52 protein-coding genes and 1 pseudogene (2 of these 53 only partly in view) are annotated in these 56,465 nt (G+C 72.4%); 23 read left to right on the forward strand and 30 right to left on the reverse strand.

Going from position 1 to position 56,465, the window contains the following annotated elements; translation table 11 throughout:
* Positions 1-305: the 5' end (the start) of a helix-turn-helix transcriptional regulator gene (locus DBP14_RS14550; RefSeq protein ID WP_129307637.1), read on the reverse strand. The gene continues 946 nt to the left of window position 1, outside the view; only the first 305 of its 1,251 coding nucleotides appear in the window; the start codon lies at positions 303-305; its stop codon lies off the left edge, out of view.
* Between the two features lie 234 nt (positions 306-539).
* Positions 540-2,249, reverse strand: coding sequence for a hypothetical protein (locus DBP14_RS14555; protein ID WP_129307638.1), 1,710 nt, complete (start codon positions 2,247-2,249; stop codon positions 540-542).
* A gap of 196 nt (positions 2,250-2,445) precedes the next feature.
* On the opposite strand from DBP14_RS14555, the gene radA reads away from it, so the two are divergent.
* Complete coding sequence (gene radA / locus DBP14_RS14560) at positions 2,446-3,834, forward strand: DNA repair protein RadA (RefSeq protein WP_129307639.1); 1,389 nt, start codon at positions 2,446-2,448, stop codon at positions 3,832-3,834.
* A gap of 331 nt (positions 3,835-4,165) precedes the next feature.
* Entirely contained in the window at positions 4,166-5,290 is a 1,125-nt protein-coding gene (gene disA, locus DBP14_RS14565) for a DNA integrity scanning diadenylate cyclase DisA (protein ID WP_129307640.1), read from the forward strand.
* A 363-nt stretch (positions 5,291-5,653) separates the two neighbouring features.
* On the opposite strand, the gene DBP14_RS14570 is transcribed toward disA, so the two are convergent.
* On the reverse strand, positions 5,654-6,436 hold the full coding sequence (locus DBP14_RS14570; RefSeq protein WP_206739268.1) for a hypothetical protein: 783 nt from the start codon (positions 6,434-6,436) through the stop codon (positions 5,654-5,656).
* A gap of 203 nt (positions 6,437-6,639) precedes the next feature.
* Between DBP14_RS14570 and DBP14_RS14575 the strand changes: the two genes are divergently transcribed.
* The 5 genes from DBP14_RS14575 (at position 6,640) to cseC (ending at position 11,124) form a co-directional block, all read left to right on the forward strand.
* Complete coding sequence (locus DBP14_RS14575; RefSeq protein WP_129307641.1) at positions 6,640-7,515, forward strand: A/G-specific adenine glycosylase; 876 nt, start codon at positions 6,640-6,642, stop codon at positions 7,513-7,515.
* Between the two features lie 271 nt (positions 7,516-7,786).
* Positions 7,787-8,326, forward strand: coding sequence for a SigE family RNA polymerase sigma factor (locus tag DBP14_RS14580; protein WP_030177423.1), 540 nt, complete (start codon positions 7,787-7,789; stop codon positions 8,324-8,326).
* A complete protein-coding gene (locus DBP14_RS14585) occupies positions 8,314-8,970 on the forward strand; it encodes a hypothetical protein (protein ID WP_206739269.1) in 657 nt (218 codons plus the stop codon). Before DBP14_RS14580 ends, DBP14_RS14585 begins: the two co-directional genes overlap by 13 nt.
* Before the next feature lie 88 nt (positions 8,971-9,058).
* Entirely contained in the window at positions 9,059-9,763 is a 705-nt protein-coding gene (cseB, locus tag DBP14_RS14590) for a two-component system response regulator CseB (protein ID WP_129307642.1), read from the forward strand.
* An 11-nt stretch (positions 9,764-9,774) separates the two neighbouring features.
* The gene (cseC, locus tag DBP14_RS14595) at positions 9,775-11,124 is read left to right on the forward strand and encodes a two-component system sensor histidine kinase CseC (protein WP_129307643.1); all 1,350 of its coding nucleotides are present in this window, start codon (positions 9,775-9,777) and stop codon (positions 11,122-11,124) included.
* Between the two features lie 104 nt (positions 11,125-11,228).
* On the opposite strand, the gene DBP14_RS14600 is transcribed toward cseC, so the two are convergent.
* From DBP14_RS14600 to DBP14_RS14610, 3 genes are all read right to left on the reverse strand, one after another.
* Positions 11,229-11,672, reverse strand: coding sequence for a VOC family protein (locus DBP14_RS14600; protein WP_129307644.1), 444 nt, complete (start codon positions 11,670-11,672; stop codon positions 11,229-11,231).
* Positions 11,669-12,175 carry a helix-turn-helix transcriptional regulator gene (locus tag DBP14_RS14605; protein WP_129307645.1) on the reverse strand — a complete coding sequence of 169 codons (507 nt, stop codon included), beginning with the start codon at positions 12,173-12,175 and terminating at the stop codon, positions 11,669-11,671. The genes DBP14_RS14600 and DBP14_RS14605 overlap by 4 nt, the downstream gene beginning before the upstream one ends.
* 153 nt (positions 12,176-12,328) lie before the next feature.
* Positions 12,329-13,942, reverse strand: coding sequence for an MDR family MFS transporter (locus tag DBP14_RS14610; protein ID WP_129307646.1), 1,614 nt, complete (start codon positions 13,940-13,942; stop codon positions 12,329-12,331).
* Positions 13,943-14,067: 125 nt separating this feature from the next.
* On the opposite strand from DBP14_RS14610, the gene DBP14_RS14615 reads away from it, so the two are divergent.
* Positions 14,068-14,667 (forward strand): TetR/AcrR family transcriptional regulator, encoded by a 600-nt coding sequence (locus tag DBP14_RS14615; RefSeq protein WP_129307647.1) that lies wholly within the window; start codon positions 14,068-14,070, stop codon positions 14,665-14,667.
* 88 nt (positions 14,668-14,755) lie between these two features.
* Here DBP14_RS14615 and DBP14_RS14620 read toward each other — a convergent pair whose 3' ends face one another.
* Positions 14,756-15,304 carry a M23 family metallopeptidase gene (locus DBP14_RS14620; protein ID WP_129307648.1) on the reverse strand — a complete coding sequence of 183 codons (549 nt, stop codon included), beginning with the start codon at positions 15,302-15,304 and terminating at the stop codon, positions 14,756-14,758.
* Positions 15,305-15,698: 394 nt separating this feature from the next.
* On the opposite strand from DBP14_RS14620, the gene DBP14_RS14625 reads away from it, so the two are divergent.
* Both DBP14_RS14625 and DBP14_RS14630 read left to right on the forward strand, forming a co-directional pair.
* A complete protein-coding gene (locus tag DBP14_RS14625; RefSeq protein ID WP_241740913.1) occupies positions 15,699-18,827 on the forward strand; it encodes an NACHT domain-containing protein in 3,129 nt (1,042 codons plus the stop codon).
* Positions 18,828-18,981: 154 nt separating this feature from the next.
* On the forward strand, positions 18,982-19,641 hold the full coding sequence (locus tag DBP14_RS14630; protein WP_129307650.1) for an HAD family acid phosphatase: 660 nt from the start codon (positions 18,982-18,984) through the stop codon (positions 19,639-19,641).
* A 56-nt stretch (positions 19,642-19,697) separates the two neighbouring features.
* On the opposite strand, the gene DBP14_RS14635 is transcribed toward DBP14_RS14630, so the two are convergent.
* Both DBP14_RS14635 and DBP14_RS14640 read right to left on the reverse strand, forming a co-directional pair.
* Positions 19,698-20,384 (reverse strand): ABC transporter ATP-binding protein, encoded by a 687-nt coding sequence (locus DBP14_RS14635; protein WP_129307651.1) that lies wholly within the window; start codon positions 20,382-20,384, stop codon positions 19,698-19,700.
* Entirely contained in the window at positions 20,381-21,472 is a 1,092-nt protein-coding gene (locus DBP14_RS14640) for an ABC transporter permease (protein ID WP_129311864.1), read from the reverse strand. Before DBP14_RS14640 ends, DBP14_RS14635 begins: the two co-directional genes overlap by 4 nt.
* A gap of 150 nt (positions 21,473-21,622) precedes the next feature.
* Between DBP14_RS14640 and DBP14_RS14645 the strand changes: the two are divergent.
* Both DBP14_RS14645 and DBP14_RS14650 read left to right on the forward strand, forming a co-directional pair.
* A pseudogene (locus DBP14_RS14645) lies at positions 21,623-22,816 on the forward strand (sensor histidine kinase); the annotation flags it as partial.
* 287 nt (positions 22,817-23,103) lie between these two features.
* Entirely contained in the window at positions 23,104-23,739 is a 636-nt protein-coding gene (locus tag DBP14_RS14650; protein ID WP_129307652.1) for a response regulator transcription factor, read from the forward strand.
* Here DBP14_RS14650 and DBP14_RS14655 read toward each other — a convergent pair.
* Both DBP14_RS14655 and DBP14_RS14660 read right to left on the reverse strand, forming a co-directional pair.
* Complete coding sequence (locus tag DBP14_RS14655; protein ID WP_129307653.1) at positions 23,726-24,016, reverse strand: hypothetical protein; 291 nt, start codon at positions 24,014-24,016, stop codon at positions 23,726-23,728. The two genes, DBP14_RS14650 and DBP14_RS14655, sit on opposite strands and share 14 nt — an antisense overlap.
* A 305-nt stretch (positions 24,017-24,321) precedes the next feature.
* Positions 24,322-26,847 (reverse strand): ATP-dependent Clp protease ATP-binding subunit, encoded by a 2,526-nt coding sequence (locus DBP14_RS14660; RefSeq protein ID WP_129307654.1) that lies wholly within the window; start codon positions 26,845-26,847, stop codon positions 24,322-24,324.
* Between the two features lie 442 nt (positions 26,848-27,289).
* Here DBP14_RS14660 and DBP14_RS14670 point away from each other — a divergent pair, with 442 nt between their 5' ends.
* Positions 27,290-28,009 carry an SCO3374 family protein gene (locus DBP14_RS14670; RefSeq protein ID WP_129307655.1) on the forward strand — a complete coding sequence of 240 codons (720 nt, stop codon included), beginning with the start codon at positions 27,290-27,292 and terminating at the stop codon, positions 28,007-28,009.
* On the opposite strand, the gene DBP14_RS14675 is transcribed toward DBP14_RS14670, so the two are convergent.
* The 10 genes from DBP14_RS14675 to DBP14_RS14720 form a co-directional block, all read right to left on the reverse strand.
* A complete protein-coding gene (locus tag DBP14_RS14675; protein WP_129307656.1) occupies positions 27,988-28,323 on the reverse strand; it encodes an Lsr2 family protein in 336 nt (111 codons plus the stop codon). The genes DBP14_RS14670 and DBP14_RS14675 overlap by 22 nt on opposite strands.
* Positions 28,324-28,526: 203 nt before the next feature.
* Positions 28,527-29,060, reverse strand: a complete 534-nt coding sequence (locus DBP14_RS14680; RefSeq protein ID WP_129307657.1) for an amino-acid N-acetyltransferase — start codon at positions 29,058-29,060, stop codon at positions 28,527-28,529.
* 9 nt (positions 29,061-29,069) lie between these two features.
* Complete coding sequence (locus DBP14_RS14685) at positions 29,070-29,489, reverse strand: BlaI/MecI/CopY family transcriptional regulator (RefSeq protein WP_129311865.1); 420 nt, start codon at positions 29,487-29,489, stop codon at positions 29,070-29,072.
* A gap of 281 nt (positions 29,490-29,770) precedes the next feature.
* Complete coding sequence (locus DBP14_RS14690) at positions 29,771-29,950, reverse strand: hypothetical protein (protein WP_129307658.1); 180 nt, start codon at positions 29,948-29,950, stop codon at positions 29,771-29,773.
* Positions 29,951-30,067: 117 nt separating this feature from the next.
* On the reverse strand, positions 30,068-30,730 hold the full coding sequence (locus tag DBP14_RS14695) for a hypothetical protein (RefSeq protein ID WP_129311866.1): 663 nt from the start codon (positions 30,728-30,730) through the stop codon (positions 30,068-30,070).
* Between the two features lie 429 nt (positions 30,731-31,159).
* Positions 31,160-31,957, reverse strand: a complete 798-nt coding sequence (locus DBP14_RS14700) for a type III pantothenate kinase (protein WP_129307659.1) — start codon at positions 31,955-31,957, stop codon at positions 31,160-31,162.
* Between the two features lie 5 nt (positions 31,958-31,962).
* Positions 31,963-32,940, reverse strand: a complete 978-nt coding sequence (nadC, locus tag DBP14_RS14705; protein WP_129307660.1) for a carboxylating nicotinate-nucleotide diphosphorylase — start codon at positions 32,938-32,940, stop codon at positions 31,963-31,965.
* Between the two features lie 5 nt (positions 32,941-32,945).
* Positions 32,946-34,691: an L-aspartate oxidase gene (locus tag DBP14_RS14710; RefSeq protein WP_129307661.1), complete on the reverse strand. Its 1,746-nt coding sequence runs from the start codon at positions 34,689-34,691 to the stop codon at positions 32,946-32,948.
* A complete protein-coding gene (panC, locus tag DBP14_RS14715) occupies positions 34,688-35,689 on the reverse strand; it encodes a pantoate--beta-alanine ligase (protein WP_129311867.1) in 1,002 nt (333 codons plus the stop codon). The genes DBP14_RS14710 and panC overlap by 4 nt, the downstream gene beginning before the upstream one ends.
* A 74-nt stretch (positions 35,690-35,763) precedes the next feature.
* Positions 35,764-36,720 carry a DUF2520 domain-containing protein gene (locus DBP14_RS14720; protein ID WP_129307662.1) on the reverse strand — a complete coding sequence of 319 codons (957 nt, stop codon included), beginning with the start codon at positions 36,718-36,720 and terminating at the stop codon, positions 35,764-35,766.
* A 183-nt stretch (positions 36,721-36,903) separates the two neighbouring features.
* Between DBP14_RS14720 and DBP14_RS14725 the strand changes: the two genes are divergently transcribed.
* Entirely contained in the window at positions 36,904-38,064 is a 1,161-nt protein-coding gene (locus DBP14_RS14725; RefSeq protein WP_241740914.1) for a beta-eliminating lyase-related protein, read from the forward strand.
* Positions 38,065-38,119: 55 nt separating this feature from the next.
* Here DBP14_RS14725 and DBP14_RS14730 read toward each other — a convergent pair whose 3' ends face one another.
* A complete protein-coding gene (locus tag DBP14_RS14730) occupies positions 38,120-38,791 on the reverse strand; it encodes a response regulator transcription factor (RefSeq protein ID WP_129307664.1) in 672 nt (223 codons plus the stop codon).
* A gap of 53 nt (positions 38,792-38,844) precedes the next feature.
* Positions 38,845-40,050: a sensor histidine kinase gene (locus DBP14_RS14735; protein ID WP_129307665.1), complete on the reverse strand. Its 1,206-nt coding sequence runs from the start codon at positions 40,048-40,050 to the stop codon at positions 38,845-38,847.
* A 232-nt stretch (positions 40,051-40,282) separates the two neighbouring features.
* On the opposite strand from DBP14_RS14735, the gene DBP14_RS14740 reads away from it, so the two are divergent.
* Positions 40,283-41,254, forward strand: a complete 972-nt coding sequence (locus tag DBP14_RS14740) for an SAM-dependent methyltransferase (protein WP_241741235.1) — start codon at positions 40,283-40,285, stop codon at positions 41,252-41,254.
* 43 nt (positions 41,255-41,297) lie between these two features.
* Here DBP14_RS14740 and DBP14_RS14745 read toward each other — a convergent pair whose 3' ends face one another.
* Positions 41,298-42,449 (reverse strand): NADH-quinone oxidoreductase subunit D, encoded by a 1,152-nt coding sequence (locus DBP14_RS14745; protein WP_129307667.1) that lies wholly within the window; start codon positions 42,447-42,449, stop codon positions 41,298-41,300.
* Positions 42,450-42,480: 31 nt separating this feature from the next.
* Here DBP14_RS14745 and DBP14_RS14750 point away from each other — a divergent pair, with 31 nt between their 5' ends.
* Positions 42,481-42,984, forward strand: a complete 504-nt coding sequence (locus tag DBP14_RS14750) for a PH domain-containing protein (RefSeq protein WP_129307668.1) — start codon at positions 42,481-42,483, stop codon at positions 42,982-42,984.
* Positions 42,981-44,321, forward strand: coding sequence for a PH domain-containing protein (locus DBP14_RS14755; RefSeq protein ID WP_129307669.1), 1,341 nt, complete (start codon positions 42,981-42,983; stop codon positions 44,319-44,321). The genes DBP14_RS14750 and DBP14_RS14755 overlap by 4 nt, the downstream gene beginning before the upstream one ends.
* Before the next feature lie 114 nt (positions 44,322-44,435).
* Here DBP14_RS14755 and DBP14_RS14760 read toward each other — a convergent pair whose 3' ends face one another.
* Complete coding sequence (locus DBP14_RS14760; RefSeq protein WP_206739270.1) at positions 44,436-45,713, reverse strand: hypothetical protein; 1,278 nt, start codon at positions 45,711-45,713, stop codon at positions 44,436-44,438.
* A 63-nt stretch (positions 45,714-45,776) separates the two neighbouring features.
* On the reverse strand, positions 45,777-46,904 hold the full coding sequence (locus DBP14_RS14765) for an alpha/beta hydrolase-fold protein (protein ID WP_129307670.1): 1,128 nt from the start codon (positions 46,902-46,904) through the stop codon (positions 45,777-45,779).
* 226 nt (positions 46,905-47,130) lie between these two features.
* Between DBP14_RS14765 and DBP14_RS14770 the strand changes: the two genes are divergently transcribed.
* The 6 genes from DBP14_RS14770 (at position 47,131) to DBP14_RS14795 (ending at position 52,411) form a co-directional block, all read left to right on the forward strand.
* On the forward strand, positions 47,131-48,945 hold the full coding sequence (locus DBP14_RS14770) for a phosphatidylglycerol lysyltransferase domain-containing protein (RefSeq protein WP_129307671.1): 1,815 nt from the start codon (positions 47,131-47,133) through the stop codon (positions 48,943-48,945).
* Between the two features lie 206 nt (positions 48,946-49,151).
* The gene (folP, locus tag DBP14_RS14775) at positions 49,152-50,066 is read left to right on the forward strand and encodes a dihydropteroate synthase (RefSeq protein ID WP_129307672.1); all 915 of its coding nucleotides are present in this window, start codon (positions 49,152-49,154) and stop codon (positions 50,064-50,066) included.
* The gene (locus tag DBP14_RS14780; protein WP_129307673.1) at positions 50,063-50,614 is read left to right on the forward strand and encodes a nuclear transport factor 2 family protein; all 552 of its coding nucleotides are present in this window, start codon (positions 50,063-50,065) and stop codon (positions 50,612-50,614) included. The genes folP and DBP14_RS14780 overlap by 4 nt, the downstream gene beginning before the upstream one ends.
* Positions 50,615-50,896: 282 nt before the next feature.
* A complete protein-coding gene (gene folB / locus DBP14_RS14785; protein WP_129307674.1) occupies positions 50,897-51,256 on the forward strand; it encodes a dihydroneopterin aldolase in 360 nt (119 codons plus the stop codon).
* Entirely contained in the window at positions 51,253-51,864 is a 612-nt protein-coding gene (gene folK / locus DBP14_RS14790; RefSeq protein WP_129307675.1) for a 2-amino-4-hydroxy-6-hydroxymethyldihydropteridine diphosphokinase, read from the forward strand. The genes folB and folK overlap by 4 nt, the downstream gene beginning before the upstream one ends.
* A gap of 58 nt (positions 51,865-51,922) precedes the next feature.
* Entirely contained in the window at positions 51,923-52,411 is a 489-nt protein-coding gene (locus DBP14_RS14795) for a DUF3180 domain-containing protein (RefSeq protein ID WP_129307676.1), read from the forward strand.
* Positions 52,412-52,430: 19 nt separating this feature from the next.
* Here the strand turns inward: DBP14_RS14795 and folE are convergent, their stop codons facing one another.
* From folE to tilS, 4 genes are all read right to left on the reverse strand, one after another.
* Positions 52,431-53,036 (reverse strand): GTP cyclohydrolase I FolE, encoded by a 606-nt coding sequence (gene folE, locus DBP14_RS14800; RefSeq protein WP_129307677.1) that lies wholly within the window; start codon positions 53,034-53,036, stop codon positions 52,431-52,433.
* 107 nt (positions 53,037-53,143) lie between these two features.
* Positions 53,144-55,183 carry an ATP-dependent zinc metalloprotease FtsH gene (gene ftsH, locus DBP14_RS14805; protein ID WP_129307678.1) on the reverse strand — a complete coding sequence of 680 codons (2,040 nt, stop codon included), beginning with the start codon at positions 55,181-55,183 and terminating at the stop codon, positions 53,144-53,146.
* 231 nt (positions 55,184-55,414) lie between these two features.
* Positions 55,415-55,975: a hypoxanthine phosphoribosyltransferase gene (gene hpt / locus DBP14_RS14810; protein WP_129307679.1), complete on the reverse strand. Its 561-nt coding sequence runs from the start codon at positions 55,973-55,975 to the stop codon at positions 55,415-55,417.
* Between the two features lie 45 nt (positions 55,976-56,020).
* Positions 56,021-56,465, reverse strand: partial view of a tRNA lysidine(34) synthetase TilS gene (gene tilS / locus DBP14_RS14815; protein ID WP_129307680.1) — the 3' end only. It continues 590 nt past the right edge of the window; 445 of the gene's 1,035 nt are visible here — the last part of the coding sequence; its start codon lies off the right edge, out of view; its stop codon occupies positions 56,021-56,023.

Here is a 56,465-nt window from a genome sequence, read left to right on the forward strand (position 1 = left end):
ATGGCCGCCCGCACAGCCGCCAAGCGGGGATGCCCTGGTCCGGCGAACAGGTCGACATGAGCCTCAGGGCGACCGGTGAGGTCGGCCAGGTCCCGGACCCTCAGAGCCTCCGCGATCCTCAGGACCATCTCCAGGCCGGGAGCCTTCTGCTGCCCGTTCTCGATCTTCCGAAGGGTGTGCGGTGAAATGCCGATGAGACCGGCGAGCTGTGTCTGCGTCATACCGCGACGCTCGCGGATGATCTGAACTCTCTGGCCGAACTTCAACGGGTCGGCGTACGGGTCCGGCGTAGCATCTGCGGACATCACGGCCTTGCCCCTCCCAGCAGCTTCGTCACTGTCAGGGTAGGGGTAAGGCCGGGCCCGTGTGAGCCTTCCGGGGCGCCGCGAGGCGTAGTTTGCGCATGGCGTCTCAGCCGGGCCGCCACTTCGGCCCGGGGCATGGGTCGCATGCAGTCGGCCCAGCGAGCCCAGTAGCGGTCGTCTCGTGTGATCGTCTCGCCGACGTCGAACACGATGGTCTCCAGCACACCGGGAAGCCTAGGGGGTTTGGCCCGAGGGGCTGGGGGTGCCGTCGGCCCGTCCTGAGGCGGAGTCGGACGGGGACGGCGTCGGGCTCCCCGGATCGGTCGGCGGGTCGCTGGGTGGTGTGGACGGCGGGTCGGTCGGGGTCGGGGGCTCGCTGGAGGGGGGCGGGGTCGTCGGCGCGGAACTGGTCGGCGTCGGGTCAGGGCTGGTCGTGTCGGGTGGGGTGGGGCCGGTGCGGGGGGCGGGGCCGTAGCCGTCGATGGTGACGACCGAGCCGGCGGGGGCGATCGCCAGCTGGGCCTGCCAGTGGCCGTGGGGTTCGGTCAGCTGGTCGACGTTCACCTTGATCGTCAACGTCTCGCCGGGGTCCAGGATTCCCGAGGACTGGCTGAGGTAGAGCCAGGGCGCCGTGGTGGACGCGGACCAGTGGACGGGGCCGGAGCCGGTGGCGGTGAGGGTGATGAGGGTGGTGTCGCCGTCGGTGCCGGCGCTGACCGCGAGGTGTCCGGAGCCCGTCTTGTCGGCTCCGGCGACGCTGACGACCTCCACGGAGACGTCCGCCTCGCCGTCCTTGGCGGAGGGGTGGGCGCTGGGCTTCACGCGCGCGTTGCCGGCGTTCTCGTAGCCGCCGGCGGTGTCGCTGCCGAGGGCGTCGGGGCCCTGCGCCTCGCGCGCGGTGGCGGAGCGGGCCTCCGCCTCGGCGGTCGGGGTGCCCCGGTAGGCGGCCCACAGGGCGAGCACGGGCGCGGCGACGACGGTGGCGACGACGGTCGTGGTGACGGCCCGCGCGCGGATGCGGTCGCGGCGGGCCGCGCGGTCCTTGGGGTCCATCGGGAAGCCGCGCCGGTCGAAGCGCGGGACGGCCGCTCCCCGCGCGCGCGTGGGGTGCGCGAGGGCGGTGTGCAGGGCCGCGCGCGGGGCCGGGAGCACGGGCAGCTCGGCGGGGGTGACCGTGGCGCCGGGCCAGTGGCCGGGCGCGGCGCGCTCGGCGGTACGACGGCAGCGCGGGCAGTCGTCGACGTGCCGGACCAGTTCGCGGCGCAGGGCGGTGCTGAGGACCAGCCGGCTGTCGCCGGTGAGGTGGGCGACGCTCGGGCAGCCGCCGGCGCGGACGACAGCGAGGGCCGCGCGGGTCCGCTCGACCTCGCAGGCGGCGGAGGCGAGCAGTTCGCGTGCGGTGGCGGGCTCCATGCCGAGGACGGCGGCGACCTCGTGGTGGGCGAGGTGGTGGCGGACGGCGAGCTCCAGCGCCTCGCGCTGCTCGGGGCTGGTGCCGGCCGCCTCGGGCCAGGCCAGCAGGGCGAGTTCGCGGCGCCGCTGCTCCTCGACCTCGGGCTCGACGGCCGGCTCGGGGGCGGGCCCGCCGGCCCGGGGGCGGCCCGCCGCGTGCGTGGACTGACGTTTCTGCTTGGCCTCGGCCAGCCCGCGCAGGCACGCCCAGCGGGCCAGCGCGTACAGCCAGGCCCTGCGGTCGGCGGCGGTCTGCGGGACGCGCTGTCCGCGCCGCTCGGCGAGGGCGAGGACGTCCCCGAGGGCGGTGGTGGCCGCGTCGTGGTCGCACAGGACCGACAGGCAGTAGGTGAACAGGCCGTCCAGGTACGGTTCGTAGCGCTCCGGCGGCCGCTGCGCGAGGGTGCGCGCGGCGGCTCGGTCACGCGCCTCCCGGTGCGCCCGGTGCGCGCCGGTGGTGCGGGTCGTGGTCTCCGGACTGCTGCTCATCACCCGTGCGACCGTAGGCGGCGGGAGTGTGCCCCTTCCTGCGGCTTGAGCACTTTTAATTCGTACGGGTGAAACGATCCCTCAATAGGGGACAGGAACCTCGGATTCCGTGGCTCGAACCCGACCCGCCGTGGCCGGGACCCGACCACCCACAGGTGGCCCCCGGGGCGTTGTCAGTGCCGCGGGCTACGGTTTGCGCATGGCTGCCCGTACGAAGACCACCAAGGACCGGCCGTCCTACCGCTGCACGGAGTGCGGCTGGCAGACGGCCAAGTGGCTCGGCCGCTGCCCCGAGTGCCAGGCCTGGGGCACGGTCGAGGAGTACGGCGCGCCCGCGGTCCGTACGACGGCACCGGGCCGCGTGACGACGTCCGCGGTGCCCATCGGCCAGGTCGACGGCCGTCAGGCCACCGCCCGCTCCACCGGCGTGGCCGAGCTGGACCGGGTGCTCGGCGGCGGGCTGGTGCCGGGCGCGGTCGTACTGCTCGCCGGCGAGCCGGGCGTCGGCAAGTCCACGCTGCTGCTGGACGTGGCGGCCAAGGCGGCGAGCTCCGAGCACCGCACCCTCTATGTCACCGGTGAGGAGTCGGCGAGCCAGGTGCGGCTGCGCGCCGACCGCATCGGCGCCCTGCACGACGACCTGTATCTGGCCGCCGAGACCGATCTGGCGGCCGTCCTCGGCCACTTGGACGCGGTCAAGCCGTCCCTGCTGATCATGGACTCGGTGCAGACGGTCGCCTCCCCGGAGATCGACGGCGCGCCCGGCGGCATGGCCCAGGTCCGGGAGGTCGCGGGGGCGCTGATCCGGGCGTCCAAGGAGCGCGGCATGTCCACGCTGCTGGTGGGGCACGTCACGAAGGACGGGGCGATCGCCGGCCCCCGCCTGCTGGAGCACCTGGTCGACGTCGTCCTGCACTTCGAGGGCGACCGGCACGCGCGGCTGCGCCTGGTGCGGGGCGTGAAGAACCGGTACGGGGCAACGGACGAGGTGGGCTGCTTCGAGCTGCACGACGAGGGCATCACGGGGCTGGCCGACCCGAGCGGGCTGTTCCTGACCCGGCGTGACGAGCCGGTGCCGGGGACCTGCCTGACGGTCACCCTGGAGGGCCGCCGTCCGCTGGTCGCCGAGGTGCAGGCGCTGACCGTGGACTCCCAGATCCCCTCCCCCCGGCGGACCACGTCCGGGCTGGAGACGTCCCGGGTGTCGATGATGCTGGCCGTGCTGGAGCAGCGCGGCCGGATCAGCGCGCTCGGCAAGCGGGACATCTACTCCGCGACGGTCGGCGGGGTGAAGCTGTCGGAGCCGGCCGCCGACCTGGCGATCGCGCTCGCCCTGGCCTCCGCCGCGAGCGACACCCCGCTGCCGAAGAATCTCGTCGCGATCGGCGAGGTGGGCCTCGCGGGCGAGGTCAGACGGGTCACGGGCGTCCAGCGCAGGCTCGCCGAGGCGCACCGGCTGGGCTTCACGCACGCGCTCGTACCGGGTGATCCGGGCAAGGTGCCGCCCGGGATGAAGGTGCTGGAAGTGGCCGACATGGGGGACGCGCTGCGGGTGCTGCCGCGGTCCCGTCGCCCAGGGCCTGTCTGACAATTCGCGTCGTTCGCCCGGAGGGCGGGCCGCGCGGCGTCAGGTGCGTGCTCTGGGGGTCCCCCCGGCCGGAGGCTGGGGGAGTGCCGGCCCCAGACCCTCGTACTGGACGTACTCGGGTCTGGGGCCGGTGCGGCGAGTGGGGGCACCTCCCGGCCGGAGGCTGGGGGAGCGTGCATGGCGTCGCGCGGCAGACGCGAATTGTCAGACAGGTCCTGGAGGCCCCCCAGGAGCGGGAGGAGCGCCGGTAGACTTTGCCCAGGTCTCGCCCGTCCGTACGAACCGAGTGCGGGTCGGCGGCGCCCCGAGAACCTGCGACCGGAGGAGTGCAGTGGCAGCCAACGACCGGGCAGCGGCTCCCGGAAAGTCCGGCGGGAGCGCCGGCTCCGATGGCCTGATGCGCGCCTCGCTGAGCGCCGTGGCTCCGGGTACGGCGCTGCGTGACGGCTTGGAGCGGGTGCTGCGCGGCAACACCGGCGGGCTGATCGTCCTCGGCTCGGACAAGACGGTCGAGGCGATGTGCACGGGCGGGTTCGTCCTGGACGTCGAGTTCGCCGCGACCCGCCTGCGGGAGCTGTGCAAGCTGGACGGCGGCATCGTGCTGTCCTCGGACCTGTCGAAGATCCTGCGGGCCGGCGTGCAGCTGGTCCCGGACCCGACGATCCCGACGGAGGAGACCGGCACCCGGCACCGCACGGCGGACCGGGTGAGCAAGCAGGTCGGCTTCCCCGTGGTGTCGGTCTCCCAGTCCATGCGCCTGATCGCCCTGTACGTGGACGGCCAGCGGCGGGTGCTGGAGGACTCGGCGGCGATCCTCTCCCGCGCGAACCAGGCGCTGGCCACGCTGGAGCGGTACAAGCTCCGGCTGGACGAGGTCGCGGGCACGCTGTCGGCGCTGGAGATCGAGGACCTGGTGACGGTGCGGGACGTCTCCGCGGTCGCGCAGCGACTGGAGATGGTGCGGCGCATCGCCACCGAAATCGCTGAATACGTGGTCGAACTGGGCACGGACGGGCGTCTTCTCGCGCTCCAGCTGGAGGAGTTGATCGCGGGGGTCGAACCGGACCGTGAGCTGGTCGTCCGGGACTACGTTCCGGAGCCGACGGCCAAGCGGTCCCGGACGGTGGACGAGGCGTTGTCGGAGCTGGACGCGCTGACCCATGCGGAGCTGCTCGAACTCGGTACGGTGGCGCGGGCGCTGGGCTACACCGGGTCTCCGGAGACGCTGGACTCCGCGGTGTCGCCTCGGGGCTTCCGGTTGCTGGCGAAGGTTCCTCGGCTGCCGGGGGCGATCATCGACCGGCTGGTCGAGCACTTCGGTGGCTTGCAGAAGTTGCTGGCGGCGAGTGTGGACGACTTGCAGACGGTGGACGGGGTGGGCGAGGCGCGGGCCCGCAGCGTGCGGGAAGGGCTGTCCCGGCTGGCCGAGTCTTCCATTCTGGAGCGGTACGTCTGAGTCTGCGTCGGTTCCGGGGTCGTCCTCGGGTGCGCTTTCGAGTGCGGGCCGGTGGTGCTTCTCGCGCCCACGCGGCGGAGCCGCACAATCGGCACAGCCCCGCGCCCCTCACGGGGCGCTGCCCCGTCCGCGCCGCTTTCACCCGCGGGCCCGTCGTGGTTGCTCGCGCAGTTCCCCGCGCCCCTGGGGAGTTGCGATGCCGTCGGCCGCAGAGGCACCGGACCCACCCAGCTGCGGGCATGCGTGCCGCTCGGGGCGGCACGGGTGGGCGCAGCGGCACCCCGCCGACGCGGGCAAGTGAAACCGCCCCCGGGCAACCGCAGTGGGCGGCACCCCGGTAGCGCCGGTGAGTGAGAGTTCCCTCTAGTCCGCTGACAGGACGAAGGAAGTCTGTGTCTTGGGGTAGCCCGGGGTCTGGGCTTCGAGGAGGTAGGTGCCCGGGTGGGCGGTGCCCGGTTTCGGGGTGGCGCAGTGGGGCTCGCTCGGGTGGCGGTCCCACGTGACCGTGTAGGTGATGCTCTGGCCGGCCGGCACACGGAAGACGAGGTTCGCCGCGGACTTGGGGCAGTCCGACGAGGTCCAGTACGCGTCGTCCGCGTCGGACGGGGTGATCGTCAGCACCGCATGCTTGGGCCCGAGGTCGATCTTGCAGTCGGCCGACCCGTTGTTCTTCGCGGTGAGCTGGAAGGACGGCGTCTGGTCCGGGGAGAAGGAGTTGTGCAGGCTGCGCACGCTCAGCGTGAGGGACGCGGCCGTGCAGTCCGGCAGCGTCGTCGACGCCGGGAGGGTGTCGCCCGTACCGACCGTGCCGCCACCAGAGGTGGATCCACCGTTGCCGGTGCCTCCTCCGTCCGAACCCGAACCCGAGCCGGAGCCCGACCCCGACCCCCCGCTGCCCGACTCGTCGCGGCCGCCCGGGTGTTGGCTGATGGCCGGGCCGGAGGAGGACGGGCCCGGGGTGATGGTGGTCACGGGGGGATTCTTGCCGTCGGACCCGTCGGCGTTCTTCTTGCCGCCCCCGCCGCCGGACGTGACGATCCAGGTGATCAGCAGTGCCAGGACGGCGACCACGGACACCATGACGACCCTCCGTCGCCAGTAGATGGAGGAGGGAAGCGGCCCGACCGGATTGCGCAGAGATCCCACGGCGCAAACTGTACGAGAGATCACCGGACTTGCTCGCCCCACCCGCCGCCGTAACCACAACTTTTCCGGATCATCATTCCGGCGGTACGGCCGTAACTCGCGGCACGGGCACGCCCCTTCACGCCCCGGGCTCATCTCAACACGCTCCGTGTCGGTGCCGTCGCCGCCGATGGCCGCCGAGGCGTGGCAGGATCGGGAGGGCCATGACTGAGAAGCTCCACGCTCCCGTGATCGCCTGGTTCGACGCCCACGCCCGCGACCTCCCCTGGCGCCGCCAGGAGGCGGGGCCGTGGGGTGTGATGGTCAGCGAGTTCATGCTCCAGCAGACCCCCGTCAACCGGGTGCAGCCCGTGTACGAGCAGTGGCTGGCCCGCTGGCCGCGCCCCGCCGACCTCGCCGCGGAGGCGCCCGGCGAGGCCGTCCGCGCCTGGGGCCGGCTCGGCTATCCGCGCCGCGCGCTGCGGCTGCACGGGGCGGCGGTCGCCATAACGGAGCGGCACGGCGGCGACGTACCGACGGATCACGCGCAACTGCTGGCGCTGCCCGGGATCGGTGAGTACACGGCCGCGGCGGTGGCCTCGTTCGCGTACGGGCAGCGGCATCCGGTGCTGGACACCAATGTGCGCCGGGTGTTCGCACGGGCGGTGACGGGTGTGCAGTACCCGCCGAACGCGACGACCGCGGCCGAGCGCCGCCTCGCGCGCGAACTGCTGCCCCGGGACGAGACGACGGCCGCGCGCTGGGCGGCCGCGTCGATGGAGCTGGGCGCGCTGGTGTGTACGGCGAAGAACGAGGGCTGTCAGCGCTGCCCGATCGCCGCGCAGTGCGCGTGGCGGCTCGCGGGCAAGCCGGAGCACGAGGGGCCGCCGCGGCGCGGTCAGACGTACGCCGGTACGGACCGGCAGGTGCGCGGCAAGCTGCTGGCGGTGTTGCGGGAGGCGCACGCGCCGGTGCGGCAGGCGGCGCTGGACCGGGTGTGGCACGAGCCGGTGCAGCGCGCGCGGGCGCTCGACGGGCTCGTCACGGACGGTCTGGTGGAGCCGCTGCCGGGCGGTCTGTATCGGCTGCCGCTGACCTGACGCACAGCCAAGTCACAGTGCGGAAGCCCCTGTTACGACACCCCATACGCGACAAAGCCGTATAAATACAGACATTGACGTCGGCTGCCTTACCCCGTTCCTACTTCCGTTACACAACCGACGGACAGCCGATTGCTGGCCGCAGGCTGCTCCGCACAGCCCCGTGACAACCGCTCCGTAACTTCTCTTCCGTGCCCCGCGGACCACGGGGACGCAAGAGAACGGTGCTTCGGGCACGAGACGGAAAAACGGGGAACGGAGGCGGTCGATCATGGCGCAGGGCGAGGTGCTTGAGTTCGAGGAGTACGTCCGCACGCGGCAGGACGCGCTGCTGCGCAGTGCGCGCCGGCTGGTGCCGGACCCCGTCGACGCCCAGGACCTGCTGCAGACGGCGCTCGTGCGGACGTACGGCCGCTGGGAGGGCATCGCCGACAAGCGGCTCGCGGACGCCTATCTGCGCCGGGTCATGATCAACACGCGGACCGAGTGGTGGCGGGCGCGCAAGCTGGAGGAAGTGCCCACCGAGCAGCTGCCGGACGCCTCCGTGGAGGACTCCACCGAGCAGCACGCCGACCGGGCCCTGCTGATGGACATCATGAAGGTGCTCGCTCCGAAGCAGCGCAGTGTCGTGGTGCTGCGACACTGGGAGCAGATGTCCACTGAGGAAACGGCCGCGGCCCTCGGCATGTCGGCCGGTACGGTCAAGAGCACGCTGCACCGGGCGCTCGCCCGGCTCCGTGAGGAGCTGGAGGCCCGCGATCTGGACGCACGCGCGCTGGAGCGTGAGGAGCGGGAGCGTTGCGCGGCCTGACCGGGGCCGGGCCCGGCCGGGCCCGTGGCAGTTCACAGGCGGTGATCACGGTGGGGGCCGTGCTCGCCGCCGTCGCGCCGTTCGCCGCCGCGTGCGGCACGGGCGGCACCGGCGCCCGGGACGAGGGCCCGGCGCACGCCTCGGCGGTGGCGGGCGCGGTCGCCTCGCCGTCGCCCAGCCCCTCGGACACCTACCGGCGTGTGGACGCGGTCACGCTGATCAAGAAGGACCCCGAGGTGTCCACGGCGGTCAAACGGGAGCTGAAGCCGTGCAGCGGCGACGACTATCCGGTCGACGTCGCCTACGGCGACCTGACCGGCGGCGCCCTGGACGATGTCGTCGTCAACGTGCTGACCTGTGGTGACGCGGTCGGCATCGGCTCGTACGTGTACCGGGACGTCCGGGGCTCGTACAAGAATGTCTTCAAGGCGGAGGAGTCCCCGGTCTACGCCGAGATCGACAAGGGCGACCTGAGCGTGACGAAGCAGGTGTACGAGAAGGGCGACCCGGTGTCGAGCCCGTCCGGTGAGAACGTGATCACCTACAGCTGGAGCGCGGGCCGGTTCGTCCAGGAACACTTCCACCACAACGAGTACGGCAACGCCACCGGCGGGCAGCCGACGCCCGCACCGGACGACAACTGAACGCAGAAGCACGCCGAAGAACGCCGTACGCAGAAGAACGCGGTACAACGCGGTACAACGCTGAAGAACGAGGACTGAGAGCACCGGGATGGCAGACCAGACCCACGTCCTGTTCGTCGAGGACGACGACGTCATCCGCGAGGCCACCCAGCTCGCCCTGGAGCGGGACGGCTTCGCGGTCACCGCCATGCCCGACGGGCTGTCCGGTCTGGAGGCGTTCCGGGCGAACCGCCCCGACATCGCCCTGCTGGACGTGATGGTGCCCGGCCTGGACGGCGTCAGCCTGTGCCGCCGGATCCGGGACGAGTCGACCGTACCGGTGATCATGCTGTCCGCGCGCGCGGACTCCATCGACGTCGTGCTCGGCCTGGAGGCGGGCGCCGACGACTACGTGACCAAACCCTTCGACGGCGCCGTCCTGGTCGCCCGGATCCGCGCGGTGCTGCGCCGCTTCGGGCACGCGGGCGGAGCCGCGCAGACCGAGGAGTCCGACGCGGCGGTCACCGGCGGCACGCTGACCTTCGGCGACCTGGAGGTCGACACCGAGGGCATGGAGGTGCGCCGGGCGGGCCGGCCGGTGGCGCTCACGCCGACCGAGATGCGGCTGCTGCTGGAGTTCTCCTCGGCGCCGGGCACGGTGCTCTCCCGCGACAAGCTGCTGGAACGCGTGTGGGACTACGGCTGGGGCGGGGATACCCGGGTCGTCGACGTGCACGTGCAGCGGCTGCGGCAGAAGATCGGCCAGGACCGGATCGAGACGGTCCGCGGTTTCGGCTACAAGTTGAAGGCCTGAGCGGGGCGGGGATGCGGGGTCTCATTCGGCGCCCCGTGCGGCGCATGGAGCAGGCGGGTCTGCGCACCGGGCTCCGGTGGAAGCTCAGCGCGGCGATCGCGCTCGTCGCCGGGCTGGTGGCGATAGCGCTCAGCCTGGTGGTGCACAACGCCGCCCGGGTCTCCATGCTGGACAACGCGCGCGACCTCGCCGACCAGCGGGTGCAGATCGCGCAGCGCAACTACGAGCTGTCCGGGCGGCCCAACTTCCCCGCCATCAAGATCGACGACCCGGACCTGCCGGATCCGCTGCGCGCCAAGGCGCTGGAGGGCCGCCGGGCCAGCTTCGTCTCCGACCACCGCGGGGTCCCGGACATCTGGGCGGCCGTACCGGTCAAGGACGGGCACGTGCTGTCCCTGCACAGCCACTTCCCCGACCGCAGCACCGACGTCATGAAGGACCTCGACCAGGCGCTGGTCATCGGCTCCATCGCGGTCGTGCTCGGCGGCAGCGCGCTGGGCGTGCTGATAGGAGGTCAGCTGTCGCGGCGGCTGCGCAAGGCGGCGGCCGCGGCGAACCAGGTCGCCAAGGGCGAGACCGACGTGCGCGTGCGGGAGGCCATCGGCGGGGTCGTACGGGACGAGACCGACGATCTCGCGCGCGCGGTGGACGCCATGGCGGACGCGCTGCGGCAGCGGCTGGACGCCGAGCGGCGGGTCACCGCCGACATCGCGCACGAGCTGCGCACCCCGGTGACCGGTCTGCTGACGGCGGCCGAGCTGCTGCCGCCCGGCCGGCCCACCGAGCTGGTCCTGGACCGCGCCCAGGCGATGCGCACCCTCGTGGAGGACGTGCTGGAGGTCGCCCGGCTCGACGGCGCGTCCGAGCGGGCCGAGCTGCAGGACATCGTGCTCGGCGAGTTCGTCACGCGGCGCGTGGCGGCCAAGGACCCGGCCGTCGCCGTACGGGTGGTGCACGAGTCGGAGGTGACGACCGACCCGCGCCGGCTGGAGCGCGTGCTGTTCAACCTGCTCGCCAACGCCGCCCGGCACGGCAGGCCGCCGATCGAGGTGACCGTCGAGGGCCGGGTCATCCGGGTCCGCGACCACGGCCCCGGCTTCCCCGAGGAACTCCTCGCCGACGGCCCGAGCCGCTTCCGCACGGGCAGCGCGGACCGCGCGGGCCAGGGCCACGGCTTGGGCCTGACCATCGCCGCTGGTCAGGCCCGTGTGCTGGGCGCCCGGCTGACCTTCCGCAACGTACGCCCCGCGGGCGCACCGGCGCACATCCCCGCCGAGGGCGCGGTGGCGGTCCTGTGGCTCCCGGAACACGCCCCCACCAGCACGGGGAGCTATCCGCTCCTGCCGGAACAGACGGTCTGAACGGCCCGGTCGCCGGGCTGGGCCGCCGGGTGGGGCCCCCGGGCCCGGTCGCCGGGCGGGGTCGCCGCGGCCGACCGGTCGCCGGGCCCGGTCGCCCGGCTCGGTCAGGACCAGGTCTTGTCCAGGTCCAGGTCGCCCTCGCGGCGCTGGGTGAAGGAGAACCAGTTGCCGGAGTCGTCGCGGAAGAGGGCCTCGGTGCCGTACGGGCGCTCCTGGGGCTCCTGGAGGAACTCCACCCCGCGGTCCTTGAGCTTCTTGTAGTCGCCGTGGATGTCGTCGGTGGCCAGCACACCGGCGCCGAGCGCGCCCTTGGCGACGAGCTTCCGCATCATCTCGGCGGACTCCGCGTCCATCGCGGGCGGACCGGGCACCATGAGGGTCAGCTCGACGTCGGGCTGGCCGGGCGCGCCGACGGTGAGCCAGCGCATGCCGCCCTCCCCCATGGTCATGTCGGTCCGGACCTCCAGGCCGAGCTTCTCGGTGTAGAACTCCTTGGCCCGGTCCTGGTCGAGGACCCATACGGTGGTGATGGCGAGCCCCTTGATCATGGTTCTGTACCCCTGTCGGCGGTGTTCTTCGGTGACGTGGATTCCCGTTCCTCACCGTAGGCACGGCCGGTGCCGGGGCGCTTCTCGGATGTTGCGGTGCTGGAACTCTGCGGGGTCCGGAAGCCGCCGGCCCAGAGCATCGCGTAGCAGCCGGGTATGAGCGCGGCGCCGCGGCCCACATGCCGGGCTCGGTACTCGCTCGGGGTCATACCGGTGCGGTCCTTGAAGCGGGCGGAGAAGGTGCCGAGGCTGCTGAAGCCGACCAGCGCGCAGATCTCGGTCACGGTGAGGTCGGCGCAGCGCAGCATCTCCTGGGCGCGCTCGATCCGGCGGTGGGTCAGGTACTGGCCGGGGGTCTCGCCGTACACCTCCTTGAAGGCGCGCAGGAAGTGGTAGCGCGAGTACCCGGCGTGCGCGGCCACCGCGTCCAGGTCGAGCCCGGGATCGGCCCAATCCCGGTCCATGGCGTCCTTCGCCATCCGCAACTGCCGCAACTTGCCCATACGGCCGATGGTGACACGCACCACTGACAGCGGCCCGGCACGGCGAAGCCCCGGGGGCGCTGCCGGGTAGCGGGCACGGCGAAGCCCCCCGGGGCGGACACCTGCCGGGGGGCTTCGGTTCAGCGATACCGGCCGGAAGGGCCGGGACCCGTCTCAGACCGCGTCGATGACGGGCGCCGGGGCCACCGCTTCCGCGCCGTCGGCGCCGTCGGCACCGTCATTCGAAGGCTTCTGCGGGCCGCTGCGCAGCGGCACCTCCTTGACGAAGAACGCGGCGATCAGGACCGGCACCGCGACCGCGGCGCCGAGCACGAACGCCGAGTGCGTGCCGGCGGAGACCGCGTGCTGGTAGGCGTCCCGCAGCAGCGGCGGCAGCTTGGCCAGGCTCTTGGCGTCCAGCGCGGCGGACTTCTCCGTCATGTGCTTGCCCATCTCACCGCCGCGCTCGGCCATGACGTGCTGCACGCGGTTGTTGAAGAGGGCGCCCATGATGGCGACGCCGAAGGAGGAGCCGAGCGTACGGAGCAGGGTGGTGGAGGAGGACGCCACACCCATGTCCTTCAGCTCCACGCTGTTCTGCGCCACCAGCATGGTGATCTGCATCAGGCAGCCCATGCCGAGGCCCAGGACGGCCATGTAGATGCCCGAGGTCAGCCGGGTGGTGCCGGTGTCCATGAGCGAGAGCAGGTACAGGCCGGCGATCATCAGGGCACCGCCGACGATCGGGAAGACCTTGTAGCGGCCGCTGTTGGTGGTGACCCGGCCGGCGATCATCGACGTCACAAGCATCGCGCCGAGCATCGGCAGGAGCAGCAGGCCGGAGTTGGTCGCGGAGGCGCCCTGCACGGACTGCTGGTAGAGCGGCAGGTAGAGGGTCGCGCCGAACATCACGAAGCCGGTGATGAAGCCGATGACCGACATCAGGGTGAAGTTGCGGCTGCGGAACATGTGCAGCGGGACCACCGGCTCGGCGGCCCTGGTCTGCCAGAACACGAACCCGACCAGCGTGGCGACGCCGATGCCGATCAGCTCCATGATGCGGGCGGACGTCCAGGCGTACTGCGTGCCGCCCCAGGTGGTGACCAGCACGATCGAGGTGATGCCGACGGTCAGCAGGGCGACGCCCAGGTAGTCGATGCGGGCCTTGGCGCGCTTCCTGGGCAGGTGCAGCACGGCGGTGACCAGCGCCAGGGCGACGACGCCCAGCGGCAGGTTGATGTAGAAGGACCAGCGCCAGCCCCAGTTGTCGGTGATGGTGCCGCCGACGAGCGGGCCGCCGATCATCGCGAGCGCCATGACGCCGGCCATCATGCCGGTGTACTTGCCGCGCTCCCGCGGGGGTATCAGGTCGCCGATGATGGCCATGACGCCGACCATCAGGCCGCCCGCGCCCAGACCCTGGATCGCGCGGAAGCCGATCAGCTGACCCATGTCCTGGGCCATGCCGCTCAGCGCCGATCCGATCAGGAAGATCACGATCGAGGTGAGGAACGCGCCCTTGCGGCCGTACATGTCGCCGACCTTGCCCCAGATCGGGGTGGAGGCCGCGGTGGCCAGGGTGTACCCGGTGACCACCCAGGACAGGTGTTCCAGGCCGCCCAGCTCACCGACGATCGTCGGCATCGCCGTACCCACGATCATGTTGTCCAGCATCGCGAGCATCATCGCGATCATGAGTGCGAGCAGGACCACCCGCACGCTCTTCGGCTGCTTCTCCGGCCGCTCCGGCGTGGCCGCCTCGGCCGGTGCCGTCTGTGTGTCCGCCATCGTCTTCCCATTCCCCCTGGCGACCGGTACTTACTTGCCGCCCGGCTAGTTCACTACACTGGAAGGTAGCCTTGCCACTAGCCGGGCGTCAAGTAAGTTTTTGCGGGAGCGCGAGGAGTACGAGGATGGGCGTCACCATGGACGGCACCAAGCAGCAGCGCCGCGGCAACACCCGCCAGCGCATCCAGGACGTCGCGCTCGAACTCTTCGCCGAGCAGGGCTACGAGAAGACCTCACTGCGCGAGATCGCCGAGCGGCTCGACGTGACGAAGGCGGCCCTGTACTACCACTTCAAGACCAAGGAAGAGATCATCGTCAGCCTCTTCGAGGACCTGACGCAGCCGATCGAGGAACTGATCGAGTGGGGCCGCCGGCAGCCGCACACGCTGGAGACCAAGCAGGAGATCGTACGGCGCTACAGCCGGGCGCTCGCGGGCGCGGAACCCCTGTTCCGGTTCATGCAGGAGAACCAGGCGACGGTACGGGAACTGCGCATCGGCGACACCTTCAAGGACCGCATGCGCGGCCTGCGGGACATCATCATCGACCCGGAGGCGGAACTCACCGACCAGGTCCGCTGCATCAGCGCGCTGTTCACGCTGCACGCCGGCATGTTCGTGATGCAGGACCTGGAGGGCGACACGGAGAAGAAGCGGGCCGCGGTGCTCGAAGTCGCCGTGGACATGGTCACCCAGGCCCACGAGGGCACCCGCAGGGCGGGGTGAAATCGCCCTGAACGGGCCGCCGTTCATCTGACGGCCCGTCGTGGGTGGTCGCGCAGTTCCCCGTGCCCCTTCGGGGCACGAGTGCCCCTCAGACCTTGACGCCGTGCGCCTTCAGGAACACCACCGGGTTCACGGCGGAGCCGTAGTTCGGCGTCGTACGGATCTCGAAGTGCAGGTGCGGACCCGTCGTGTTGCCCGTGTTGCCGGACCGGGCTATGTGCTGGCCGGTCTTGACGACCTGGCCGACCTTGACGTCGATCCGGGACAGGTGGGCGTACTGCGAGTACAGGTGACCGCCGTGCTTGATGACGATCGCGTTGCCGTAGGCCGGGCCGTCGCCGCCGCCGTTGGGGCCGGCCTTGACGACGGTGCCACCGTGCGCGGCGACGACGTTCGTGCCGATCGGCACAGCGAAGTCCTGGCCGCTGTGCTTGTGCATCCAGTGGCTGCCGCCCTGGTTGAAGGTGGCGGTCAGGGTGTAGTGCTGCACCGGGTCCACCCAGGACGCGGCGGACGGAGCGGCGCTCGCGACACCGGTCCCCAGCACGGCCGTGGCGCCGACTCCGGCGGCCAGGACGGCCACGCGGTTGCGGAGCGAGGACGTACGGGTGGAACGGGACGTGACGCGCTTGAACATGGAGACCTCATGGGCTCGGGGACGGGGATCCGCCCGGCGCGTCGGATGAGCGCCGCAGCGGCCCGTCTTTGGTAACCCGCCGCCCCGCATCGCCTCAAACAGCCGTTCTACGGCATCACGTAGTAGATGAGTGCAAAACAACCCACTTCTTGACAGGTGCCCCGCACGCCCGCCAGCAGGGACGATGACGTCGACTTTCCGTTCGAGAGCCTTGAAACATACATACCAATTTGTCCGAGTTAAGGACGGATTCGTCGGCCACTATTCCGCCTAGTACGAGAGATATGTCCTGTGCGGCATGTCACCGGGACCCAAGATCCACGGACCCCGGAATGTGACCGGCGCTACGCTGACCTGCGGTCATGCGGTCACGCGGCACGGGGGTGGACGGGACATGGAACCGGCGGTGCTCGGCAAGCTGGCGTCGGGTCTGATCGGGCCGGCGGTGCGCAAGCTGTTCGTGGCGGAGGGACCCGGCGCGGCCCTGGTCGACCGGCCGGTCCGGGTATCCGGGCTGGTGTCCTTCCGGGGCGAGAAGCGCACCCTCACCCACCGCGACCTGGTCCGGCTCACCACCACGCTGGTGGACCGCGCCACGGGCGCGCCGGGCGAGGCCGCCCTGCCGCCGGACGAGCGGGACGCCGTCGTGCACGCCCTGGCCGACAGCCTGCACGCCCTCGGCGACCTGACCATGACCGACGTACAGGCCGTCGAGCTGGGACACGACGCCCTCGCCGCCGCACTGCGCGGCGCAGCCGGCGACCCGGCACGCGACCTGTCCCGGGACGCGGCCCTCTGCTACGGCCGCCTGCTGGCCACGGCCTGCCTGCACATCGTCAACTTCTTCAGCCAGCGCTCCTCCTTCGTGGCCCGCACCCTGGTCGAGCAGACCCGCAGGCAGCGCGAGCTGATCGCGAAGACGGACGAACTGATCGCCCGCACGCCCCGGCCCGGCGACGCCGACACCGCCTTCGAGCAGCGCCTCCTCCCCCACCTCGCCACCCGGCACGGCAAGCTCACCATCTACGGCATCGACCTCGCCGACTCCCCCGACCGCTGGCCCCTGGACGCGGCCTACCTCAGCCTCCAGGCCGTCGGCCCGGCCGGTGCGGACGACGGCCCCGCCCCCTGGCTCGGCGTCGTCCCCACCGCCCGGCCCGCCGAGCAGGCCCTCGCCGAGCACGACCGGGTGCTGCTGCGCGGGGTCGCCGGCTCCGGCAAGACCACGCTCGTGCAGTGGCTCGCGGTGACCGCGTCCCGGGGCGAGCGCGGCGATCTGATCCCGTTCGTCCTGCCGCTGCGCACCCTGGTCCGCCGCCCCGACGGGCTGCCCGCGCCGGACGCCTTCCTGGCCGCCGCCCGCGTCCCCTTCCACGCCAGCCAGCCCGCCGGCTGGGCCGACCGCGTGCTGACCGCCCGGCGCGCGATGCTCCTGGTGGACGGCCTGGACGAGATCCCCGAACGCGACCGCGAGCGCACCCGGCACTGGCTGCGCGAGCTGCTGGAGGCCTATCCCGGCAACCAGTGGCTGGTCACCTCCCGCCCGTCCGCCGTACGCGAGAACTGGCTGGCCACCGAGGGCTTCACCGAGCTGGCCCTCACCCCCATGGACCCGGACGAGGTGGCCGCCTTCGTCACCCGCTGGCACACCGCCGCCCGCGCCGGGGCACCGGCCACCGAGCACGAGCGCCTCGACGGCTACGAGCGCACCCTCGCCGACGCCGTGCGCGCCAAACCGGACCTGGCCCGGCTCGCCACCAACCCGCTGATGTGCGGGCTGATCTGCGCCCTGCACCGGGACCGGCGCGGCTATCTCCCGCACGCCCGCCAGGAGTTGTACGACGCCGCGCTGGCGATGCTGCTGGTGCGCCGCGACGTCGAACGGGACATGTTCGCGGGCCGCGACGGCACGGACGGCGCCCCGCTCGGCGCGCTGCCACAGATCCAGCTGCTCCAGCGCCTCGCGTACTGGCTGATCCGCAACAACCAGGCGGAGCTGGACCGCGACCGCGCCGAACGCATCATCGCGGACCTGCTGCCCGCCCTGCCGGCGGCCGCCGCGTACGGCGGTGCCGGGGACGTCCTGGACCATCTGCTGCTGCGCAGCGGCCTGCTGCGCGAACCGGCTCCCGGCACCGTCGAGTTCGTCCACCGCACCTTCCAGGACTACCTGGGCGCCAAGGCGGCCGTAGAGGACGGCGACTTCGGACTGCTGGTGCGCGGGGCCGCCGACGAGCAGTGGGCGGACGTGATCCGGATGGCGGTCGCGCACGCCCGGCCCCGCGAACGCGCTGAACTTCTGGGCGAGTTGACCGAGTCGGCGGACCGGCTCACGGGCGCGGCAAGCACCCGCGTACGGCTGCTGGCGCTGGCCTGCCTGGAGCACGCCACCGAGCTGGACCCGGCCGTGCGGGCCGCCGTGGAGCGCGGCGCGGCCGCCCTGATCCCGCCGCGCACGACGGAGGAGGCGCGGGCGCTGGCAGCCGCCGGGCCGCTCACGCTGGAGCTGCTGCCCGGCCCGGAGGGGCTGAGCGAGGAGGAGGCCCGAGCGGTCGTCGTCACGGCGTCGCTGATCGGCACGCAGGCGGCGGTGCCGGTGCTGGCCCGGTTCCGGGACCATCCGGCGGTGCCCGTGCGGGCACAGCTCACCTGGACCTGGCACCGGTTCCCGACGGTGTCGTACGGCCATGAGGTCATCGCCCGGCTGCGGGAGGACGGCCTCTTCTTCAGCGCCCAGTCCGGCGAACAGGCCCGTTTTCTGCGCGACTTGGGCGGACGTGCGGCGCAGCAGTTCGTCGGCGACCTCGATCCGGGGGAGCTGGCGGCGAGCCTCGTGCCGGAGCGGGTGAGCGAGATCTACCTCCGCGACAACGAGCTGCTGCGGGACCTGACCGGCCTCGCCGCGCTGCCCCGGCTGGCCCATGTGGCGCTGGCCAACTGCCCGTCGGTGACGGAGCTGGACCCGCTGGCCGGGCTCCCGGTGACCCATCTGTCCCTGAACTCGATGCCGGGCCTGGAGCGGCTTGGCGTGTTCGCCCCGCTGTCCGGCTCGGCGGACCTGACCAGTCTCGACGTGGGCATGCTGCTGCGGGGCGGCGGCCTGGACGAGGCCCTGCCCCGGGATGTGCCGCTGCGCTTCCTGCGCTTCACGAAGAACGCGCTGTGGTACACCGGGCTGCGCGGTCTTCACCGCTTCGGGACGCTGAGCCGGCTGAGCCTGGCCAACCTGATCTCGACGCTGTCCCCCGAGGACTACGAGGAGATCGCCCGGCTGCCCCACCTGGAGGAGCTGCGGGTGATCTGGGACGTCGTCGGGTGGGCGGGGCCGCCGCTGCCCACCATCAGCAGCCTGCGGCTGTACATGTTCATGGGCGACGAGGACCTCTCGCAGATCGGCCGGCTCTTCCCGGGCCTGACCCGGATCGAGATCTCGCTGGCCCCGGAGTCGGCGGGCGTACGGCCGGACGTGCGGGCCCGGTTGCCGCTGGAGCCGGTCATCACCCGGGCGACCCGCGTGGTGTGACGCACATCTCTGTACCACCACCACTCTGTACGACTACCCCCCAGTAACCCTACGGTTCCTTTCGCGCCACCCTCACCACTGATCATGCCCCTGACAGCACAACCGTCAGGAAAATCCCGGCAGTTCAGCACCCGGACGTGAGAGGACCCCCACGATGAGCAGACGCCCCTGGGCGCACCGGATCTCCGTCACCGCCGTCTCCGCCGCCGTTTCCACGGCAGCGCTGGCCACGCTCACCGTCCCCGCCCACGCGGCGGACACGGCCGACACGACGGCCCCGGCGAACGGCACCACCGCCACGGCCTCGGCCACCGCCGCCAAGGTCGACTACGGCGCCTGGCAGAGGGACTGCCAGACCGTCATGGACCAGGCGCTGCCCTACCTCAAGGCCCGGATCGCCGACGCCCGGCCGGGCGAGAAGCAGGCCATCGTCTTCGACATCGACAACACCACGCTCCAGACCGACCTCGGCTTCAGCATCCCGCAGGCCGCCAACAAGCCCGTGCTGAACGTCGCCCAGTACGCCCAGGCGCACGGCGTCTCCCTGTTCTTCGTCACCGCCCGCCCGGGCATCATCGAGGAACCCACCGAGTGGAACCTGGAGTACGACGGCTACCAGGTGTCCGGCCTCTACGTCCGCGGCTTCCTCGACCTCTTCAAGGACGTCGCCGCCTACAAGACCGCCCAGCGCGCCGACATCGAGAGCCACGGCTACACGATCATCGCGAACATCGGCAACAGCGCCACCGACCTCAGCGGCGGCCACGCCGAGAAGACGTTCAAACTCCCGGACTACGACGGCCAGTTGTCCTGATCCGGTTGCGATGACCCGCCTCACCCCCAGCCGGCCGGGGGTGAGGCGGACGCGGTTCACACCTGCGCGGTGTCCGCCGTGCTCAGCCGCCCGTCGCGCACCTCGGCGATCCGGTCGACCGCCGTGAGGTGGGTGCTGTCGTGCGTGACCAGGACGGTCGCGGTGGCCCGCTGCCGGGTCAGGCGGGTGAGGAGGCCGACGACGGCGGCGCCGCGCTCGTGGTCGAGGGCGCTGGTGGGCTCGTCGACCAGCAGCACCGTCGGGTCGTTCATCAGGGCGCGGGCGATGTTGACGCGCTGGCGCTGACCGCCGGAGAGCTGGTGCGGCCGCCGCCCGGCCTGCCCGGCCAGGCCCACGGCGTCGAGCAGTTCCATGGCCCGCTCCCGCGCCGCGCGCGCCTTGCGCCCGTCGATCCGCGCCATGACCTGGAGCTGCTCCAGCGCGGTCAGGGACGGCAGCAGGTTGGGCTGCTGGAAGACGATCCCGATGCGGTGGCGGCGCAGGCCGGCGAGTTCCGCGCGGCTCAGCCCGGCGGTGGACGTCCCGTCGACGACCACCGTGCCCCGGTCGGGGGTGATCAGCGTCGCGGCCACCGCGAGCAGGCTGGACTTGCCCGAGCCGGACGGCCCGACGACCGCGGTGACACTCCCCTTGGGCACCTCCAGGGTGACCCGGTCCAGGGCGGTCAGGCGGGAGTCGCCGTCGGGGTAGGTCAGCGTGACGTCGGACAGGTGCAGGCTCATCGGGCGCTCCCCAGGGCGGTCAGCGGGTCGACGGAGGTGATCCGGCGGACGGACAGCCCGGCGCCGAGCGCGCCGAGCGCGATCATCACGGCGGCCGGGACCAGGACGGTCGCCGGGGTGAGCAGGAACGGCACGGCCGACCCGGAGAGCAGGGCGCCCACGCCGGCGGCGATGCCGGTGCCGATCAGCGTGCCGCCGGTCAGCAGGACGACGGCCTGGCCGAGCGCGTCCTTCAGGAGGCTCGCGGTGGAGGCGCCCAGCGCCTTGAGGACGGCGATGTCACCGCCGCGCTGGATGGTCCACACAGTGAAGAAGGCGCCGATGACGAGCGCCGAGATCGCGAACAGGAAGCCGCGCATGAGCTGCAGGGAGCCGTTCTCGGAGGTGTAGGAGCCGATCGCGGACAGCGAGTCGTCCTTCGGCACCGTCTTCGTGCCGGCCACCTCGTCCAGGGCCCGCACATCGGCGCCCGGGGCGGTGTCCAGCGCGATGACGGTGGCCGTCGGCCCGTCGTCGGCGCGGCCGCTCGGCGGTGCCGTCCGCCGCCAGGTGTCGAGGCTGACCCAGATCACCGGGGTGTGGCTGAAGGAGGCGTCACCGCGTACGGCTGCGACCGTCAGCCGCTGCCCGGCGAGGGTGAAGCTGTCGCCCGCCGAGACGCCGAGGTCGTCGGCGGCGGGCGTCGACAGCACCGCCGTACGGGCGTCGAGCCGGCCGCTGTCCGGGGCCAGCGGGGAGCCGGGGCGGACCCCGAAGGCGGAGACCCCGCTGCTGCGGTGACCCGCGGTGGCCTTCGTGGTGGCGATGCCCAGCGGCTCCGCGCCGCGCACGCCCGGCGCGTCCGCCCACCGCCGCCACTGCTTCTCGGTGACGGTGGAGTCCGCGTACGACAGCTTCTCCCCCGCGCCCGGCGCGCCGAACGCGATCCGGTCCACGGGCAGGGACGTGATCGCGGACACGTTCTGCCGGCCGAGACCGGCGGTCAGCCCGGACAGCAGCCCCACCAGCAGCGTGATCAGCACGATGACGGCGCCCATCAGGGCGAAGCGCCCCTTGGCGAACTTCAGGTCTCTCCAGGCGACGAACACGGCCTCGGCCTGCCCTCTCATGGCGGGGAAAGCGGTATGCCGACAGCCTCGCCGGGGACCCCCCGCCCGGACATCTGGCCCAGGGGAGCACTTCACTTGTAACTTTCGATGGAGGCCCCGGGGCGGGTCTCTCCTTAGGCTGGGAGGACCGTGAACACCACCGCCCCCACTCCCGCCCTCACCCCCACCAGCCGGGCCCTCACCTGGTGCCTGCACCTGCTGGTCGCCGGGCTGCTCGCCCTCGCGGCCGGCCGGGCCGTGGCCGACGGCCACGCGCACGCCGGGGCGGTCGTCGCCGTCGCCGCCGCGTGCGGCCTGGTCTACGCGGCCGGTCCCGCCCTGCCCCGCGTACGGCGCTCACGCCGGGCCGCCGCGCTGTGGCTGGCCGCCGTGAGCGCCGTATGGCTGGTGCTGCTGGCCCTGTCCGCGGACGGGGTGTGGGTGGCGTTCCCGCTGTACTTCCTCCAGCTCCACCTGCTGCCGCGCCGGGCCGGCCTGGCCGCCGTCGCGGCCACCGCGGCGGCGGCGATCGCCGCGTTCGCCGCGCACCAGGGCTCGTTCAGCGCGGCCATGGTGATCGGCCCGGCCCTCGGCGCCGCCGTGGCCGTCGCCGTGGTGTGGGGGTACGAGACCCTGTACCGGGAGAGCGAGCGGCGCCGGCGGCTGATCGAGGAACTCACCGCCACCCGCGCCGACCTGGCCGCCGCCCAGCACACCGCCGGTGTCCTCGCCGAGCGGGAACGGCTGGCCCGCGAGATCCACGACACCCTCGCCCAGGGCCTGTCCAGCATCCAGCTGCTGCTGCGCGCCGCCGAACGCGCCCTGCCCGGCACACCGGAGCACGCGACCGCCTCCCGCTACGTCGACCAGGCCCGCCAGGCCGCCGTCGACAACCTCGCCGAGGCCCGCCGCTTCGTCGCCGCCCTCGCCCCGCCCGCACTGGAGGGCACGACCCTGGCCGACGCGCTGGCACGGCTGTGCGCCACCACCAGCACCCGCCACCCGGTCACCGCCCGCTTCCACCGCACCGGCGAGCCCGTGCCGCTGCCGACCGCGCACGAGGTCGCCCTGCTGCGCATCGTGCAGTCCGCGCTCGCCAACACCGTCCGGCACGCCGGGGCCACCACCGTCGACGTCACCCTCGCCCATCCGGCCGGGCACGTCGTCGTGGAGATCGCCGACGACGGCACCGGTTTCGACCCCGCCGGGCTGCCCACCCCCGACCCGGAGGCCGGCGGCTTCGGCCTGACCGCGATGCGCGCCCGCGCCCAGGCCCTGGGCGGCACGCTCACGATCCACTCCACCCCCGGCCACGGCACGACCCTCACCGCCCGCCTCCCGCTCACCGACCCGGACCCCACCCGGGTATCCGAGGCCACACCGGAGCCCCCAGCGGCACGGGGACCCGCGACCGCCCACCACACCACCGCGCCCTCCGGATGCCACCTCACCCCGCCCACCGACCCCGCCCCCGGCCCCATGCCCGGCCCGGCGCCCGAGGCCGCGCAGGGGCCCGAAGCCGCGTACGAGTCCGCAGCCCGCCACGGCACGTCGTCGGCTCCTCCCGCGGCCGACGGGGTCGCCGATGACCTGCCCGGTTCCCCGTCCACGTCCGAAGCCGAGGCCCGTCCGTGACCGAGAACCCCGTCCGTCTGCTGCTCGCCGATGACCACCCCGTCGTGCGGGCCGGGTTGCGTGCCGTGCTGGAGACCGAGCCCGGGATCGAGGTGGTGGCGGAGGCCGCCACCGCCGAGGAGGCCGTCGTCCGGGCCGGGGAGGGGGACATCGACGTCGTCCTCATGGACCTGCAGTTCGGCAGGGGCATGAACGGCGCCGAGGCGACCGCCGCGATCACCGCCCGGCCGTCGGCGCCGCGCGTGCTGATCGTCACCACGTACGACACCGACGCCGACATGCTGCCCGCCATCGAGGCCGGCGCGACGGGCTACCTCCTCAAGGACGCCCCGCCCGAGGACCTGGCCGCCGCCGTCCGCACCGCCGCGGCCGGCCGGACCACGCTGGCGCCCACCGTCGCCAACCGGCTGATGAACCGGCTGCGCACCCCCGGCACCGCCCTGACCCGGCGCGAGACGGAGGTGCTGGCGCTGGTCGCCGGGGGCCTGTCCAACCAGGCCATCGGCGGCCGGCTCCACCTCACCGAGGGCACCGTCAAATCCCACCTGGCCCGCATCTACGCCAAGCTCGACGTCGACTCGCGCACCGCCGCGGTCGCCACCGCCACGGAACTGGGCCTCATCCGCCGCTGACGCCCGGCCCGTCGGGACGCTCGGAGACGGCCAGGGCGTCCACCATGCGGTTCAGCCGGGCGCGGGCCCGCGCGGCGTACGCGCGCGGCACCCGGATCTCCGCCGTCGCCCACCGGGCGTCCGCCACCGCGTACGACAGCGCCAGCACCGGCATGCTGCTCAGCAAGGCGGCGATCCGGCCCAGCGCGCCACGGCTGTCCCGCAGCGTCACGGAGAACGTGCACACCCCGCCGGTCGGGGTGGTGGTGTCCGGGAGGGAAAAGACGTCGTGTGTCATGCCGGTTGTTTCCTGTCCAGGGGTGCCGTCGAAGAAAACAAAAAGACCCCTCGCGGAATGCGAGAGGTCTGCGTGCGGGCGGTGGGCCGCCGGGAGGGATCGCCCCCGGAGTCAGCTCGGTGCCGGCACGCGGCCGCCGGTAATGAGCGAACGCTGCATGGGCGGGATTCTCACACGAGGCGGCCCCCGCGGAAATGCCGTCTCACTCTCCGGACAGCGTCACTCCCCGGACAGCGAGCGGGCACGAAAAGGGCCGGTGCCTGCCGGCACCGGCCCTTTCCCCGTTCAGGCGAAACCCCGGACGGTCACGCGTCCTTGCTCAGGTTCGGCCCGGCACCGCCGGCCGCCTGCTCGATCGGCGGGACGTCCGGCAGGGCCGACTTCTCCTCACCCCGGAAGGTGAAGGTGGCGGAGTCGCCCTCGCCCTCGGTGTCCACGACCACGATGTGACCGGGGCGCAGCTCGCCGAAGAGGATCTTCTCGGAGAGCGTGTCCTCGATCTCCCGCTGGATCGTCCGGCGCAGCGGCCGGGCGCCCAGCACGGGGTCGTAGCCCTTCTTGGAGAGCAGTTCCTTGGCGGACTGGGACAGCTCGATGCCCATGTCCCGGTCCTTGAGGCGCTCGTCCACCTTGCCGATCATGAGGTCGACGATCGCGAGGATGTCGGCCTGGGTCAGCTGCGGGAAGACGACCACGTCGTCGACGCGGTTGAGGAACTCGGGCCGGAAGTGCTGCTTCAGCTCGTCCGAGACCTTGTTCTTCATGCGCTCGTAGTTGGACTTGGTGTCGCCCACGGCGGCGAAGCCGAGGTTGAAGCCCTTGGAGATGTCCCGGGTGCCGAGGTTGGTCGTCATGATGATGACCGTGTTCTTGAAGTCCACGACCCGGCCCTGGGAGTCGGTCAGGCGACCGTCCTCCAGGATCTGCAGCAGCGAGTTGAAGATGTCCGGGTGGGCCTTCTCGACCTCGTCGAAGAGGACGACGGAGAACGGCTTGCGGCGCACCTTCTCGGTCAGCTGGCCGCCCTCCTCGTAGCCCACGTAGCCGGGGGGCGAACCGAAGAGACGCGAGACCGTGTGCTTCTCGCTGAACTCCGACATGTCGAGGGAGATCAGCGCGTCCTCGTCACCAAAGAGGAACTCGGCGAGCGCCTTGGACAGCTCGGTCTTACCGACACCGGACGGGCCGGCGAAGATGAACGAGCCGCCGGGACGCTTGGGGTCCTTCAGGCCGGCGCGCGTACGGCGGATCGCCTTGGACAGCGCCTTGACGGCGTCGACCTGGCCGATGACCCGCTTGTGCAGCTCCTCCTCCATGCGGAGCAGGCGGCTGGACTCCTCCTCGGTCAGCTTGAAGACCGGGATGCCGGTGGCCGTGGCGAGGACCTCGGCGATCAGCTCGCCGTCGACCTCGGCGACGACGTCCATGTCGCCGGCCTTCCACTCCTTCTCCCGCTTGGCCTTGGCGGCCAGGAGCTGCTTCTCCTTGTCGCGTAGGGAGGCGGCCTTCTCGAAGTCCTGCGAGTCGATCGCGGACTCCTTGTCCCGGCGGACGGCGGCGATCTTCTCGTCGAACTCGCGGAGGTCCGGCGGCGCGGTCATCCGGCGGATGCGCATCCGGGAGCCGGCCTCGTCGATCAGGTCGATCGCCTTGTCGGGCAGGAAGCGGTCGGAGATGTAGCGGTCGGCCAGGGTGGCGGCCTGGACCAGCGCCTCGTCGGTGATGGAGACGCGGTGGTGCGCCTCGTACCGGTCGCGCAGGCCCTTGAGGATCTCGATGGTGTGCGGCAGGGACGGCTCGGCGACCTGGATGGGCTGGAAGCGGCGCTCCAGGGCCGCGTCCTTCTCCAGGTGCTTGCGGTACTCGTCCAGCGTGGTGGCGCCGATGGTCTGCAGCTCACCGCGGGCCAGCATGGGCTTGAGGATCGAGGCGGCGTCGATAGCGCCCTCGGCGGCACCCGCACCGACCAGCGTGTGCAGCTCGTCGATGAACAGGATGATGTCGCCGCGGGTGCGGATCTCCTTGAGGACCTTCTTCAGGCGCTCCTCGAAGTCACCGCGGTAGCGGGAGCCGGCGACCAGGGCACCGAGGTCCAGGGTGTAGAGGTGCTTGTCCTTGAGGGTCTCGGGCACCTCGCCCTTGACGATGGCCTGGGCGAGGCCCTCGACGACGGCGGTCTTGCCGACGCCGGGCTCACCGATCAGCACCGGGTTGTTCTTCGTACGGCGGGACAGCACCTGCATGACCCGCTCGATCTCCTTCTCGCGCCCGATGACCGGGTCGAGCTTGGATTCGCGGGCCGCCTGGGTGAGGTTCCGGCCGAACTGGTCCAGGACGAGCGAGGTCGAGGGGGTGCCCTCGGCCGGGCCGCCGGCGGCGGCGGTCTCCTTGCCCTGGTAACCGGAGAGCAGCTGGATGACCTGCTGCCGCACCCGGTTCAGATCAGCGCCCAGCTTGACCAGGACCTGGGCGGCGACGCCCTCGCCCTCGCGGATCAGGCCGAGCAGGATGTGCTCCGTGCCGATGTAGTTGTGGCCCAGCTGAAGGGCCTCGCGGAGCGAGAGCTCCAGGACCTTCTTGGCACGGGGAGTGAAGGGGATGTGGCCGGACGGGGCCTGCTGGCCCTGGCCGATGATCTCCTCCACCTGCTGGCGGACCGCCTCAAGCGAAATGCCGAGGCTCTCCAGGGCCTTAGCGGCGACACCTTCACCCTCGTGGATGAGACCCAGGAGGATGTGCTCGGTGCCGATGTAGTTGTGGTTGAGCATCCGGGCTTCTTCCTGAGCCAGGACGACAACCCGCCGCGCGCGGTCGGTGAACCTCTCGAACATCGTTAATCGCTCCTCAGAGCGGTCAGGCAGTGGGGGGAACTTCCCCTCCCTGTCCTTCCGCAGCTTAGTCCCGCAAGCGGGGACCGCTCATTCCAACTGCCGACACCGGACCGAGAACCAACTCTGCCTCCTGACCCCGTAAGCCGACATCTGCTCCAACTTGATGGTGCGAGACGATGTTCCCGCAGGCCAGGCAGTTACCCCAGTCGCCAGTACGCCGATGGCGAACGTGAGACGGCCCGGGACGCGTGTCGCCCCCTCCCACTAGGCATGTCTTACCCGCGGGGACTGACACTCCATGCCGCGTGCGCCGGTTCCCTCCGCTATGGGCGAACAACCTTGCGCCTCCCCGCACCCCCAACGCGCCCCCGTTCACGGCACGCTGCGCAATCAATGGCACACCCAGCGTAACTCGGGGGCCCCGGTGACGGTTGCACCTGGCATGGCTGGTTCGGTCCCCGCGACCTCCACGGTCCCCCTGCTCCCCCTCCCCCGCCGCCCCCTCGACCCGCAGGCCCCGGACACCTCAGCGGTCCGGCGCTGGTACGAGAACGAGCTGGGCTGGCCGACCGCGCCCGGGGACCCGCTGTGCCTGCGCACCGGCGTCCGGTTCGACGTCCTGGACGTCCCGGCCGAGGCGGGCGCGGCCGCTCTGCGGCATCTGGGGCCGGACTCCCCGGTGGCCCTGCACGGGGACCGGCTACGGCTACTGGTGGCCGCGGGCAGCGCGGAGGAGCTGCCGGGGCTGCTGGAGTGGCTGGAGTGGGGCGCCCTGCGACTGGACCTGCGGACCCTGGGCGCGGGCGGCCTGATAGCGGCACCGGGACTGCCTGGGCTGCCTGGGCTGCCTGGGCTGCCTGGGGCCGGCGTTCCCGGGGCTTCGGTCCAAGGGGCCGGTGCTGCTGGGGCTTCGGCCCGAGGGGCCGGTGCTGCCGGGGCTTCGGTCCAGGGGGCCGCCATGTGGGTGCGGCCCCCTGGGCCGGGAGGTGAGGTCGAGGCCTCGCTGCCGACACTGGCGTCGGCAATGGGGGGCCCGGGGGGCGCCCCTGATCTCGTGCGACTGGTGGACACGGTGGCAGCGGGGTGCCACCGGATCCGGCTGCGGCGCGCGTGCGCCCGGCCGTCCGCCGGTCTGCGGATTCAGCCGTTGGCCTTCTCGTAGGCCTCGCGAATGGTGGCGGGGACACGGCCGCGGTCGTTGACCTCCATGCCGTTCTCCTTCGCCCACGCGCGGATCGCCGCGGTGTCCTGGTTGCCACTGGTAGCGGCGCGCGTCTTTCCGCGTCCGCCCGCGGCACGGCCACCGGTACGGCGCCCGCCCTTCACATAAGGCTCGAGAAGGCCGCGCAGCTTGTCCGCATTGGTGGTCTTGAGATCGATCTCGTACGTCTTGCCGTCCAGCGCGAACGTCACGGTCTCGTCGGCCTCGCCACCGTCGAGGTCGTCGACAAGAAGGACCTGAACCTTCTGTGCCACCGGATTTCCTTTCATCGATAACGTGAGGGCCCAGGGAGTGTGGGGTCTGCCGTTTCACCGCTCCCTGATATATGCAGTACTGCAGTACGTCGGAAAGCAAACCGCTTTTGCCGGAAAAACACAAACCCCTGGGATGGAACCAGGGGTGGCCCCGCGCCCGGAAACATACGCGTTTCGGACATAGGGCACCGGGGCAATGACGATCACAGATGCAGAAGCATCCGGCTGTTGCCCAGGGTGTTCGGTTTCACTCGTTCGAGACCGAGGAACTCCGCGACACCCTCGTCATAGGAACGCATCAGCTCCGCGTAGACATCCGTGTCCACCGGTGTCTCGCCGATCTCGACGAACCCGTGCTTCCCGAAGAAGTCGACTTCGAAGGTGAGACAGAAAACGCGGCGAACACCGAGCCAGCGCGCGGTCTCCAGCAACTTCTCCAGCACCCGGTGGCCGACACCGGCGCCCTTCAGGCCGGGCTTCACCGCGAGAGTGCGGACTTCCGCCAGGTCTTCCCACATGACGTGCAGGGCGCCGCAGCCGACGACCTCGGCGTTGTCGTCGCGTTCGGCGACCCAGAACTCCTGGATGTCCTCGTAAAGCGTGACCGTGGCTTTGTCGAGCAGGATGCGGTCGCGGACGTAGGCGTCAAGGAGGTCGCGCACGACCGGGACATCGCTGGTCCTCGCCCGCCGGACGGTGATGGCTTTTGCGCTGGCTTCGGGACGCGTCGCTGACATGAGCGGACGCTATCGCCCGGCGGTGTCCCCCGCCGCGCCGGGGTTCTCCGCCGGCGGCGCCTCGGGGGGTTCTGGGGTTTCCGGTCCCTGGACGATGCGTACGGCGTCCCGGAGCGCGTGACGCTGTTCCTCGCTCATCATCCCGAAGAACGCGACGAGAGCGGCGGCCGGGTTGTCGCTCTGCGACCAGGCGTCGTTCATCAGTGCGGCCGCGTAGGCGGCACGCGTCGAGACGGCCTCATATCGATAGGCCCGCCCTTCCGCCTCACGGCGGACCCAGCCCTTCTGGTGGAGATTGTCCAGAACGGTCATCACGGTGGTGTACGCGATGGACCGTTCCTGCTGGAGGTCTTCGAGGACTTCCCGAACAGTCACCGGCCGGTTCCACTTCCACACCCGCGTCATGACCGCGTCTTCGAGTTCTCCCAATGGGCGAGGCACGCTCAGCACAATAGTGGGAGAACCGCACATTGGCGTGTCAGACCTGCGCATAGCCGACAGAACCAAACAAAAAGGGCACTGTCGGGAGAGCGGCGAGTCTTTGCGCACGAGGGGGGCGTCCTCGCAGCCAACGGCACCCCAACCAACCCAGGGGCGCGGGGCTCTGCCGATATGCGGCTCCGCCGCGCGGGCGCGACAAGCCACGACGCACCGTCACCCGGCGACGCACCGAACCCCGACGGCGGCCCCATCCCGCAGCTCAGCCCAGCTCAGACATCCCGGGCCGGGGAACCCTGCCGAGCCCCCTCAGCGCGAGCGATCGCAGCGTCGACCGCCGCGTCTTCCTTGTCCTTCGCCGCCCCGCCCTGTGTCTTCACGATCACCCGGACCACACCGATGAAGAACACGGCCATGACGATGGGGGGCACGAGCGCGGAGACGTAGTCCATGCCTCAAGAGTAGTCACGCCGGGCCGGGCGAAAGGGACGGGGTGGCCCAACCCGCCGACATCCGACACCGACGGGCGCCCGGCCTGCGGCGATGCCCCGGGCGCCCGCGCGGGCGCTTCAGCCCACGGCCAGTTGCCGCGACTCCGTCGGCTCCGTCGGCTCCGTCCGCTCCGCCGGGGGCGTGGGCGGCTTGCGGCGCGGGAAGACCTCGCCAGGGGTCGGCACGGGGCGCTTGGGGGGTGCGGGGGGCTGCTCGGCGGGCGGGGTCTGGCCGGGCTTGGGGGCCGGCTTCGGCGCGGGCCTGGGCGGGTTGTCCTGGCCGTTGGCCGAGGGCGTGGCCGCGCCGCCCCTGAGGGCCTGCAGGCGGGTCCGGGACGCGGGGATCATGGGCGCCGGGACCTTCCGCGCGCCCTGCGCGAAGCGAGCCCGCACGTCCCGCTCGGCCAGTTCCCGGCAGCGGTCCAGCAGGGCGGCCGCCGCCGGGTTCCCGCGCAGCGCCCGCAGCGCCGCGAGGTCGTCCGGGGTCGGCCGGTGGCCGGCGCCCAGCGCCTCCTCCAGAAGCGCGAGGTAGCCGGTCAGGGCGCCCGGCAGGGCCGCCCGGTACCGGTCCAGGTCGGCCCGCAGGAAGGCGCGCAGCCGGGCTCCCTCGCACATCGCCTCGTCGAGCGACTCGGCGAGCCGGGAGCAGTCCTTGACCTCCTCGGCGGAGGCCTGGCCGGGGTGGAGGGCGAGGGCGAGAGCGCGGCGGAGCACACGCAGCTCCTCCGCGCCGAACGCCATGCCGCCGCGGGATCCGTATGGCGTGGGCATGCGGCGACGCTATCGCTAATCGGACAAAAGTGACGGATCGGGGTGATTTATGGGCGCGTGTCGCCCCCTCCGTTACCCCGACCGGCGTCTTCCCGACGCCGCTTCACGCGCGGCCGTGACGCCCACTCGGCCGCGGCCGTGACGGAGGCCGCTCACGACCGCGACACCGGCCGCTCACGACCGCGACGCCACCCGCCTCACAACCGCGACACCGGCCGCTCACGACCGCGACGCCACCCGCCTCACAACCGCGACACCGGCCGCTCACGACCGCGACGCCACCCGCCTCACAACCACGACGCCGGTCGCTCACAACCGCGACGCCACCCGCCTCACAACCACGACGCCGGTCGCTCACAACCGCGACGCCACCCGCCTCACGGTCACGACACCGGCCGGTCACAGGCGGGAGACGTTCCGCTCGTAGACCATCCGCAGGCCGATCAGGGTCAGCCAGGGCTGGTGTTCGTCGATCACCGAGGACTCGCCCAGGACCATCGGCGCGAGGCCGCCCGTCGCGATCACCGTGACGTCGTCCGGGTCGTCCGCGAGTTCGCGGGCCATGCGGCCCACCACGCCGTCGACCTGCCCGGCGAAGCCGAAGACGATGCCCGACTGCATGGCCTCGACGGTGTTCTTGCCGATGACGTTCCGCGGCCGGGCCACCTCGATCTTCCGCAGCTGCGCGCCCTTGATGCCGAGCGCGTCGACGGAGATCTCGATGCCGGGGGCGATGACCCCGCCCACGTACTCCCCGCGCGCGGAGACGGCGTCGAACGTGGTCGCCGTACCGAAGTCGACGACGATCGCCGGGCCGCCGTACATCTCGACGGCCGCGACCGCGTTGATGATCCGGTCGGCGCCGACCTCCTTGGGGTTGTCGGTGAGGATCGGCACGCCGGTCTTCACGCCGGGCTCGACGAGGACGGCCGGGACGTCGCCGTAGTAGCGGCGGGTGACCTCGCGCAGCTCGTGCAGCACCGACGGCACGGTCGCGCAGATGGCGATGCCGTCGATGCCGTCGCCCAGCTCGTCGCCGAGCAGCGGGTGCATGCCCATCAGGCCCTGGAGGAGCACCGCGAGTTCGTCCGCCGTGCGGCGGGCGTCCGTGGAGATGCGCCAGTGCTCGACGATGTCGTCCCCGTCGAAGAGGCCGAGGACCGTGTGCGTGTTGCCGACGTCGATCGTGAGCAGCATGGCCGTTACTCCGCCTCGCGCAGGTCCAGGCCGATGTCCAGGATCGGCGAGGAGTGGGTCAGCGCGCCGACCGCCAGGAAGTCCACGCCGGTGCCGGCGTACGCGGCCGCGTTGTCCAGGGTGAGCCGGCCGGAGGCCTCCAGCAGGGCGCGCCCGCCGACGATCGCGACGGCCTCCGAGCACTCCCCGGGCGTGAAGTTGTCCAGCAGGATGAGGTCGGCGCCCGCGTCGACGACCTCGCGGAGCTGGTGCAGGGTGTCGACCTCGACCTCGATCGGCACTTCGGGGAAGGCCTCCCGTACGGCCTTGAAGGCCTGGGCGACACCGCCGGCGGCGACCACGTGGTTGTCCTTCACCAGGGCCGCGTCGGACAGCGACATGCGGTGGTTGACGCCGCCGCCGCAGCGCACCGCGAACTTCTCCAGCGACCTGAGGCCCGGGGTGGTCTTGCGGGTGTCGCGCACACGCGTGCGCGTGCCTTCCAGGGCGTCCGCCCACGCGCGCGTGGCGGTCGCGATGCCCGACAGGCGGCACAGGACGTTCAGCGCGCTGCGCTCGGCCGTGAGCAGGTCGCGGGTGCGCGTGGTGACCGACAGCAGCTGCTGTCCGGCCGCCACCCGCTCGCCGTCCTCGGCGTGCCGCTCGACCTCGAACTCGTCGGTGCACACCACGGACAGGATCGCCTCGGCGACCCGGAGGCCGGCGACGACGCCCGCCTCGCGCGCGGCGAAGTCGGCGGTGGCGACCGCGTCCTCGGGGATGGTGGCGACGGTCGTCACGTCCACGCCGCCGTCCAGGTCCTCCTGGATGGCCACGTTGGCGATGTCCTCGACCTCGACGGGGTCGAGGCCGGCCTCGGCCAGCAGGGCGGCGAGCGCGGGGTCGAGGCCGCACTCCAAGTACTCCTCGTCGCCTGCGCCGCCACAGGCGCAGCCGTCGCCGCAGCCGCCGGTCGGGGCGAGGGGAAGATCGTCGGTGCTCACGTGTGTCACTGCTCCTGGGGACGCTGGGCTCGGCGGATCGGGGGGAAGTCTGCGGTGTCCGTGGTGCGGGCGGCCAGGGACCGGTCCGGATTGACCGTGACGACGATGTGGCGGCGCCAGTGCGCGTCGTCGCGGTCGGCGTGGTCCTCGCGCCAGTGGCAGCCGCGGGTCTCCTCGCGCATCAGGGCGGCGGCGACCAAGGCGCGGGCCACGCACAGCAGGTTGGTGGCCTCCCAGGTGTCGACGCCGGGCTCGGCGGTCTTGCCGTTCTCCTGGAGGGCCTCGCGGGCCTCGGTGTGCAGCCGCCGCAACTGATCGGCGGCCCGCTGGAGGGACTCCGCGGAACGCAGCACGCCGGCGCCGTCGCTCATGATCCGCTGGACCGCGAACCGGGTCTCGGGGGCGAGCAGCGGGTGGGCGGGCGTCTCGGGCTGCGCGACGGGGGCGGGCACGCGCGCGTGGAGGGCGTCCTGGGCATGGGCGGCGGCGATGTCGGCGGCGATCCGCTCGGCGTAGACGAGGCCTTCGAGGAGGGAGTTGGAGGCGAGCCGGTTGGCGCCGTGCACACCGGTGCAGGCGACCTCGCCGCACGCGTACAGGCCGGGGACGGTCGTACGGCCCCGGGCGTCGGTGCGTACGCCCCCGGAGGCGTGGTGGGCGGCCGGGGCGATCGGGATGGGCTCGGTGACCGGGTCGATGCCGTGGGCGCGGCAGGCGGCCAGGATGGTCGGGAAGCGGTTCTCCCACATCTCGGCGCCAAAGTGCCGGGCGTCGAGGAACATGTGCTCGGCGTCCTGCTCCAGCATGCGCCGCAGGATGCCCTTGGCGACGATGTCCCGGGGCGCCAGCTCGGCCAGTTCGTGCTGCCCGACCATGAAGCGCACGCCGTCGGCGTCGACCAGGTGGGCGCCCTCGCCGCGTACCGCCTCGGAGACGAGCGGCTGCTGGCCCTCGGCGTCGGCGCCGAGGAACAGCACGGTCGGGTGGAACTGCACGAATTCCAGGTCGGAGACCTCGGCACCGGCCCGCATGGCGAGCGCCACGCCGTCACCGGTCGACACGGACGGGTTGGTGGTCGCCGAGAAGACCTGGCCCATGCCGCCGGTCGCGAGGACCACGGCGGGCGCGTGCACGGCGCCGACGCCGTCGTGCTGGCCCTCGCCCATCACGTGCAGGGTGACACCGGCCGTGCGGCCCTCGGCGTCGGTCAGCAGGTCCAGCACGAGCGCGTTCTCGATGGTGCGCAGCCCGCGCGCGCGGACGGCGTCCACGAGCGTCCGGGAGACCTCCGCGCCGGTCGCGTCGCCGCCCGCGTGGGCGATGCGGCGCCGGTGGTGGCCCCCCTCGCGGGTGAGCTGGATGTCGCCTCCGGCGTCGGTGTCGAAGTGCGCGCCGGTGGAGATCAGCCGCCGTACGGCGCCCGGGCCCTCGGTGACGAGGAGGCGTACGGCCTCCTCGTCGCACAGGCCGGCGCCCGCCACCAGGGTGTCGTCCAGGTGCTGTTCGGGGGTGTCGCCCTCGCCGAGGGCGGCGGCGATGCCGCCCTGGGCCCAGCGGGTGGAGCCGTCGTCGAGGCGGGCCTTGGTGACGACGACCGTGGTCAGTCCTGCGGCCTCGCAGTCCAGGGCCGCGGTGAGGCCGGCCACGCCGGAACCGACGACGACCACGTCGGCGGAGATGCTCCAGCCGGGGGCGGGGGCGTGCAGCCGTATGCCGGTGCTGGTGCCTTTGCTGGTGCCTGTGCTGGTCACGAGGCGGCTCCGAAGGATCCGAAGGTGAGCGGGATGTTGTCGATCAGCCGGGTCGTGCCGACCCGGGCGGCGACGGCGAGGACGGCCTCACCGGTGAAGCCGTCCTCGATCTCGGTGAAGTCGGCGGGGTCGACCAGGGCCAGGTAGTCGAGGTGGAGCGGCGGCTCCATGCGGGCGGCCTCGTCCAGCGCCTGCCGGGCGGCGGCGCGGACGGCGGCCGGGCCGCCGGGCGTGGCCGTGGCCACGGCGTGCGCGTCGGCCGCCGCGCGGGACTCGCCTATGGCGCTGAGCGCCTCGGCACGCGCGTGCGTGGAGGGCACTTCGCGGGCCCGCGCGCGCAGCGCCTCCTGGGCGGCGTGCCGGTCGCGGCCTGCGAACAGGGCCCGGGACAGGGCGAGGGCGGTGCGGCGCTCGCGGTCCGAGAGGTAGCGGTTGCGGCTGGACAGGGCGAGCCCGTCCTCCTCGCGTACGGTGGGTACGGCGGCGATCTCGACGCCGAAGTTCAGGTCGCGCACCATGCGGCGGATCAGGGCCAGCTGCTGGGCGTCCTTCTGGCCGTACAGGGCGACGTCGGGGCGGGTGAGGTGGAGCAGCTTGGCGACGACGGTGAGCATGCCGTCGAAGTGGCCGGGGCGTGCGGCGCCCTCCAGGCGTTCGCCCATGGGGCCGGCCGTGATGCGCACCTGGGGTTCGCCGCCGGGGTAGACCTCGTCCACGGCGGGCGCGAACACGGCGTCGGCCCCGGCGCGTTCGGCGATCGAGAGGTCGGCGTCGAGGGTGCGCGGGTAGCGGTCCAGGTCCTCGCCGGCGCCGAATTGCAGCGGGTTGACGAAGACGGTGACGATGACTTCGCCGGCCGGGCCGGCGATCTTCCGCGCGGTGCGGATCAGCGTGGCGTGGCCCTCGTGCAGGGCGCCCATGGTCATGACGACCGCGCGGCGGCCGTGGCGCACGCGCGCGTGCAGCTCGCCGGCGGTGCTCAGCAGGGCGGTGGTCATCGGGCGGGTCCCCTCGGTGCCGTTCGGGCCGGTGGTCATCGGGCGGGTCCCCTCGGTGCCGTTCGGGCCGGTCGTCATCGGGTGGTCCCCTCGGTGCCGTTCGGGCCGGTGGTGCCGGTGCCGCGGTCGCTCGCGTCGGCGAGCACGCCGAGCAGGTCCTCGGCGAGTTCGGCCTTCAGCAGGCCGTGGGCGAGGGCGCGGTCGGCGGTCGCGCGGGCCATCGCCAGATAGCCGGCGACGGTCTGCGGGGCGTGCTTGCGCAGCTCGGTGACGTGCGCGGCGACCGTGCCGGCGTCCCCGCGCGCGACCGGGCCGGTCAGCGCGGCGTCCCCGGAGCGCAGGGCGTTGTCCAGGGCGGCGCCGAGGAGCGGGCCGAGCATCCGGTCGGGCGCCTCGACGCCGGCCGAGCGCAGCAGCTCCATGGACTGGGCGACCAGGGTGACCAGGTGGTTGGCGCCGAGGGCGAGGGCCGCGTGGTAGAGCGGGCGGTTGGCCTCGCTGATCCACTCCGGTTCGCCGCCCATCTCGATGACGAGGGCCTCGGCGGCCAGCCGCAGCTCCTCGGGCGCGGTGACGCCGAAGGAGCAGCCGGCCAGGCGCTGCACGTCGACGGGGGTGCCGGTGAACGTCATCGCCGGGTGCAGGGCCAGCGGCAGCGCGCCCGCGCGCAGGGCGGGGTCCAGGACCCGGGTGCCGTAGCGGCCGGAGGTGTGCACGAGGAGCTGGCCGGGGCGGACGGCGCCGGTCTCGGCGAGTCCGGCGACCAGGCCGGGCAGGGCGTCGTCGGGGACGGTGAGCAGGACCAGGTCGGCGCGCTGGAGGACGTCGGCGGGCGGTACCAGGGGCACTCCGGGGAGCATCGCCTCGGCACGCCGGCGGGAGGTGTCGGAGACGCCGGAGACGGCCACCGGGCGGTGGCCGGCGAGCTGGAGGGACGCGGCGAGCGCGGGGCCCACCCGGCCGGCGCCGACAACGCCTACCGTGAGCCGCGCGGGGCGGTCCTCGATGTCTGACTGGTGGACTGTACTCACGCGACGGCGGCCTTCCCGTTCCAGTCCGCTCTGGGTACCGGACGATTTCTCGTCATGTTAACGCTATCTCGTTCCGGGGGCGGTTGGTTGTCCACAGGCTGTGCGTTTCGCCACGCCCCCGGCCCGCGGGCCCCACCGGAAATCCCGGTGCTTCCCGGGGGCCGGGACGGCATGATCTGCGGCATGAGTGACACGGCAGCGAAGGACGGGACCCCCTCGGTGCGAGAGCGCCGGACAGCCGCCAACCGGGAGGCCCGGCTCGCCCTGTCGCGCGCCCCCGTCCGCGCCACCCTCCGCGATCGGCTGACGTGGCTGACGGAGGCGGCGGCCGAGGTCCACGACCTGGACGAGCCGGCGGACGTCTACGGCGACGGGGTGGTGTCCGCCCTGGAGGACCGGGTGGCCGCCCTGCTGGGCACGGAGGCCGCCGCGTTCTTCCCGACCGGCACCATGGCCCAGCAGGTCGCCCTGCGCTGCTGGGCGGGCCGCACGGGCGGCCGCACGGTCGCCCTGCACCCGCTCGCCCACCCCGAAGTGCACGAACGGCACGCGTTCAGCCAGGTCAGCGGCCTGCGGCCGGTCCACCTGAGCGCCGAGCCCCGGCTGCCCACGGCCGCGGAGATACGGGACTTCGCCGAGCCGTTCGGCGCGCTGATGCTGGAACTTCCCTTGCGGGACGCCGGGTTCGTGCTGCCCACCTGGGAGGAGCTCACGGCGACCGTCGAGGCGGCGCGGGAGCGGGACGCGGTGGTGCACTTCGACGGCGCCCGGCTGTGGGAGACCACCGTGCACTTCGGCCGCCCGCTGGCGGAGATCGCGGGCCTCGCCGACAGCGTCTACGTGTCGTTCTACAAGTCGCTCGGCGGCTTCGGCGGCGCCGCGCTCGCGGGCCCGAGGACGCTGGTCGAGGAGGCGAAGTGCTGGCGGCACCGCTACGGCGGCATGGTCTTCCAGCAGTTCCCGACCGTCCTGTCGGCGCTCGTCGGGCTCGACCGGGAGCTGCCCCGGCTGCCGGAGTACGTCCGGCACGCGCGCGTGGTGGCCGCGGCGCTGCGCGAGGGCTTCGCGGCGGCCGGGGCGTCAGGGGCGCGCGTCCACCCCGCGGAGCCGCACACCCACCAGTTCCAGGTCTGGCTGCCGTACGACGCGGACGCGGTCGCCGAGGCCGCCGTCCGGCAGGCGGAGGAGACCTCCGTGCTGCTGTTCGCCGGCCCCTGGCAGGCGGGCGGGCCGCCCGGTCTCGCGTCGACGGAGGTCACAGTCGACGCGGCCGGCCTGGAGTGGACGGCGGGGGACGTACGCGCGGCCGTGGACGACTTCGTCTTCCGCCTGTCCAAGCCCTGACCGGGCTGCCCGGCCTGTCCGGCGGCGATTGACCGGTCTGTCCGGCGGCCGGCCGTCAGCCGTGGCCGCCCGCGCGGACCAGCCCCGTCTCATACGCCAGGACGACCACCTGGACCCGGTCCCTGAGGCCGAGCTTGGTCAGGATGCGGCCCACGTGGGTCTTCACGGTCGCCTCGGAGAGGACCAGGCGGGCCGCGATCTCGCCGTTGGAGAGGCCCTGGGCGACCAGGATCATGACCTCGCGCTCGCGGTCGGTGAGCCGCTGGAGCTCCTTGTGCTGGGGCTCCTGGGCGGCCGACGGCAGCATCGGTGCGAAGCGGTCCAGCAGGCGCCGGGTGGTGGAGGGCGCCACGACCGCGTCGCCGCTGTGCACGGAGCGGATGGCGGCCAGCAGCTCGCCCGGCGGCACGTCCTTGAGCATGAAGCCGGAAGCGCCCGCCTTCAGCCCGGAGAACGCGTATTCGTCCAGGTCGAAGGTGGTGAGGATCAGCACCTTCGGCGCGTCGGGCTCCGAGCAGATCCGCCGGGTGGTCTCCACCCCGTCCAGCTTGGGCATGCGCACGTCCATCAGGACGACGTCAACGGCGGTGGCGCGCAGCACCTGGAGGGCCTCGACGCCGTCGCCCGCCTCGGCGACGACCTCCATGTCCGGCTGGGCGGCGAGCACCATCCGGAACCCGGTGCGCAGCAGCACCTGGTCGTCGACGAGCATCACGCGGATCGTCATCAAGGCCTCTTCCGTGGGTTGGTGTGCCGGGGGGCGGGGGGCGTACGGCTGCGTCAGTGCGCCGGTTTGAGGGGCAGCAGCACGCTGATGCGGAATCCTCCGCCCTGACGGGGGCCCGCGTCGAGCGTGCCGCCGACCATGCCGACCCGCTCGCGCATGCCGATCAGGCCGTGCCCCTGCCCGTCGGCGCCGCCCTCCTCGTACAGCTCGTGCGGGGCGCCCTTGCCGTCGTCCTCGACGAGCAGGCCGAGCCCGTCGTCGAAGTAGACCAGCCGGACGCTCGCGCCCGCGTTCGGCCCGCCGTGCTTGCGGGTGTTGGTGAGCGCCTCCTGCACGATCCGGTACGCGGTCAGCTCCACGCCGCTGGGCAGCGGACGCGGGGTGCCCTCGATCTTGAAGTCGACGGGCAGCCCGGAGCTGCGGCACTGCTCGACCAGGTCGTCGATCTGGTCGACGTCGGGCTGCGGGACGTACTCGCCGACCTCCTGGTGTTCCCCGGTGCGCAGGACGCCCAGCAGGCGGCGCATCTCGGCGAGGGCCTGGCGGCCGGTGGAGGAGATCGTCTCCAGGGCCTTCTTCGCCTGGTCGGGCGCCGCGTCGAGGACGTAGGCGGCGCCGTCCGCCTGCACCACCATCACGGACACGTTGTGCGCGACGACGTCGTGCAGTTCGCGCGCGATGCGGGCGCGCTCGGCGGCGACGGCCACCTTGGACTGCGCCTCGCGCTCCTTCTCCAGGCGGGCGGCCCGCTCCTCCAGCTGCGCGAAGTAGGCGCGGCGGGTGCGCATGGAGTCGCCGAGCACCCAGGCGAGGGCGAACGGCACGGTCTGGAACACCGCGAGCGCGATCTGCCCGAGGCCGCTGGTGTGCTCGGTCGGCCAGCGCACCTGCGCCAGCGAGGCCGCGAACAGGCTGGTGGCGAGCGCCAGCCGGGAGGCCCAGCGGGCGCCGACCGCGGCGACCGTGTATGTGATCACCAGCATCGCGAAGTCGGCGACGACGGGTTCGACGTCCAGGGCCAGCTGGCCGAGTCCGGCCATGAGCGCCAGCAGCAGCATCGGCTCCGGGAAACGGCGGCGCAGGGCGACGACCACGCACAGGACCAGCGAGACGGTCCAGGCCGCGGCGTACGAGCCATGGTGGTGCGGGGTGCCGTCCAGGTTCACGATGCTCACCCCGGAGAGCCCGACCAGGACGACGGCCCAGAAGCCGTCGACCCACGTCGGGTGTCTGCGGAGGAAGTCATAGAGGCGCTGCACGTAACCCAGAGTAGGGAAACGGGATAGGTGCAGGGGTCAACCGGAGGGCCGATCCGGGTCCGGCGCGCGTACTCCCCAAGGTGGAGGAGGTGATCATCTGTGCGCCTAGTCTGGTGCGGTGACGGATGAGACGGCGCGGGAAGCGGAACGCGCGCCCGCGCGTGGGCGCGCGCGGCCGGGCGGGGACGAGGGCCGCGGGCGGCGCGGGTGGCTCGCGGCGACCGGGGCGGCGCTGTACGGCCCCGGTGGCTTCTACCGGCGGCCCGAGGGACCGGCCGGTCACTTCCGTACATCCGTGCACGCGTCCGCGCTGTTCGCGTCCGCCGTGGCCGGGCTGCTGTGCCGGGTCGACGAGGCGCTGGGCCGGCCCCGGGAGCTGGACTTCGTCGACATGGGGGCCGGCCGCGGCGAACTGGTCACCGGTGTGCTCGCCGCCCTCCCGGCCGAGGTGGCCGCCCGCGCGCGCGGGTACGCCGTCGAGCTCGCCGACCGCCCGGCCGGCCTGGACGAGCGGATCACCTGGCTGCACGAGCCCCCGGCCGGCGTCACGGGGCTGCTGTTCGCGAACGAGTGGCTCGACAACGTGCCCGTGGACGTCGCCGAGGTGGACGCGGCCGGCGTCCCCCGGCTGGTGCTCGTCGCGCCGGACGGCTCCGAGACCCTCGGGGAGCCGGTGACCGGCGCCGGGGCGGAATGGCTGGCCCGCTGGTGGCCGCTGCCGGCCGAGGAGGGGCTGCGCGCGGAGATCGGCCTCCCCCGGGACCTCGCCTGGGCGGACGCCGTACGACGGGTGTCCCGCGGCCTCGCGGTCGCCGTGGACTACGCCCACACCGCCACCGCGCGCCCCCCGTACGGCACCCTCACCGGATTCCGCCAGGGCCGGGAGACCACTCCTGTTCCGGACGGCACCTGCGACATCACGGCCCACGTCGCCCTGGACGCGTGCGCGGCCGCCTGCGGGGACGCTCGCGGCGGCGCGGCGCGGCTCCTCACCCAGCGCGAGGCGCTGCGCCTGCTGGGAGTCTCCGGCGGGCGGCCCCCGCTCGCGCTGGCCTCCACGGACCCCGCGGCCTACGTGCGGGCGCTCGCGCGCGCGGGCGAGGCCGCGGAACTCACCGCGCCGGGCGGTCTCGGGGACTTCGCCTGGCTCGTGCGGTCGGTTGGAATTCCGAACCCACTCGGAGAGGAGCCGGGCGGCCCCTGAGGCACGCCGGAGGGGGCACGGGGGCGGCTGCCTGGTGGGGGGCCTACTTGTCGATGTCCCCCACGACGAAAAACATCGACCCGAGGATCGCCACCATGTCCGCCACCAGCGTCCCCGGCAGCAGTTCGGTCAGTGCCTGGATGTTGTTGTACGACGCCGAGCGCAGCTTCAGCCGGTACGGCGTCTTCTCGCCCTTGCTGACCAGGTAGTAGCCGTTGATGCCGAGCGGGTTCTCGGTCCACGCGTACGTGTGCCCCTCGGGTGCCTTCAGCACCTTCGGCAGCCGCTGGTTGATCGGTCCGGGCGGCAGTTGCGCCACCCGGTCCAGGCAGGCGTCGGCCAGGTCCAGCGCGTTGTGCGTCTGGGCGAGCAGGCACTCGAAGCGGGCCAGGCAGTCGCCCTCGTCCCGGGTGACCACGTCCAGGGTGTCCTGGAGCTCGCCGTAGGCGAGGTACGGCTCGTCACGGCGCAGGTCGAAGTCGACGCCCGAGGCACGCGCGATGGGCCCGCTGACCCCGTAGGCGTGCACGGCCTCCGGGGCGAGGACGCCGACGCCCCGCGTGCGTCCCCGGAAGATCTCGTTGCCGAGCACCAGGTCGTCGTAGACGTCCATCCGGGAGCGCACGGCGGCGACGGCGGCACGCGCGCGTGCGGTCCAGCCGGCCGGCAGGTCCTCCTTGAGGCCGCCGACGCGGTTGAACATGTAGTGCATACGGCCGCCGGAGACCTCCTCCATCACGTTCTGGAGGACCTCGCGCTCCCGGAACGCGTAGAACACCGGCGTGATCCCGCCCAGCTCCAGGGGGTAGGAGCCGAGGAACATCAGGTGGTTGAGCACCCGGTTCAGCTCGGCGAGCAGCGTGCGCGTCCACACCGCCCGCTCGGGGACCTCCATGCCGAGCATCCGCTCCACGGCGAGGACCACACCCAGCTCGTTGGAGAACGCCGACAGCCAGTCGTGACGGTTGGCCAGCATGATGATCTGCCGGTAGTCCCGCGCCTCGAACAGCTTCTCCGCACCCCGGTGCATGTAGCCGATCACCGGTTCCGCGCGCTGGATGCGCTCCCCGTCCAGCACGAGCTTCAGCCGCAGCACACCGTGCGTGGACGGGTGCTGGGGGCCGATGTTGAGCACCATGTCGGTGCTCTCCGCGGCACCGCCGATCCCGACCATGGTCTCCGTCGTAGGAGTCATGGACCCAGTCTCCCCTACGTACGCTGGGCCCATGGAGACGGGGATCCCGGAAGGCACCGGGTCGCTGGAGGAGCAGCCGGTGTGGCGGGGGCTGCCGCCGGGCCTGCTGCGGATGCGCAGGCTGCTGCTGGCGGTGTGGACGGCCGTGGCCGCACTGGCCGCGGGGCTGCTGCCCGGCCTGCTCGCCGGGCCGCCCTGGGCGGTCTGGGCGCTGCTGCCCGTGGCCGTCGCCGGCTGGGGCTGGGTGCTGCTGGGACGCAACTGGCGGTCCTGGCGGTACGCCGAGCGCGCCGACGACCTGCTGATCAGCCGGGGTGTGCTGTGGCGGGAGGAGACGGTGGTGCCGTACGGGCGGATGCAGCTGGTAGAGGTCACCTCCGGTCCGGTCGAGCGGTACTTCGGGCTGGCCGGTGTCCAGCTGCACACCGCGGCCGCCGCGACCGACGCGAAGATCCCCGGTCTGGAACCGGCCGAGGCGGAGCGGCTGCGGGACCGGCTCACCGAGCTGGGCGAGGCCCGGTCGGCGGGCCTGTGACGGCGCCGGGCCCCGGCGGCGACACGGCCGACGACACCGCGGACCAGGAGGCGGTGGCCGAGCGGCGGCTGCACCCGGTCACGCCGTTCCGGCGGGCGTGGGCGCCGGTCGCCGTCCTCGTCGGATGGGCGGCGCACGACCCGAACGGGGCGCAGGCGCAGCTGACCCGGCTGACCACCACCATGCTGCTGACCGGGCTGGCCGTCCTGGTCCCGACCGCCGCCCTCTACGGCTTCCTGTCCTGGTGGTTCACGCACTTCTCGGTCACCGGCACCGAACTGCGCATACGGACCGGGCTGCTGTTCCGGCGCACGGCGCACATCCGGCTGGAGCGGATCCAGGCCGTCGACGTCACGCGTCCCCTCCTCGCGCGCGTGGCGGGCGTCGCCAAGCTGCGGATAGACGTCGTGGGAGCCGACAAGAAGGACGAACTCGCCTTCCTCGGCGAGCGGGAGGCGCGCGCCCTGCGGGCGGAGCTGCTGGCCCGCGCGGCGGGCTTCGCGCCCGACGCGGCGCGGGAGGTCGGCGAGGCGCCGGCCCGTGAACTGCTGCGCGTGCCCCCGCGCGCGCTGGCGCTGTCCGTGCTGCTGACCGGGGCGCCGTGGGCCACGCTGCTGGCCGCGCTCGTCGTGCCGTCGCTGCTGTGGCTCGCCACCCACAACCTGTGGACGGTCCTCGCCACCGGCCTGCCGCTGCTCAGCGCGGCGGGCGCGACCAGCGCGGGACGGTTCGTCGCCGAGTACGACTGGACGGTGGGCGACTCCCCGGACGGGCTGCGCATCGACCACGGGCTGCTGGACCGTACGCACGAGACGGTGCCGCCGGGGCGCGTGCAGACCGTGCGCGTCGTGGAGCCGCTGCTGTGGCGGCGGCTCGGCTGGGTGCGGGTGCAGCTCGACGTGGCCGGGTCCGCGAACTCCGTGCTGGTGCCGGTCGCCCCGCGCGCGGTCGCCGAGTCGGTCGTCGCGCGCGTACTGCCCGGGGTGACCGTACCGGCGTCGCTGTCGCGGCCGCCGCGGCGGGCGGCGGGCTGCCTGCCGGTGTGGTGGCGCGGCCACGGGCTCGCGGTCACCGACACCGTGTTCGCCGCGCGGCACGGACTGCTGCGCCGCCGCCTCTCCCTGGTCCCGCACGCCAAGGTGCAGAGCGTACGGCTCACCCAGGGGCCCTGGAAGCGGCTGTGGCGACTTGCCGACGTTCACGTGGACACGGGGGCCGGCAGGACCGTGACAGCCCGTCTGCGTCCCGCCGGCCGGGCCGCCGCGCTCCTCCTGTCCCAGGCGGATCGCTCCCGCACGGGCCGTAGGACGAGCCGCCCGGACCGCTGGATGACGTGACGGCCGCCGGCCGCGGTGGCTGAGCGGCCTTGTCTTCTGCGGGCGCGTGGTGCCTTTTCGCGCAGTTCCCCACGCCCCTGGGAAAGTGGCTGGCTGGGCGGCGTCGTTGTCGGGTCAGGAGGCTGCGGAGCGTAGGTCCTTGATGTTGATTTGTTCTGTTTCGTCGTGTGCCGTCAGGTCGATGACCTGGCCGATGCCGGGGGCGTCCGTGTCGGCGGGCTTGAACTGCGCCTCGGTCTCCGCCTTGTGCAGCGCGAGGGCCTCTTCACCGACGACGTCCGCCAGGTCCTCGTTCTGCACGGAGTCCAGCGCGGCGGACGCGGTCTCCTTCTGGGTGCCGAAGAAGTCGAACCCGCCCTGGACGGCCGGGCGCCGAGCCGGTGCGGCCGGTACGACGGCGACGGCGGTCGGCACCGTGTAGTGCCCGGCGGGCTGCCGGCCCGCTGGTGCGGGCGACTGCGCCGGAACCGTCGGGACGGCGGCCGCGCGCGCGTGCCCGTCGGCCCGCTCGGACGACGCCTCCGCCTCGCTCTCGCGCCCGGGCTGACGCTCGGCGCCGGCCGGGTCCGTCTCCGTCCCCGTCTCCGTCCCCGTCTCCGGCGCGGAATCCGTCACGGCGTCCACGGTGTCCGGGGCATCGCCGGCTTCCACGGCCTCACCCCGGGCGGCGGGGCCGGCCTCGTCCGGCTCGGCCTCCGCCTCCGGTTCGTCCTCCGCCTTCGCCTCGGACTTCGGTTCCGGCTCCGGCTCGGGGTCCGGCGCGGGCTCCCGCTCGAAGCGGGCCAGCGCCAGCAGTGCCCGCCGGAACAGCTCCGCCCCCTCGGGGGAAAACACCCCCGGCGCCGACGGCGCCCCCTCGGCACCCTGTTCCGGTGCCTCGGTCGCCTCCGGTTCCGCGCTGCGGGCCGGCGGCAGCGCGAGCGCGCCCGACGGCTCGCCCGCCTCGATCTCCAGCAGCCGGCGTCCCTCCAGGGCGCTGGCGCGCTCGGTCTCCGCCGTGGCGTACCGGCGCAGCAGGGACGCGTGCTCGTTGCGCAGCCCGGCCAGTTCGGCCCGCTTCGCGCGCAGCCGCTGCTCCAGCTTCACGCGCAGCTCGCGCGACTCCTCCAGGTCGGTCTCCAGTTCGGCGACCCGTTCCTCGAAGCGCCACTCGTCGCTGGCACGCGCGCGCGTGAGGTCCGCGACCTGCTTGCCCGCGTGGGTGTCCCAGCGGCGCATGACGACCGCGCCGAGGACGGTCGTCGCCGCGGCGGCGGCGGCCAGCGCACGCAGCGCCGTGGCCTGCGAGAAGACCCACGGGCCCAGCGCGCAGACGACGGCGACACCGGCGATCGCCGAGGGAGGCAACAGCCGGTGAAGAGGCGGGGAATGGCGGTGGCGTCCACGTGGCATGGCCAGAAACTTACCGCGCGTAGGCGTTTCGCGGACCCCCGCCCCGCAAAAACTCCCCGCGGCTCAGCGGTCGCTCAGCCGCCCGCTGATCCACTGCAGCGTCGCCGGGAGCTCGCGCCGCCAGGTGTTGAAGTTGTGGCCGCCGCTGTCGAGGATGATCGACGAGATCCGGGTCAGGTGCGTGTCCTGCACGGCCTTGATGAACTTCAGCGTGTCCTTGTAGTTGTGCTCGCCGACCTTGCTGCTGGTGACGAGCAGTGAGGTGTCCGGCGCGGGCTCGTGCTTGAGGAGCCACCACAGGCTGGCGCGGTTCTTCAGCAGCGCGTTCCCCTGGAACAGGTCACCCGTGGTCGGGTCGATCGGCGCGTGGTAGTACGGCGACAGGCCAGCCCCGGCGACGTACACCTTGGGGTGGTGCATGGCGAACTTCAGCGCGCAGTAGCCGCCCGTGGAGTCACCGATGATGCCCCAGCTCCCCGACTGCTTGCCGACCCGGTAGTGGGACTGCACCGCAGTTGGCAGGTCCTTGGCAAAAAACGTTTCCGTTTGCGGGCCGCCCGGGATGTCCACGCACTCGGTGTCCCTCGGCGGCGCGACGGTCGGCCGCAGCATCACCAGGATCATCGGCTGCATGCGCCCGTGCTTCGCCTCCTCCTGCGCCACGCGCGGGTACTGCAGCTTGGTCACCAGCGCCTTGGCCGTACCGGGGTAGCCCGTGAGGACGACCGCCGCGGGGAACGTGCGCTTGCGGTACTGCGGCTGGAAGTACTCCGGGGGGAGGTAGACGTACGCCTGCGAGTTGATGTGGCTCGTGGGGCCGGCGATCTCGACCTTCTGTATCTGGCCGACCGCCTGCGGCAGCGAGCCCTTCACTCCCGTCACCCGGGACGTGGAGTACACCTGGAGGGGGCCGCCGGTACCGCCGTTCGCCAGATGGTCGACCACGATGCCCTGGTCGGTCTCCTGACCGAACAGGTCGGCCCAGCTGGCGTAGAACCCGAAGCTCTGGTTGGCGAAGATGCCGAGCGAGGCGATCAACGCGAACTGCGTGGCCAGCAGCAGCCCGACGCGTCCGCTGACGTTCCGCCAGTTGCGGCGGGCCAGCCGTGGCCACAGCCACACCGTGGCGACGAACAGCAGCGCCGCGAACAAGATCGCCAGCACCAGCACTTTTTTGCTCGTGAGACCCATGGGGGGTTCCTGCCTGCGCTTTCCGACCGTGGCGCGCCCACACATCTTTGGCTGAGCTTGCCCGGTGCTTTCCTTGGCCTTTGACCCGACTTTCCGGCGGGGAGTGAACCTCTCTCCCCGAGACACCGTCCTAGAGGGCGCAATGTCGCCGGATGCCCGATCGGGCCCGGGTTCAAGGTCTCTCGCAGAACTACGGGATGCGATGTCTGTCAGGATAGATGGGGAAATGTCAGGCGGGGTTCCGAGCCGATCAGGCCGGGCGCGGCGCATACTGCGCGGTCCGCGTCCCGAGGCCGTCCCCGTTCTCGTCAGCAGGGCCTGCACCCTCGTCGGCGTCCTGGACATCGCCGCGGGTGTGTTCCCGCGCTTCCGTCACAGCCGTATGCACGCCCTGGCGGAAGTGCTGCCGGGCTCCTTCGGCCCCTTCGCCGCGGCCCTGTCGCTCAGCGCCGGCGTGCTGCTGCTGCTCCTCGCCCACGGCCTCAAACGGCGCAAGCGCCGGGCCTGGCGCGCCGCGGTCGCCCTGCTCCCGGCGGGCGCGGTCGCCGAGTTCGTGTACCGGCACTCGATCGTCGGAGCGCTCATCTCGGTGGCCCTGCTGTTCCCGCTGCTGCGCCACCGCGACGAGTTCACGGCCCTGCCCGATCCGCGCAGCCGGTGGCGCGCGCTCGCCAACTTCGTCCTCATGGGCGCCGGTTCCCTCGCACTCGGCCTGGTCATCGTCAGCGTCCACCCGAACCTCATGGTCGGCGACCCGAGCCTGGCCGATCGGCTGACACACGTCGTCTACGGCCTGTTCGGCTTCGAGGGACCCGTCGACTACAAGGGCAACACCTCCTGGACGGTCGCCTTCTCCCTCGGCGCCCTCGGCTGGCTCACCGCGGTCACCACGATCTACCTCGCCTTCCGCCCCGAACACCCGGCCGCCCGCCTCACCGAGGAGGACGAGTCCCGGCTGCGCGCCCTGCTCGCCAAGCACGGCCGCCGCGACTCCCTCGGCCACTTCGCGCTGCGCCGCGACAAGGCCGTCGTCTTCTCGCCCAGCGGAAAGGCCGCCGTCACCTACCGCGTCGTCTCCGGCGTGATGCTCGCCAGCGGGGACCCGATCGGCGACGTCGAGGCGTGGCCGGGCGCCATCGAACGCTTCATGGACGAGGCCAAGGCCCACTCCTGGACGCCCGCCGTCATGGGCTGCTCCGAGACCGGCGGCGAGGTCTGGACCCGCGAGACCGGCCTGGACGCCCTCGAACTGGGCGACGAGGCGGTGGTCGACGTGGCGGATTTCTCACTCGCCGGACGCGCGATGCGCAACGTACGCCAGATGGTCAAGCGCATCGAGCGAGCCGGCTACGAAACCCGGGTACGGCGCATCCGTGACCTCGGCGAGGCCGAGCTGGAGCGGGTCCGCCTGGCCGCCGAGGACTGGCGCGGCACCGACACCGAGCGCGGCTTCTCCATGGCGCTCGGCCGGATCGGCGACGCCGCCGACGGCGACTGCCTCATCGCCACCGCGCACAAGCAGGACGACGAGCCCGGCGAGTACGGCGACCTCAAGGCCATCCTGCACTTCGTCCCCTGGGGCGAGGACGGGGTCTCCCTGGACCTCATGCGCCGCGACCGCAGCGCCGACCCCGGCATGAACGAACTGCTGATCGTCGCCGCGCTGCAGGCCGCGCCCAAGTTCGGCATCAGCCGGGTCTCGCTGAACTTCGCGATGTTCCGCTCCGCCCTCGCGCGCGGGGAGAAGATCGGCGCCGGACCGGTGCTGCGCGCCTGGCGCGGACTGCTGGTGTTCCTCTCCCGCTGGTTCCAGATCGAGTCGCTGTACAAGTTCAACGCCAAGTTCCAGCCCCGCTGGGAACCCCGCTTCGTCGTCTACCGCGCCTCCGCCGACCTGCCCCGCATCGGCTTCGCCGCCATGCAGGCGGAGGGCTTCGTCACCCTCGCCCTGCCCCTGCCCCGCTTCCTGCGCCGCCGCCGGGCCGCCGCGGAACGCACCTGCACCCACGCGGTGGCGGAACGGGACGTCCGCGCGGCCTGACGGGAAACAGGACGCCCGCGCGGGCTGAGCGGGACGGGTCCGTCCGCGCGGGGCGGACCGAACAGCACGTCCGCACGGCCCGCACGCGCGCGGGCCGCCGAGAACGGGTCCGGGCGGCAGCCCCTCCCCCTCCAGCCGGGGGCCGCCGCCCGGGCCGCACCATGTACGGGCAGTTCCGGCCACCTCCAGGGGCCTACGCTGAACGTATGAACAACCACAGCGGGCGCGGCCGAGTGGCGGGCCTTCCGGCATGGGACCGGTGCGCGGTCATGGGGGTCGTCAACGTGACCCCCGACTCCTTCTCCGACGGCGGCCGCTGGTTCGACACCACCACCGCCGTCAAACACGGCCTCGACCTCGTCGCCGAGGGCGCCGACCTGGTCGACGTCGGCGGCGAGTCCACCCGCCCCGGCGCCACCCGCGTCGACGAGTCCGAGGAACTCAGGCGCGTCGTCCCCGTCGTCCGCGGCCTCGCCGCCGAAGGCGTCGTCGTCTCCGTCGACACCATGCGGGCCTCCGTCGCCGAACAGTCCCTCGCGGCCGGCGCCGCCCTCGTCAACGACGTCAGCGGGGGCCTCGCCGACCCCGCGATGATCCCCGTCGTCGCCGCCGCGGGCGCCCCCTTCGTCGTCATGCACTGGCGCGGCTTCCTCCACGGCGACAAGGTCCACGGCGTCTACGACGACGTCGTCACCGAAGTCCTCGGCGAACTCCACGCGCGCGTGGACGCCGTCCTCGCCGGCGGCATAGCCCCGGACCGAATAGTCGTCGACCCCGGACTCGGCTTCTCCAAGGAGGCCGGACACGACCTCACCCTCCTCGCCCACCTCGACCGCCTGCGCGCCCTCGGCCACCCCCTGCTCGTCGCCGCCTCCCGCAAACGGTTCCTCGGCCGCGTCCTCGCCGGCCCCGAGGGCGCGCCGCCGCCCGCCCGCGAACGCGACGCCGCCACCGCCGCCGTCTCCGCCCTCGCCGCCCAGGCCGGCGCCTGGGCCGTCCGCGTCCACGAGGTACGCGCCACCGCGGACGCGGTTCGCGTCGCCCGCGCCGTGGAAGGGGCACGTACGACACCCGACGCGCCCGGCACCGACCACGGGCGCGGGGCGGAAGGAGCCCGGTGAGCGCACCCCACACCGACGTCGAGAACGTCGAGGCCGCCAACACCGCCTTCTACGAGGCGATGGAACGCGGCGACTTCGAGGAACTGTCCTCGCTCTGGCTCACGCCCGGCGACCTCGGCGTCGACGAGACCTACCACGACCCCGCCGGCACCGGCGTGATCTCCTGCGTGCACCCCGGCTGGCCGGCGCTCACCGGCCGCGGCGAGGTCCTCAGGTCGTACGCGCTGATCATGGCCAACACCGACTACATCCAGTTCTTCCTGACCGACGTGCACGTCTCCGTGACCGGCGACACCGCCGTCGTGACCTGCACCGAGAACATCCTCAGCGGCGGCCCCGCCCCCGCCGAGGGCGCCGAGCTGGGCCCCCTACTCGGCCAGCTCGTCGTCGCCACGAACGTGTTCCGGCGCACCCCGCTCGGCTGGAAGATCTGGTCCCACCACGCCTCCCCCGTGCTCGCCGAGACCGGTGAGGACGACGACGGCGAGGACGGCGACGACGGGAACGGAGGAAGCGGCGGGAACCCGGACGACGAGACCCTCGCCTGAGCCCGCGCCGCACCGGATGCCACCCCCGGCCCCGGCCCCCGGCCCCCGCACGGACCAAGAAGTGGTTGGGATCACGGCCCCCGGGGTAGGTGCGGCTACCAACCCCTGACGCGACGGGGTCCCGCGGGGCAAACACCGGATGAACCCTCGTCGAGCGGACCCGTCCCCACGCCCCCGCGCCCCGGCCGTGTCAGTGCCCGCAGGTAGATTCGTCTTCAGGCCGGTGCACCGCCCGCACGCGGTGCGCACCGGCCCTTCCCGACGATTGCAGGAGTGATTCGCGTGGATCGTGTCGCGCTGCGCGGCCTGAAGGCCCGAGGTCACCACGGTGTGTTCCCCAAGGAACGCGAGGAGGGCCAGACCTTCATCGTGGACCTCGTCCTCGGCCTGGACACCCGCCCGGCCGCCGCCGACGACGACCTGACGAAGACCGCGCACTACGGGATCGTCGCCGAAGAGGTCGTGGCCGCGGTCGAGGGCGAGCCGGTGAACCTCATCGAGACGCTCGCCGAGCGCATCGCCCAGGTCTGCCTGAAGCACGAGGGGGTCCAGGAGGTCGAGGTCTGCGTCCACAAGCCCGACGCGCCGATCACCGTCCCCTTCGACGACGTCACCGTCACGATCACCCGGAGCCGAGTATGACCCGACCGTTCACCTGGGGTCAGAGCGACCCGACCGTCCAGCCGGTGCCCGCCTCCGTCGTCGAACAGGTCGACGCCGCCGACAGCACCCTCAGCAACCCCAAACGCGCCGTGATCTCCCTCGGCTCCAACCTGGGCAACCGCCTGGAGACCCTCCAGGGGGCCGTCGACGCCCTGGAGGACACCCCCGGCGTCCGCGTGAAGGCCGTCTCCCCGGTCTACGAGACCGAGCCCTGGGGCGTCGAGCCCGGCAGCCAGCCCTCCTACTTCAACGCCGTCGTCGTCCTCAAGACCACCCTGCCGCCCTCCTCCCTGCTGGAGCGCGCCCACGCCGTGGAGGAGGCCTTCAACCGCGTCCGCGACGAACGCTGGGGTCCGCGCACCCTCGACGTCGACATCGTCTCCTACGCCGAGATCACCTCCGACGACCCCCGGCTCACCCTCCCCCACCCCCGCGCCCACGAGCGGGCCTTCGTGCTGGCGCCCTGGTACGACGTGGACCCCCAGGCCCAGCTCCCCGGCCGCGGCCCGGTGGCCGACCTGCTGTCCGTGATCACCCGCGACGGCGTCGAGGCCCGCGGCGACCTGGAACTCCGACTGCCCGAGTAGTCGTTAAGGTCGAGACGGACGACCGCAGGGGCCGCGCCGGGGGAGCTGAAGGGACACCGTGAAAGAGCTGCGCATCAGGGTGCTGGTCGGCGTGTTCGTCGTGGCGGGAGTCCTGTCCTGGGCGGCCGCCCGCCTGTGGAACGCGGTCGGCACCCTCCCCAGCGTCCCGCTGGCCGCCCCCATCGTCCTCGCCCTGATCGCGGTGGTCCTGCTGGCCACGGCACTCTCGCTGCGCGCCCGCCTCAAGGCCCAGCGCGAGCGCCGCCCCGGGGCCAAGGGCGTCGACCTCCTGATGGCCGCCCGCGCCGTCGTCTTCGGTCAGGCGAGCGCCCTGGTCGCCGCCCTCGTCGCCGGCATGTACGGCGGCACGGGGGTCTTCCTCCTGGAACTCCTCGACATCCCCGCCCGCGTCGACCAGGCCATCTACGCCGGCCTCTCGGTCGCGGCCGGCATCGGCGTCATAGCGGCAGCCCTGTTCCTGGAACGCGTCTGCAAACTCCCCGAGGACGACGACCAACACCCCCAGGGCGCAGAACCAGCCTCCTGAACCGCGGCTCAGCCGCCGGTCAGCGGGCCATGATGAGGCTCATCGCCTCGTTGCGGGTGGCAGCGTCCCGCAGCTGGCCGCGCACCGCCGAGGTGAGGGTCTTCGCACCCGGCTTGCGGATGCCCCGCATCGACATGCACATGTGCTCGCACTCGATGACGACGATCACGCCCCGCGGGTCGAGTATCTCCATCAGGGAGTCCGCGATCTGCGTGGTGAGACGTTCCTGCACCTGCGGGCGGCGGGCGTAGACGTCGACCAGGCGCGCCAGCTTGGACAACCCGGTGATCTTCCCGGACTCGGACGGGATGTACCCGACGTGCGCGACGCCCCTGAACGGCACGAGATGATGTTCACAGGTGCTATACACCTCGATGTCCTTCACGAGCACCATCTCGTCATGGCCCAGGTCGAACGTCGTCGTCAGGACGTCCTCGGGCTTCTGCCACAGGCCGGCGAAGATCTCCTTGTACGCCCGCGCCACCCGTGCCGGGGTCTCCAGGAGGCCCTCGCGGTCCGGGTTTTCGCCGACCGCGATCAGGAGTTCGCGTACGGCGTTCTCGGCGCGCTTCTCGTCGAACTCGCCGATGGGGCCCTCGCCGTCCAGCGTCACGGGGTCGGTCATCTGGTTCCTCGTTCCTGTGCCTGTCTCGTTCACGGGCGTGCGGGCATGCTGAAATGCCGCGCCCCCCAGGCTAGAACCTGGGGGGCGCGGCATTCATTCCGGTCCGGTCAGCTCTCGGGGCGGTCCTCCGGAGACTGCTCCGTCGCCGGGGCGGGCTCCGCGACCGTGGACTTGGCCGTGCTGATCGCGGCCGTCGCGCCGTTCGCGCCGTTCGTCAGGGCCAGCTCCTTGGGGGAGAGCACCGGCGGACGGGTGGACGGGGTGCGGCGGGAGGAGCCGGTCCAGGCGGGCCGCGCCGGGCGCTTGTGGATGGCGGCGAAGATCTCCGCGATCTCCTCCTTGCCCAGCGTCTCCTTCTCCAGCAGCTGCAGGACGAGGTTGTCGAGCACGTCGCGGTTCTCGACCAGGATCTCCCAGGCCTCGTTGTGCGCGGTCTCGATGAGCTTCTTGACCTCCTCGTCGACCAGCGCGGCGACCTCTTCCGAGTAGTCGCGCTGGTGAGCCATCTCACGGCCGAGGAAGGGCTCGCTGTTGTCGCCGCCGAACTTGATCGCGCCGAGCCGCTCGGTCATGCCGTACTGCGTGACCATCGCGCGGGCCAGGTTGGTGGCCTTCTCGATGTCGTTCGCGGCGCCGGTGGTCGGGTCGTGGAAGACCAGTTCCTCGGCCGCCCGGCCGCCCAGCATGTAGGCGAGCTGGTCGAGCATCTCGTTGCGCGTGGTCGAGTACTTGTCCTCGTCCGGCAGGACCATCGTGTAGCCGAGGGCGCGGCCCCGGGACAGGATGGTGATCTTGTGGACGGGGTCGGAGTTCGGTGAGGCCGCCGCGACCAGGGCGTGACCGCCCTCGTGGTACGCGGTGATCTTCTTCTCCTTGTCGGACATGATCCGGGTCCGCTTCTGCGGGCCCGCGACCACGCGGTCGATCGCCTCGTCCAGCGCCTTGTTGTCGACCAGCTTCTGGTCACCGCGGGCGGTGAGGAGCGCGGCCTCGTTGAGCACGTTGGCCAGGTCGGCGCCGGTCATGCCGGGGGTGCGGCGGGCGACGGCGGCGAGGTCGACGTCCTGGGCGACGGGCTTGCCCTTCTGGTGGACCTTGAGGATCTCCAGACGGCCCTGGAGGTCCGGCGGGTCGACCGCGATCTGCCGGTCGAAGCGGCCGGGGCGAAGCAGTGCCGGGTCGAGGATGTCGGGCCGGTTCGTCGCGGCGATGAGGATCACGCCGCCCTTGACGTCGAAGCCGTCCATCTCGACGAGCAGCTGGTTCAGGGTCTGCTCGCGCTCGTCGTGACCGCCGCCGAGGCCGGCGCCGCGGTGGCGGCCGACCGCGTCGATCTCGTCGACGAAGACGATCGCCGGGGCGTTCGCCTTGGCCTGCTCGAACAGGTCGCGGACCCGGGAGGCGCCGACGCCGACGAACATCTCGACGAAGTCGGAGCCGGAGATCGAGTAGAAGGGGACGCCCGCCTCACCGGCGACGGCGCGCGCGAGCAGGGTCTTGCCGGTGCCGGGGCGGCCGTAGAGGAGCACGCCCTTGGGGATCTTGGCGCCGACGGCCTGGAACTTCGCCGGTTCCTGGAGGAACTCCTTGATCTCCTGGAGTTCCTCGACGGCCTCGTCACAGCCGGCGACGTCGGAGAAGGTCGTCTTGGGGGTGTCCTTGGTGATGAGCTTGGCCTTGGACTTCCCGAAGTTCATGACCCGGGAGCCGCCGCCCTGCATCTGGTTCATCAGGAACAGGAAGACGACCACGATCAGGACGAAGGGCAGCAGGGAGAGCAGGACGCCGAGGAACGGGTTCTGCTTCGACGGCGACACCGTGTAGCCGTCGGGGATCTGCTTGTCCTGGTACTTGGTCTGCAGCTGGCTGGCGATGGTCACGCCCTGGTCGCCGATGTAGCTCGCCTGGATCTTCGAGCTGCCCTCGACCTTCACCCCGTCCTTGAGCGTGACCTTGACGGTCTGCTCGTCACCGGTGGTGAGCTTGGCCGACTCGACCTTGTTGTCGTTGATCGCCGCCACGACTTGGCCGGTGTCCACCGTCTTGTAGCCGCCGGACGAGCCGACGACCTGCATCAACACGACCACGGCAAGGACGGCCAGCACGATCCACATGACCGGCCCACGGAAGTATCGCTTCACGTCCATCCATACGGAGCGGTGTCGCCCCGTCCCTCCTGCCATAGTGAGTTTGATAAGACAGTTCTTCTGACGGTACCCCAGCAATGTTGCCCGAAGCCGCACGAAGCCGCTTCGACGGCTGGGAATCCCGTCTCTGCATGCTCCAACGCGGTGGAACCCGCTGGGGTTCCCGATCGTCCTACCGGTCTTGGGCCGACTGGCTCAGCGGTTCAGCCGCCCGTGGCCCGGTGCACGGGTTCAGCCGCCGTAGACGTGGGGCGCGAGCGTACCGACGAACGGGAGGTTGCGGTACTTCTCGGCGTAGTCGAGGCCGTAGCCGACGACGAACTCGTTCGGGATGTCGAAGCCGACCCACTCCACCTCGATGGCGACCTTGGCGGCGTCCGGCTTGCGCAGGAGCGTGCACACCTTGAGGGAGGCGGGCTCGCGGGAGCCGAGGTTGTTGATCAGCCAGGAGAGGGTCAGGCCGGAGTCGATGATGTCCTCGACGATCAGGACGTGCCGGCCCTTGATGTCGGTGTCGAGGTCCTTGAGGATCCGGACGACACCGGAGGACTGGGTGCCCGCGCCGTAGGAGGACACGGCCATCCAGTCCATGGTGACGGGGGTGGACAGGGCCCGGGCCAGGTCGGCCATGACCATGACGGCGCCCTTGAGCACGCCGACGATGAGCAGGTCCTTGCCCGCGTACTCCGCGTCGATCTTCGCGGCCAGCTCGGCCAGCTTCGCGTCGATCTCTTCTTTGGTGATGAGTACCTGCTGGAGGTCGGCACCCATGTCGTTCGCGTCCACCCGCATCACTTTCGGTCGTCCACCGGCTGCCCCGGCCACGGGGGCCGGGATTCAGCTCTGCCGAATCACCAGTCTGCCACCCTGCCGCTGAGCCACGACTTTGCCCGGCAGGTTGATGGCTCCCTGGCCGCGCCAGCCGGTGATCAGCCGGTCGACTTCTTCGATGTGGCGGGCGAAGAGCGAACCGGCCGGGGCGCCGGCCTCGATGGCGGCGCGGCGCAGGACGCGGCGGCGGACGGCGGGCGGCAGTTCGTGCAGCTTGGCGCACTCCAGCAGCCCGGCCGAGTCCCGTACGGCGGCGGCGGCCTGGCGGGCCCAGGTGTCGAGGGCGTCGGCGTCGTCGCGGGAGAGCTGGGCGGTGCGGGCGAGGGCTTCGACGACGCCCTTGCCGAGGGCCTTCTCCAGGGCGGGCAGGCCCTCGTGGCGGAGCCGCGAGCGGGTGTAGGCCGGGTCGGCGTTGTGCGGGTCGTCCCAGACGGGGAGGGACTGGGCCATG

The sequence above is a fragment of the Streptomyces sp. L2 genome (genome assembly GCF_004124325.1).
Classification (GTDB): Bacteria; Actinomycetota; Actinomycetes; order Streptomycetales; family Streptomycetaceae; genus Streptomyces.

Bases quoted from the DNA above. Each gene is read 5' to 3' on its own strand.
- DBP14_RS14580 (WP_030177423.1), top strand. From the start codon at position 7,787: ATGGCGCAGGGCGAGGTGCTTGAGTTCGAGGAGTACGTCCGCACGCGG.
- DBP14_RS14605 (WP_129307645.1), bottom strand. From the start codon at position 12,175: ATGGGCAAGTTGCGGCAGTTGCGGATGGCGAAGGACGCCATGGACCGG.
- DBP14_RS14670 (WP_129307655.1), top strand. From the start codon at position 27,290: ATGGCTGGTTCGGTCCCCGCGACCTCCACGGTCCCCCTGCTCCCCCTC.
- DBP14_RS14760 (WP_206739270.1), bottom strand. From the start codon at position 45,713: ATGCCACGTGGACGCCACCGCCATTCCCCGCCTCTTCACCGGCTGTTG.
- DBP14_RS14600 (WP_129307644.1), bottom strand. From the start codon at position 11,672: ATGATCAAGGGGCTCGCCATCACCACCGTATGGGTCCTCGACCAGGAC.
- DBP14_RS14615 (WP_129307647.1), top strand. From the start codon at position 14,068: ATGGGCGTCACCATGGACGGCACCAAGCAGCAGCGCCGCGGCAACACC.
- radA (WP_129307639.1), top strand. From the start codon at position 2,446: ATGGCTGCCCGTACGAAGACCACCAAGGACCGGCCGTCCTACCGCTGC.
- DBP14_RS14765 (WP_129307670.1), bottom strand. From the start codon at position 46,904: ATGGGTCTCACGAGCAAAAAAGTGCTGGTGCTGGCGATCTTGTTCGCG.
- panC (WP_129311867.1), bottom strand. From the start codon at position 35,689: ATGACCACCGCCCTGCTGAGCACCGCCGGCGAGCTGCACGCGCGCGTG.
- folP (WP_129307672.1), top strand. From the start codon at position 49,152: ATGAACAACCACAGCGGGCGCGGCCGAGTGGCGGGCCTTCCGGCATGG.
- ftsH (WP_129307678.1), bottom strand. From the start codon at position 55,183: ATGGACGTGAAGCGATACTTCCGTGGGCCGGTCATGTGGATCGTGCTG.
- DBP14_RS14575 (WP_129307641.1), top strand. From the start codon at position 6,640: ATGACTGAGAAGCTCCACGCTCCCGTGATCGCCTGGTTCGACGCCCAC.
- DBP14_RS14630 (WP_129307650.1), top strand. From the start codon at position 18,982: ATGAGCAGACGCCCCTGGGCGCACCGGATCTCCGTCACCGCCGTCTCC.
- DBP14_RS14610 (WP_129307646.1), bottom strand. From the start codon at position 13,942: ATGGCGGACACACAGACGGCACCGGCCGAGGCGGCCACGCCGGAGCGG.
- DBP14_RS14680 (WP_129307657.1), bottom strand. From the start codon at position 29,060: ATGTCAGCGACGCGTCCCGAAGCCAGCGCAAAAGCCATCACCGTCCGG.
- cseC (WP_129307643.1), top strand. From the start codon at position 9,775: ATGCGGGGTCTCATTCGGCGCCCCGTGCGGCGCATGGAGCAGGCGGGT.
- DBP14_RS14620 (WP_129307648.1), bottom strand. From the start codon at position 15,304: ATGTTCAAGCGCGTCACGTCCCGTTCCACCCGTACGTCCTCGCTCCGC.
- DBP14_RS14655 (WP_129307653.1), bottom strand. From the start codon at position 24,016: ATGACACACGACGTCTTTTCCCTCCCGGACACCACCACCCCGACCGGC.
- DBP14_RS14660 (WP_129307654.1), bottom strand. From the start codon at position 26,847: ATGTTCGAGAGGTTCACCGACCGCGCGCGGCGGGTTGTCGTCCTGGCT.
- DBP14_RS14625 (WP_241740913.1), top strand. From the start codon at position 15,699: ATGGAACCGGCGGTGCTCGGCAAGCTGGCGTCGGGTCTGATCGGGCCG.
- DBP14_RS14725 (WP_241740914.1), top strand. From the start codon at position 36,904: ATGAGTGACACGGCAGCGAAGGACGGGACCCCCTCGGTGCGAGAGCGC.
- DBP14_RS14695 (WP_129311866.1), bottom strand. From the start codon at position 30,730: ATGGCGTTCGGCGCGGAGGAGCTGCGTGTGCTCCGCCGCGCTCTCGCC.
- DBP14_RS14745 (WP_129307667.1), bottom strand. From the start codon at position 42,449: ATGACTCCTACGACGGAGACCATGGTCGGGATCGGCGGTGCCGCGGAG.
- DBP14_RS14730 (WP_129307664.1), bottom strand. From the start codon at position 38,791: ATGACGATCCGCGTGATGCTCGTCGACGACCAGGTGCTGCTGCGCACC.
- DBP14_RS14690 (WP_129307658.1), bottom strand. From the start codon at position 29,950: ATGGACTACGTCTCCGCGCTCGTGCCCCCCATCGTCATGGCCGTGTTC.
- DBP14_RS14700 (WP_129307659.1), bottom strand. From the start codon at position 31,957: ATGCTGCTCACGATCGACGTCGGCAACACGCACACGGTCCTCGGCCTC.
- cseB (WP_129307642.1), top strand. From the start codon at position 9,059: ATGGCAGACCAGACCCACGTCCTGTTCGTCGAGGACGACGACGTCATC.
- hpt (WP_129307679.1), bottom strand. From the start codon at position 55,975: ATGCGGGTGGACGCGAACGACATGGGTGCCGACCTCCAGCAGGTACTC.
- DBP14_RS14750 (WP_129307668.1), top strand. From the start codon at position 42,481: ATGGAGACGGGGATCCCGGAAGGCACCGGGTCGCTGGAGGAGCAGCCG.
- folK (WP_129307675.1), top strand. From the start codon at position 51,253: ATGACCCGACCGTTCACCTGGGGTCAGAGCGACCCGACCGTCCAGCCG.
- DBP14_RS14635 (WP_129307651.1), bottom strand. From the start codon at position 20,384: ATGAGCCTGCACCTGTCCGACGTCACGCTGACCTACCCCGACGGCGAC.
- DBP14_RS14770 (WP_129307671.1), top strand. From the start codon at position 47,131: ATGTCAGGCGGGGTTCCGAGCCGATCAGGCCGGGCGCGGCGCATACTG.
- folE (WP_129307677.1), bottom strand. From the start codon at position 53,036: ATGACCGACCCCGTGACGCTGGACGGCGAGGGCCCCATCGGCGAGTTC.